This is a genomic window from Azohydromonas caseinilytica (assembly GCF_012927045.1).
Taxonomy (GTDB): Bacteria; Pseudomonadota; Gammaproteobacteria; order Burkholderiales; family Burkholderiaceae_C; genus Azohydromonas; species Azohydromonas caseinilytica.
Window position 1 is genome coordinate 1 of the sequence record NZ_JABBFW010000020.1, and the last position, 54,984, is coordinate 54,984.

A 54,984-nucleotide genomic window follows, 5' to 3' on the forward strand; every position below is an offset into this window, starting at 1 on the left:
ATGCCGGGCATGGCGGCCCCGGCGAGCGCCTTGCAGCCGTCCACGGCCCACCCGTGCACCGTCACGGCTGGCCGCGTCAGTACCGCTCAACATGCTCGGTGCAGGCAAATCGTTCACAGCTTCTCAGGCCGAGGCCGCCCTGCGCCCCAGCACCTGCGCCACCACCGCCTCCAGCTCTCGCCGCAGCCACGCATGCATCGGCTCGGCCTGGTGCCGCAGGTGCCAGATCAGGTACATGGGCATCGGGGGACACTGGATCGGCAGCGGCGCCTGCGCCAGCTCGCGCAGCTGCTGCACATGCAGCAGCGAGGGCATGGTCGCCAGCAGCGCGCTGCCCTGCACGAAGGCGGCCACGCCGGCGAAGCTGGGCACGCTGGCGACGATGCGCCGCGGCGCGCAGGGCTGCTCGTTGAGCCAGCGGTCGAAGTCCAGCGCGCGGCGCGGCTCGTACACCACCGTCACGTGCTCGGCCGCCAGGTACTCCTGCAGCGTGCGCGGCGCCTCGCGCTCGCGCGGGTCGTAGAACACGGCATAGCGGTCCTCGAACAGCCGCTTCTGCACCAGGTCCGCCGCGTCGGGCGGGCGCGGCGAGATGACGAGCTGGCACTGCCCCTCGCGCAGCATCTCCGCCGTCGGCACGCCGGAGTTGATGACGCGCAGCTTCAGATTCGGCGCCTGCGCGCGCAGCCGGCGCAGCAGCGCGGGCAGCAGCAGGTCGCGCTGCAGGTCGTTGGCGGCCATGGTCACCGTCGCGTCCAGCGTGGCGGCGTCGAAGCCGCCGGCTGTGGTGAAGCCGCGCATCTGCTCCAGCAGCAGCCGGGCGTGCCGGGTCAATACCTCGGCGCGCGCCGTGGGCACGATGCCGCGCCCGCTGCGCACGAACAGCGGGTCGCCCGCGATGGCGCGCAGCTTCTCCAGCAGGTGGCTCACGGCCGACTGCGTCACGCCCAGCCGCGCGGCGGCGCGCGTGATGGAGCCTTCCTCGTACACCGCCAGCAGCAGCGCCAGCAGGTGGCCGTCAAGGTCCAAATGATCGAATCGGCTCATGAGTCCAATGAGTCATCCCCGGTTTTTCGAAATGATGACCCGCCAAATACTCACGCCCAGCCCGAGCGCGGTCGCCGCGCTTGATCTGAAGCAAGTCCGCTGGCTTTTCAGGAGACAAGGCCCATGAGCGCCCACAAGAAACCCATTCCCGGCACCGTCATCTTCGACGGCGAGCAGGCCATGAAGGGCTATGCCCTCAACAAGATGTGCTTCTCCTTCAACGACGAGGACAACCGCAAGGCCTTCGTCGCCGACGAGGAGGCCTACTGCGCGAAATACGGTCTCAACGAGCGGCAGCGCGAGGCCATCCGCAGCCGCAACGTGCTGCAGCTCATCGCCGCCGGCGGCAATGCCTACTACCTGGCCAAGTTCGCCGGCATCCTGGGCCTGGACATGCAGGACATCGGCGCGCAGCAGACGGGCCTGACCCGCGAACAGTTCCAGGCCAAGCTGCTGGCCGCCCGCGGTTGAGAACGCATCCAGGAGACATTGCCATGGCAAAGATCATCGGTGGCATCACCACTTCGCACGTCCCGGCCATCGGCCGCGCCATCGCCAAGGGCCTGCAGCAGGACCCGTACTGGAAGCCCTTCTTCGACGCCTACGTGCCGGTGCAGAAATGGGTGGCTGAATCGAAGCCCGACGTGGTCGTCGTCATCTACAACGACCACGGCCTGAACTTCTTCCTGGACAAGATGCCGACCTTCGCCGTCGGCGCCGCGGCCGAGTACCGCAACGCCGACGAGGGCTGGGGCATCCCGACCATGCCGCCGTTCCAGGGCGACGCGGCGCTGTCGTGGCAGTTGATCGAATCGCTGGTGGAGGACGAGTTCGACCTGACCACCTGCCAGGAGATGAAGGTGGACCACGCCTTCACGCTGCCCATGGCGCTGCTGTGGCCGGATCAGAGCTGGCCGGTGCGCGTGATCCCGGTGTGCATCAACACCGTGCAGGACCCGCTGCCCACCGCCAGGCGCTGCTGGAAGCTGGGCGAGGCCATCGGCCGCGCGGTGGCGAAGTGGGAGACGGACGAGCGCGTGCTGATCCTGGGCACGGGCGGGCTGTCGCACCAGCTCGACGGCGAGCGCGCCGGCTTCATCAACAAGGACTTCGACCTGAAGTTCATGGACAGCATGGTCCACGACCCGCAGTGGGCCACGCAGTTCACGACGCGCGAGCTGGTCGAGCACACCGGCACCCAGGGCGTGGAGCTGCTGATGTGGCTCGCCACCCGCGCCGCGCTGGGCGCCAAGGTGCATGAGCTGCACCGCAACTACCACATCCCGATCTCGAACACGGCCTCGGGACTGATGGTGCTGGAGACGGGCGGCTGAGCGCTGACGCGCAGCCAGGCTTTCACACCGCCTTCACCGGCGTCGCCGGCAGCCGCTCCAGCAGCGCCATCACGCCGGTGGGCCGGGGCACCGGTATGGCAAGTTGCAGCTCATGCCCGAAGGAGGCCGCCACGGCTTCGGCCGCCAGCGCGCCGGAGCGGGCGGCGCTTTCCATCGAGGCCGGCAGCGCGGTGCGGGTCCAGTCGCCGGCCAGCCACAGGCCGGCGAAGGGCGTCTGGGCCGGCAGCCGCGCGCGCTCGGTGCCGGGCATCGGGCAGGGCACGGCCATCGGGATGCGGTGCACCCGTGCGTGCAGCAGCCGGGCCTGCGCCGCCAGCGGGGCGAAATCCGCCACCTCCTGCAGCGAGCGCTGCACCAGCTCCTCGTCGCTCCAGTCCCAGGCCAGGCGCACGTGGATGGAGTTGCACGCCACCAGCGTGCCGCCATGCGTGTGCGGCCGGATGTTGGAGAGCACGTAGAAGTCGGTGTTGAGGTCGCGCGTGGCCCAGGTGCGGGCCCAGAACCTTTCCTTGGTGACGGGCCGGTCCAGCCACAGGTAGACGCTGATGTAGCGCGCCGGCTCGAACAGGTGCGCGGCATGCGACAGCGCCGGCCAGGGCACGTTGAGGAAGTCGCGGCGGTAGGCCTGGGGCGGCAGCGCCAGCACCGCGGCCGGGGCGCGCAGCAGGCTGCCGTCCTCCAGCTCGAAGGCGCGGAAGTGCCCGGCCTCCACGTGCGCGCGCGCCACCGGCGTGCGCAGCAGCACGCGCCCGCCCGCGGCCTCGATGCGCGCGCGGCAGCCCGGCGCGTACAGCGCGGCCAGGCCGACCTTGGGGAAGCCGAAGCAGTAGTCGCTGCGGCCCTGCATCACGCGGTACACGCGCATCAGCGCCGCGGCCGAGCACTGCTGCAGCGGCACGTTGAGCAGCGCCATGGTGGCCGAGGTCCAGAACCACTCGATGCTGCGCTCGCTGGCGCCGAGCTGACGCAGGTAGCGCATGGCGTCCATGCCGTCCAGCGGCTCCAGGTCCGCCTCCCGCAGCCGCGCCGCGTGCCAGACCACGCGCAGGTTGGAGAGCAGGTCGCGCACGCCGATGCAGCGCAGCGCCTTGGGCAGCGCCGGCAGGCCGTGCAGCGGCGGCGGCAGGTGGCGCCAGATCGACACCGGGATGCGCCGCCCGGCGTCGAGCAGCGTGATCAGCGGCTGCGGCTGCCAGGCGATGTCGTCCTCGGTGCCCAGGCGGCGCAGCAGCGCGCGGAAGTTGAGGTGGTCGCTGATGAGCACATGCGGGCCGATGTCCACCACGTCACCGGTGACCAAGTCGGGCCAGCTCGCGGCGCGCCCGCCGGGCAGGGCGTCGCGCTCCAGCACGCACACCTTCAGCCCGGCGTCAGCGAGGGCCGCGCCACAGGACAGGCCCGCCACGCCCGCGCCGGCGATGAGCACGTCAGCGTCGTAGGGGGCGGCGCTCAACGCCGGACTTTCGGTGCGGCGTCGCTGCGGCGCGCGCGGGCCGAGGCTCGCGCGCGCCGCAGGGCCAGGGCCGGCCGCGCCGCAACGGCCTGCCGAAAGTTCAGGAGAGGGAGAAAGGGGCGCATCAGGCGGCGTCGGATGGGTGTGAGCGAGAGCAGCGGCCTCCTCAAGAGGCCGCGCTGCGTCGCGGCGGCGGCAACCCACATTCCTGAACTGCCCGCCGGACGGCGCCTGTCCCAGGGGTTGGGCCTGGCGACTGCCGTGGCGCGGTCCACCGCTCCCGGCACGGCCGCTGCTGCAGACCGGGCCATGAGCTTTCTGGACGCCGTTCCCCGCCATCCCTGCCCGGCGCTGGGCGGGACGCCCGTGCCGCTGCGCCTGGACTCGCTCGAAGCCATGGCGGCCGTGTTCGGCGCCGACACCGCCGCCGTGCGCGCGCTGCTGCCCGCCGCCGGCGCCTCGGTGCTGGCGCCGCTGCAGTGGCGCCCGGGGCGCTGCCTGGTGAGCTTCATCGCCGTGCGTTACCACGAGGGCGACCTCGGGCCCTACGACGAGCTGGCGGTGACGGTGCCCGTGGGCCGCGCGCCGCTGCCGCGACTGCAGGCGCTGCGCGATCTGCTGCGCATGCGCTTCGAGGGGTTCATCTGGCAGATGCCCGTCACCACCGAGCGCGCCCGCGACGCCGGCGTGCGGCTGGCGGGTTTTCCGAAATGGGTGGCGGACCTGCGCTGGAGCGAGGACCCGCGCTGGCGGCGCTGCAGCCTGCACACCGGGCCGGGGCAGCCCGAGCTGAGCCTGGCCTGTCGCGTCGCGCCGGGCAGCGGGCCGGCGCGCGAGTTGTCGTTGCTGTCGCACACGCTGCTGGACGGCGCGCCGGTGGTGAGCGAGCTGCGCCTGCGCCAGGAGCGCTGGCACGAGCACCCGGGCGGCGGCGGTGCCGAGCTGAGGCTGGGGCAGGGCCCGCTGGCCGACGCGCTGCGCGCCCTGCGCCTGGGGCCGCGCCCGCTGTGGACCCAGGTGGTGCCGCAGGCGCAGGCGCTGCTGTTCGCGCCGCGGTCGCTGGGGGCGGAGTGAGGGTCGGGCCCTGGGTTTGCCGCTGCCCAAGCTCCGCTCGGGCTGAGCTTGTCGAAGCCCCGCCGCCTCACCAAGCCGCCAGCCCTTCGACAAGCTCAGGGCGAACGGAAGAATGAATGCGAGCCCCGCATGACCCAGCGCGCCGGCCTCTTCCCCACTTTCTTCCTCTCCGGCTTCGAGTGCTCCACCTTCCTGTGGAAGGACCGGGGCCGGCGCAACCTCGCGGCCGAGACGCAGCACGACCGCTGCGCGCGCGCGGACTACGCCTTCCTGCGCAGCGTGGGCATTGCCGTGGCGCGCGAGGGCATCCCGTGGCCGCTGGTGGACCAGGGCGAGGGCCGCTACGACTTCACCTGCCTGGCGCCGCTGATCGAGGCCATGAACGCCGAGCGCATCCTGCCGGTGTGGGACCTGTGCCACTACGGCTACCCGGACGCACTGGAGCCATCCCACCCCGACTTCAGCCGCCGCTTCGCCGCCTACTGCCGCGCCGCGGCCGAGCATGTGACGGCACGCGTGCGCGGCCCGCACTGCTTCACGCCGATCAACGAGATCACCTTCTGGGGCTTCGCGGGCGGCGAATGGGGCTGGATGGGGCCCTTCGGCAAGAGCCGGGAAGCGCGCTACCGGCTGCGCGAGGCGCTGTGCGAGGCCGCCATCGCCGGCGTGCACGCCATCCGCGAGGTGGACCCGGACGCACGCATGCTGCACGTGGAGCCGCTGATCCACGTCGTGCCGCCGCGCGACCGGCCCGACCTCTCGGACGAGGCGCGCCACGAGATGGAGGACGACGCCTGGCATGCCTGGGACGTGCTGGCCGGACGCCTGCGCCCGGAGCTGGGCGGCGCGCCGCAGGTGCTGGATATCGTGGGCTGCAATGCCTACTCCTTCGGCCAGATGGAGTACCGCGCCCACGGCCCGCACCAGGCGCTGGCGCCGGATGACGCGCGCATCGTGCCGCTGTGCGAGCTGCTGCAGCGCGTGTGGCGGCGCTACGGGCGGCCGATGGTGATCTCCGAAACCAGCGGCCTGGGGCGCGGTCGCAAGGACTGGCTGTGCGACGTGATGCAGGAGTCGCTGGCCGCCGTGGACCAGGGCATCGACCTGCACGGCGTGTGCCTTTTCCCGGCCGTGGACATGCCCGACTGGCACACCGGCCACTGGCTGCACAACGGGCTGTGCGACCTGGAGAAGCAGGCCGACGGCACGCTGCGCCGCGTGCCCTACCTGACCTACATCGACGAGCTGCGCCACTGGCAGCGCTTGCTCAACCGCGTCACGGTGCTGGACGAGGACCCGTTCAGCGACCCGGTGGACCTGAACGACGTGATCCAGGCCGCGCACCGGCTCAAGCTGCGGCCGGACCAGGACTGGACCTGAGCGGCGCGGCGCCCGGGCTCAATCCGGCCGACCGGCCCCTGTTTCCAGCCGCGCCAGCACGCCGGCCACGATGCGGTCGCAACGCGCTCCGGCAAAGCCGAACAGGTCGCGCTCGGCCAGGTCGATCTCGCGCGCCAGCGCCTCGCGCAGCAGGCTGCGCGCGCGGAACTGCCGGGTGCGGACAGTGGCCTCGGGAATGTCCAGGCACTGCGCGGTTTCCTCCACGCTCAGCTCTTCCACGCAGCGCAGCATGAACACGGTACGGAAGGCCTCGGGCAGGGCGTCCAGATGGCGCTCCAGCAGCGCGCGCATCTCGCCGCGCGCGGCAGCGTCCTCGGGCTCGTCGCGGCGGTCCGAGGGCACCGCCTGTGCCTCGGCGCCGTCCAGCCCGTTGAGCATGGGCACGACGTTGTCGCGCCGCGCCTGGCGGCGCTGCCGGTCGTGGCAGGCATTGAGCAGCAGCCGCATCAGCCAGGTGGAGAGGCTGCAGTCCCAGCGGAAGGCGCCCAGATGCCGGTAGGCAGCCAGGTAGGCCTCCTGCAGCGCGTCCTCGGCCTCGGCGGCGTCGCGCAGCGTGGCGCGCGCCAGCCGGTACAGGCGGCGGTTGTGCCGGCGCATCAGCAGCTCGAAGGCCGCCACGTCGCCCGCGACGATGCGCCGCACCAGCGCGGGCTCGTCGTCAGCCGGGCTCGCCGGCAGCGGGCCGGGCAGGGAGATCACCGGACTCATGGCGTGTCCTCCACGCTCAGGGTGGCGTTCATCGTGGGGTGCAGGCTGCAGAGGTAGCGCAGCCGGCCCGGGTGGCCCACGACGGCGCTCCAAGTGGCCCCGGCGGCGATGGGGCCCGAATCCAGCATCCCGGGCGCCGTGACGGTGTGCGGCACCAGGTCGCGGTTCACCCAGGCCACGCGGTCGCCGCGCCGCACCGCCAGCGTCGCCGGCTTGAACTGCATGTCTTCGATCACCACGGTGTGCGTGGCCGGTGCGGCATCGGCCAGCCCTGGGCAAACCAGCCACGCCGCGCCCAGGACCATCCCGGCCGCCGCGCGGCCGTGCCGACGCCGCTCAGCCACCGCGCTTGCCCAGCTGCGCCTGCAGCGCCTTGGCATGCTCCAGGTGCGCCTCGAAGGCGGGCCGCACCTTCACCAGCAGCGCCTTGAGCTCGCCGTTCCGAGCGCTGGGGATCAGCGTCTTGTCCAGCGCGTCGATCACCGTCTGGTGGTAGCTCACCTCGTGATCGACGTAGGCGCGGTCGAAGGCCTCGCCCTGCAGCGCCTGCAGCCGCTTGAGGTTGTCCTGGCCGCCCTGCTTGAGGCTGGCGCTGGTCGGGTTGTCCTCGGGCTTGAGCTTGAGCCGGCCCGCCAGCGCGCTGGCCTGCTGATTGACGCTGCCGTGGTCCGACACCATCAGCCGGGCGAAGGACTGCACCGGCTCGGAGCGGCTGCGCTGCCCGGCCAGCTGCCCCGCGTCGATGTCCACCTGGTTGGCCGTCACGACGATGGCGGCGATCTGGGCATCGCTGGGGCCGGCCTGCGCGGCGGCGCCGAGGGCCGTGCAGGTCGCCAGCGCGCACAGCGCCCGCTTGAGGCTTTGCTTCATGCTCCATCTCCTGGGTTGGCGCCGCCCCGTGGGCGGCCTGCATGGGGATGGACGTCGCGGCGCGGCGCGGCGTTCCCGGCAAGCCAAGCCTGGCTGCTGCCCGCTACTGGCGCGACTCCACCTCGGCCTCGGCCCCCGCCGCCGGCCGGGGCAGCTCCAGCAACCGGAAGGGCGGCCGCTGCGGGTAGTGGTGGCGCAGCAGCGGCATGGCGACGTTGAACACCGGCGTGCCGTTGACGGTCTTGCCCTCCGGCGTGCCGCGGTGCGCGTGGCCGTGGAACACGGCGCTCACCGGGTAGCGGATCAGCGGCTCCTCCAGCCGCGTGGTGCCCAGGAACGGGAAGATCTCCAGCGGCTCGCCCTGCACCGTGGCGGCGATGGGCGCGTAGTGCAGCAGCGCGATCTTGTCGGGCGTGCGCAGCTTGGCCAGCGCCGACTCCAGCTTCAGCGCCTCGTGCAGCGCCTCGTTGACGAAGGCCTTGATCGCCTGCTCGCCCCAGGGCCCCAGCGCGCCGCGGCCGAAGCCGCCGGCAAAGCCCTTGGCGCCGGCGATGCCCACGCCCATCAGCTCCACGGCCTCGCCGTCGAGCATGCGCACGCCCGCGTCCTTGAGGATCTGGGATACCACCTCGGGCTGGCCGGTCTCGAAGTCATGGTTGCCCAGCACCGCCACCACCGGCCGCGCCATGGCCACCTGCGCCAGCTCGCCGGCCAGCACCTTGGCCTCCTCGGTGGTGCCGTAGTCGGTGAGGTCGCCGCACAGCAGCAGCACGTCCGCGGCCTCGGCGGCCTGCTGGAAGAACGGGCGCAGCCGCCCGGTGGAATCCTTGGTGCAGTGCAGATCGCCCACGGCGGCGAAGCGCAGCAGGCCGTCGCCCGCCGCCGAGGGCCGGGACGCCGCGGGCTGCGGTGGCCGCTCCTGAGGCGGCAGGGGCGATGTCGTGGCTTGAAGCTGCTCCGTGGGCATGGTCATGCCGTCCTCCTTCAACCGATGGATGGTGTGGGCCACGCTGCCGGCGCAGGCCCGGTGCCGCCCCGGAGCAAGGCACGGGCCTTGCCCGGGAGCGGCATGACATCCACCGCCAAGACGCCGCTGCCCCCGGCCGCCAGCGCGACTGCTCTTGACCCGCAGGCCGAGCCCTTCTACCTGCAGGTGCTGCAGGCCCTGGACGCCGCCGGGGTGCCCTACCTGGTGGGCGGCGCCTTCGCGCTGGCCGGCCTCACCGGGGTGGAGCGGCCCACCAAGGACCTGGACCTGTTCATCCGCCGCGACGACTTCATGCGGCTGGACCAGGTGCTGGCCGGCACCGGGCTGCGCAGCGAGCTGACCTTTCCGCACTGGCTGGGCAAGGTCTACCGCGGGCCCTTCTTCATCGACTTCATCTTCGCCTCGGCCAACGGCATGAACGCGGTGGACGAGGGCTGGTTCGAGCGCGCGGGCCGCGACACCATCCTGGGCCACCCGGTGCGCACCATGTCGGCCGAGGACATGGTGTGGTCCAAGGCCTTCATCATGGAGCGCGAGCGCTACGACGGCGCCGACGTGGCGCATGTGCTGCGCGGCTGCGCCGCCACGCTGGACTGGCCGCACCTGATGGAGCGCGCGGGCAGCCACTGGCGCGTGCTGCTGAGCCACCTGGTGCTGTTCGGCTACGTCTACCCCGACGAGCGCGACCGCATCCCGGCCTGGGTCATGCACGAGCTGCTGCAGAAGCTGCACGACGAGATGCTGGCCCCGCCGCCGGCCACGGGCCGTTGCCAGGGCACCTTGCTGTCGCGCGAGCAGTACCTGCCCGACCTGGAGCACGGTGCCGGCGACGCCCGGCTCAAGCCAGCCGGTACGATGAGCGCCGAGGAGATCGCGGCGTGGACGGCCGCGATCGACAACCCTCCCGACAAATAGATCCAGATCAACGACCCTGGAAGGAGAGCCCCATGACCGCCCGTATTCCCGCCACCCTCATCGCCGGTGACGGCATCGGCCCCGAGATCGTCGAAGCCACGGTGGCCGTGCTCGACGCGCTGGGCTCTCCCTTCGAATGGGACCCGCAGATCGCCGGCGCCGCGGGCGTGAAGGCCGCGGGCGACCCGCTGCCGCAGGCCACGCTGGAGAGCATCCGCCGCACGCGGCTGGCGCTCAAGGGCCCGCTGGAGACGCCCTCGGGCGGCGGCTGGCGCTCCTCCAACGTGCGGCTGCGCGAGGAGTTCCGGCTCTTCGCCAATGTGCGCCCGGCGCGCACCATCATCCCCGGCGGTCGTTTCGACAACATCGACCTGCTGCTGGTGCGCGAGAACCTCGAAGGCCTCTACATCGGCCACGAGCACTTCGTGCAGATCGACGACGACCCGCATGCCGTGGCCATGGCCACCGGCATCAACACGCGCCAGGGCTGCCGCCACATCCTGGAGTACGCCTTCGAGCTGGGCATCGCGCTGGGCCGCAAGAAGATCACCGTGGTGCACAAGGCCAACATCATGAAGGCGCTCACGGGCATCTTCCTGGAGACGGCGCAGCAGATGTACGAGGAGCGCTACAAGGGCCGCATCGAGATGGACAGCATCATCGTGGACGCCTGCGCCATGAAGCTGGTGCTCAACCCGTGGCAGTTCGACATGCTCGTCACGACGAACCTCTTCGGCGACATCCTCTCCGACCTCACCGCCGGGCTGGTGGGCGGCCTGGGCATGGCGCCGGGCGCCAACATCGGTGCGGACGCAGCCATGTTCGAGGCCGTGCACGGCTCCGCGCCCGACATCGCCGGCAAGGGCCTGGCCAACCCCACGGCGCTGCTGCTGGCGGCGGCGCAGATGCTCGACCACGTCAAGCTCGGCGACAAGGCCGCGCGGCTGCGCCAGGCCATCCACGACACGCTCAACGTGGACCAGGTCCGCACCGGCGACCTTGGCGGCAAGGCCAGCACGCGCGAGTACACGCAGGCACTGGTGAGCCGCATCAACAACGGCTGAGCCGCGGTTTCAGCCGTCCTGCGCGTCGCCGGCTTTGGCGGACGCGCGGGCCGGGGCCGCCTCGGCGCGCTCACCGTCGTCCACCTGGGACCGCGCGTAGCGCTGCGGGCGCACGATGGGCACCTGCAGGCACACGCTGCGCGTGGGCAGCACCTCGCGCCAGTCGGCGATGAGCTTGCGGTAGGCCTGGCCCACGGGGCGGATGTTGCGGTCCAGGTCGTACAGCCCGCGCGGGTTGACGCGGCCGTTGACCTCGCGCAGCGTCGTGTCCCAGTCCACCTGGTCGGTGAGCGAGTACCAGGTGAAGCCCAGGATGGGCATGCCGTCGCTGCGCAGGCTCAGCACGTTGGCCCACTGCTTCCACAGCCAGTACACCGCCTCGTCGCCATTGGGCCCCTGGGCGATGTTGGTCTCGGTGTGCATGACCGGGATGCGGTAGCGCGCGTAGTAGCGCCAGGTGAGGTGGCTGTAGCCGAAGACCTCGCCGGCCGGCTCGGTGCGGCCGTTCTCCCAGACGCGGTGCTCGTTGGTGGCGTAGTAGTCGTTGCCCAGGATGCAGTACTGCTTGAGGTGCTGGCTCAGGAAGAAGTGGTACTCCTGGCGCGTCATGCCGTGGTCCATCAGGTACTCGTACATCTCCGAGTCCACGCGGCGCCCGTAGTTGAGGTCCAGCGACAGGAAGCGCCGGCCGTTGAGCGCCTTGGCGATGCCCAGCGCGCGCGGGTTGTCGGCATGGAAGTACTCCGAGGATTCGCTCTGGATGAAGAGCGCGTCCGGCCGCGTTGCCAGGATGCGCTGCATCGCCAGCACGTTGGCCTTGACGATGTGCTTGAGCGCCGTCACGAAGGCACGGTCGCTGCTGAGCTGCTCGTTCCACCAGCCGTAGGCCGCCGAGAACAGCGCGCAGATGAACATCTCGTTGACGGGCGTGTAGAGCTGCACCCAGGGAAAGCGCCGCGCGAAGGCGCCGGCGTAGGCGGCGAACAGCTCGGGGAAGTCGGGATTCTGGAAGTTGCCGATCCAGTCCGGCACGCCGAAGTGGCACAGATCGACGATGGGCACGATGTCGCGCGCCGCCAGGTCGTTGAAGGTGGTGTCGGCGAACTCCCAGTCGTGGCGCGCGGGGCCAAGCCAGGTGCGGTGGATGGGCGGGCCGTAGCGCAGGAACGAGAGGCCCAGCTGCTGCACGCGGTCGAAGTCGTCCTTCCAGCGCGTGTAGTGGCCGCAGGCTTCCATCTCGTCGCGCCGCGTGCGGCCGCCGTTGATGGTCGGGCAGGAGTTCTCGATGCCGGTGGCGAACATGAAGGGCGGTGTCATGCAAGCTCCTTTCCCCCGGGGCCTCGTCCCCGGCGCGCCGCCGGGGCGCGAGCAAGGCCCGGACCCAGGCCGGAGCCGGTGCCGACTTCGCGCCGCGGGGCCCGGGTATTCCGCTTGCCCTCTGGCACGCACCGTCGTGCCGGCCCGCCGCGTTCCGGAAGGGCTCCGTCCCCAAGTGAGCGCGTCTTCTACAGGCCCAGGCGACAAGAAAAGGCAGTAGTCATGCCGGCATGAAGCCCAACGGCACGCGTCTCCGTTCCCTGTCGTTCTGGCCGGCGGCGCTGCTGCTGCCGGGCCTGCTGGCGGCGATCGGCGGTGGGCTGTGGCAGCAGCGGGCCAACGAGGCGCTGGTTCAGGAGCGGCTGCAGGTACTGGCGGCGCGCGCGGCGGACCGGGTGCTGCGGCGCATGCGCCTGTACGAGTACGGGCTGCGCGGCGCGCACGGCGCCGTCATTGCCGCCGGCCGCGACGTGGAAGAGCTCTCGCCCGAGCAGTTCCGCCGCTTCGGCGCCGCGCAGGACATCCGGCGCCAGTACCCCGGCGTGGTGGGCTTCGGCTTCGCGCGCCGCGTGCCCGCAGGCCGCGAGGCGGTCTTCCTGGAGAGTCTGCGCCGCCAGGGCCGACCGGTGCGCATCCAGCGCGAACAGCCTCATCCGGGCGACCGCTTCATCGTCCAGTGCATCGAGCCGCTGGAAGCCAACGCCGGTGCCCTGGGCCACGACATCGTCTCCGAGCCCCGGCGGCGCCAGGCGGTGATGGCGGCCATCGCCAGCGCCGAGCCGCGGATGACGGCGCCCGTCACCCTGGTGCAGCGGCCTGGCGAGCCCCGCCAGGCCGTGCTGCTGTACCTCGCGGCCTACCGCAGCATCGGGCCGCCCGAAGCGGCGCGGCGTGACGAGCTGGCCTTCGGCGTGGTCACGGCCTCGCTGGCCATGGAAGCGGTGCTGAGCAACCTGGAGGACGACAGCGGCGCCTTTGCCCTGGCGCTCACGGACGTCACGCAGCCCGGCGCGGCCGAGCGCCTCTACACCGCGCCGGCCTGGCGTGCCGACGCCGCTGCGCCGGTGCACCCGGTGGTGCTTGATCTCTACGGCCGGCGCTGGGAAGTGCGGGTGCAGGCCCTGCCGCCCTTCGAGGAGGCGCTGAACCTGCGCAGCCCGGCGCTGGTGGCGGGCGCCGCGGCGCTGTCCGCGCTGGTGCTGGCGCTGCTGCTGGCGGTGCGGCTGCGTGCCGTGCGGGACGAGCGCACCATCCAGCGCCAACGCGCGCTGATGGCGGCGGTGGTGCACAACGCCCATGACGCCATCGTCAGCCACACGCCGGAAGACCTGATCCAGAGCTGGAACCCGGCGGCGCAGCGGCTGCTGGGCTGGAGCGCCGACGAGGCCGTCGGGCGCCACCTGACCGGGCTGACCGTGCCGCCGGCGCGGCGCGAGGAGGCCCTGGCGCTGCTGGCGCGGGCCTGGCGCGGCGAGGAGGTGCCGCCCGTGGACACCGTGCGGCTGGACCGCGAGGGCCGGCCGGTGGAGGTGTCGGTGTCGGTGTCGCCGGTGCGCAGCGACAGCATGGGCCGCGTCGTCGGCGCAGCCACCACGATGCGCGACATGCGGGCGCAGCGCGCGGCGCAGGCGCGCATCGTCGAGCTCAATGCCACGCTGGAGCAGCAGGTGCGCCAGCGCACGGCCGCGCTGGAGCAGGTGGCGGCGCGCGAGCACGCCATCCTGGTCAGCGCCGCCACCGCCATCGTCGCCACCGACCTGGCCGCGCGCATCATCAGCTTCAATCCCGCGGCCGAGCGCATGCTGCGCCTGCCCGCGGCCCGGGCCCTGGGCACCTCGGCACTGGCCCTGTTCGATTGGCAGGAGCTGCTGGCGCACGCCCCGCAGCTGCCCTCGGAGATGCGGCGCAACGCGCAGCAGCTGCCCCAGGAGCTGCAGCAGGCGATGCAGCGCGAGGGCGGGGCCGGGGCGGCGGCGGATGAGGTGCGCAACGAGTGGAGCTGCGTGCGCGCCGACGGCACGCGTTTTCCGGCGCTGTTCAACATCAGCGTGCTGCGCGACGGCCGCGACCGGCCCATCGGCTTCCTGGGCGTGATCACGGACCTCAGCGAGCGCCAGCTGCTGGAGGAGACGCTGCGCCAGCGCACGCACCAGGCCGAGGCCGCCAGCCGGGCCAAGAGCGCCTTCCTGGCCCACATGAGCCATGAGTTCCGCACGCCGCTCAATGCCGTCATCGGCCTGAGCCAGTTGCTGCGGCAACGGGAGCTGCCCCCGGAGGTGTCGCGCTTCGTCGGCCACATCCACCAGGCCGGCGAGCAGTTGCTGGCGCTGACCAACGACGTGCTGGACCTCTCGCGCATCGAGTCCGGCGCGATGCAACTGGAGGAGGCCGTGTTCGAGCCGGCGGCGCTGCTCGACGCGGTGTGCGCGCTGGTGCGTCCCCAGGCCGACGCCAAGGGGCTGGAACTGCGCCTGGAGGCCGATCCGGCGCTGCCCGCGCGGCTGCTGGGCGACCCGCTGCGCATCAGGCAGGTGCTGCTCAACCTGCTGGGCAACGCCGTGAAGTTCACGCCGGCCGGCAGCGTCACGCTGCGCGCCACGGTGGCCGAGCGCGACGCCTCGCACGCGACGCTGCGCCTGGAGGTGCGAGACACGGGCATCGGCATCGCGCCGGAGGTGCAGGCGCGCATCTTCGAGCCCTTCGCGCAGGCCGACAGCTCCACCACGCGGCGCTTCGGCGGCACCGGGCTGGGGCTGTCGATCGTGAGGCGCCTGGTGGTGATGATGGACGGCGTGCTCGACCTCCACAGCACGCCCGGCGCGGGCAGCGCCTTCGGCGTGACGCTGACGTTGCGGCTGCCCGCCAATTGAAGCCGCGGCCTCGCCCAGCGGGCGGCATGCGGCGCGAAATGCTTATCTCTTTTCACGTAACGTATGCTCGCCCCATGTGGGCCATGTTGATCCTGACGCTCCCCACGCAGCCCAATGCCGTGCGGCTGCGCGTGTGGCGCACTTTGAAGACCCTGGGTTGCGCCTCGCTGCGCGACGGTGCCTACCTGCTGCCCGAGGAGCATGCCGAGCTGCTGGAGCCCGTGGCGCAGGAGGTGCGCGAGCACGGCGGCAGCGCCACGGTGCTGAGCCTCAAGGCACGCGGCGCGGCGCAGAAGCGGGAGCTGCTGGCGCTGTTCGACCGCGGTGCGGCCTATGCGGAATGGCAGCGCGGCGCCGAGGCGCTGCAGGCCCAGCTCGATCGCCTGGCCGAGGGCGAGGCGCGCCGGCGCTGGCGGCTGCTGTCGGAGTCGCTGCAGGCGCTGCAGCGCATCGACTACTACCCCGGCGCGGCCGGCGAGCAGGCCCAGGCGCAGCTGGCCGCGCTGCGGCGCGCGCTGGAGGCCCGCGGCCCCGGCGGCGAGCCCCGGACCCTGGCGCAGGAAGGTGAGATCCCGCGGCTGGACCCGCGCCGGTTCCTGGGCCGGCGCTGGGCCACGCGGGCGCGGCCCGAGGTGGACCGGCTGGCCTGCGCCTGGCTGATCCGGCGCTTCATCGACCCGCGCGCCGAGTTCGTGTGGCTGGCCGATCCGGCGCTGGCGCCGCGCAACACGCTGGGTTTCGACTTCGACGGCGCGCCCTTCACGCACCGGGGCGGGCTTGTCAGCTTCGAGGTGCTGGCCGCCAGCTTCGGGCTCGACAGCGACCCGAAGCTGCAGCGCATCGGCGCCCTGGTGCACCTGCTGGACGTGGGCGGCATCCCGGTGCCGGAAGCCGCCGGGGTCGAGGCCGTGCTCAACGGATTGCGCGCGCTGCACGGCGACGACGACAAGCTCGTGGCCGCCGCGGCGGTCGTGTTCGATGCGCTGCACGCGGCGCCGGGAGAGCAGGCATGAGCGGTTCCATCATCGAGAGAGCCTTGCAGGCGCAGCAGCCCGCGTCGGACGCAGCGGCACCGGCGCCGGTACCCGAGCCGGAGCCGGAGCCGCAAGCGCCGCCGCCGGTCGGCTTCGGCGAGGCGCTGCGCTTCTGGCTGAAGCTGGGCTTCATCAGCTTCGGCGGCCCGGCCGGGCAGATCGCGCTGATGCACACCGAGCTGGTGGAGCGCCGGCGCTGGATCAGCGAGCGCCGCTTCCTGCACGCGCTGAATTACTGCATGTTGCTGCCCGGCCCCGAGGCGCAGCAGCTCGCGACCTACATCGGCTGGCTGCTGCACCGGACCTGGGGCGGCGTGGCGGCCGGCGCGCTGTTCGTGCTGCCCTCGCTGTTCATCCTGGTGGCGCTGTCGTGGATCTACATCGCCTTCGGCCACGTGCCGCTGGTGGCCGGGATCTTCTACGGCATCAAGCCGGCGGTGACGGCGCTGGTGCTGCACGCGGCGCACCGCATCGGCACGCGCGCGCTCAGGCATGCGTGGCTGTGGGTCATCGCGGCGGCGGCCTTCCTGGCCATCTTTGCCCTGGACGTGCCGTTCCCGGCCATCGTGCTGGCGGCGGGGCTCATCGGCCACTTCGGCGCCCGGCGCGCGCCGCAGGTCTTCACCATGGGCGGCGGGCATGGCGCGGCCAAGGCCTCCTACGGCCCGGCGCTGATCGACGACCACACGCCCACGCCCGAACACGCGCGCTTCTCGCGCCACGGGCTGATGAAGGTGCTGGGCGTGGGCCTGGGCCTGTGGGCCGGCGCGATGGCGCTGCTGCTGGCGCTGCAGGGCTGGCAGGGCACGCTCACGCAGATGGGCTGGTTCTTCACCAAGGCGGCGCTGCTGACCTTCGGCGGCGCCTACGCCGTGCTGCCCTACGTCTACCAGGGCGCGGTGGAGCACCACCAGTGGCTCTCGGGCGTGCAGATGATCGACGGGCTGGCGCTGGGCGAGACCACGCCGGGGCCGCTGATCATGGTCGTGGCCTTCGTCGGCTTCGTCGGCGGCTGGGCCAAGGAGGTGATTGCCGGCGCACCCTTTCTGGGCGGGGCGCTGGCGGCGACGGTGGTGACCTTCTTCACCTTCCTGCCGTCCTTCGTCTTCATCCTGGCCGGCGGGCCGCTGGTGGAGGCCACGCACGGCAAGCTGGGCTTCACGGCACCGCTGACGGCGATCACGGCGGCCGTGGTGGGCGTGATCCTGAACCTGGCGCTGTTCTTCGCCTGGCACGTGCTGTGGCCTCAGGGTTTCAGCGGCCCCTTCGATGCGGTATCGGCGCTCATCGCGGTGGGGGCGGCGGTGGCGCTGTTTCGCTTCAAGGTGGGGGTGATGCCGCTGCTGGGCGCCTGCGCGGCGCTGGGACTGGCCTTGAGCTTCCTGCGCTAAACCCTGGCCGGCTGCGGCAATCCGGCCCGCCCGGTGCCGTCGGCGGGCAGGGCGGGATGTCGGAGCGACATCCACCATGCTGGCACGCTCCCGCGCCGGCGGCAGCGGAGAAACGATGAGCCGCCCAGGGGTGAGCCCAGGTGGCGGCCCAGGCCTGGCCATTTCCGATGTTCAACTGAGCGCGTCGTTCACAGCGCTTCCCGACCTGCCATGAGCCCACGCCCCGACTCCGACCGCCTGCCCGAAGTCCCCGACGGCCTGCGCGCGGTGTACGCGCTGTATGCCGCGCGGCTGTGTGCGCCCGGGGTGCGCCTGCGGAACTTCGCCGGGCGCTGGCTGGCGCTGCATCGGGCGCAGGCGCTGGACGCGCGCGTGCTGCCGGTGGCCGACGAGGAGCCCTCGGGCTCGCCGCTGACGGGATTCAAGCGCTTCCAGCGCGAGGCGCTGGCGCTGGTGGAGCCGGGCACGGAACTGGTGTTCGTGTCGCTGGAGCACGGCACCTGGCGCCCGCGCGGGCCCGATGCGCCGCTGCTGCAGATGCTGGCGATCCGGCTGGAGGTCTCCGGCTGCGGCGTCGGCCTGGCCGGCCATGTGGACCTCGACGAGCAAGGCCGCCCGCTGCGCATCGCGCCGGCGTTCGCGCTGGTGGTGGACCTGAGGCTGTTGTGATGGAGTGCGCGGCCGCCCGTCCTCAGCCGCGCCGACCGGTGCGCGTGCCGGTGCTGGCCGTATAGACCGGCTCCTGGCCGCCGCGCGGGGCCAGCACCACCGCGACGGGCGCCTTGCGCTGGTGGCCGCGCACCATCAGCACCCCACGGCGTGCCGGGCGCGCCGGCGCCGCCTCCGTGCCGCGCGAGGCCCGCGGCGTGGCCGCGCGCTTGATGCGGATCTGGCCCTCGGCCAGGAAGCGCGAGGCGCCCATCACGCCGATGTCATAAACCCCCTGGGGCAGCAGGTGCACCGGCAGGCTCACGCCGAAGCGGCCGTTGGGCTGCACATGCGAGTTCACGTCGATGAGCGAGGTGTGCTTGTCGCGCTCGGACACCACCACCACCCGCACGCGGCGGCCGGCCTGCTCCGGGTAGTGCGCCGCCAGCCGGATCATCGGCTGGCCCGGCGCCAGGCCGACGACGGTGTCGCAGGTCACGTCGCTGCAGTGGACGATGCGCACCTGCGGTCCGTCTTCATGCGCTCCCGTCGGGCCGGCCTGTGCTGCCGGGGTCCAACTCAGGGCCAGGATCGCCATCACGAAGGATGGGATGAACCAGAACCGCGCGCGTGCCATGGGAACCTCCAGCAACCAAATGGACAAACCCGGCTGTGACAGGCGTTCCGCGGCGTTGCACCCCGGTACCCGTACTTGTAATTGACTGTCACAGCCCCCAATCAGGGGATTGTCTTAAAGCGCCGCGCGGCTGTTAAGCCCTGTAACACTTCCCGACTAAAAAAGTGCGCATTACGTCCGCCCTCTGTGCTGCCCTGTGCTGGGGGTCAGGACAAACACGCATTCAACTCGGGCGACAGGCCGCACCATGCCGGGCCGTCGCCGGCTCCGGCTCGCGTGGTGGGCGGTACGGCTGTCCGGGCCAGCGTCAGCGCCTCCTGCGCGCCGGCGCTGACGCTGTCGATCAGCGGCACCGGCACTTGGTCCTGGATGCGCGCCGCCATGCCGGCCAGCCCGGCGCCGCCCAGGATCACGCAGTCCGCGCCCGTGTCGCGCGCCGCCTCGCGGCAGGCCCGGGCCAGCAGCGGCAGCGCGCCGGCGGGGTCGGCGGCGAGCTGGATACCGCTGGGCGCCACGGTGTGCACGCCGGCCAGCGCGTCGTCGAAGCCCAGCCCCTGCGCCAGGCGCCGCAGCATCGGCCCCCAGGCCGCGCCGCCGGTGACGATGGCGAAGCGTCCGCGCGCCGAGCGCCGCGCGGCCTGCACGAACGAGGCTTCCGCCAGCCCGGTGACCGGGCTGTCGCACAGCTCGCGCAACGCGAACAGGCCCGGATCGCCGAAGCAGCCGATCAGCACCGCGTCCGGGCGCGGCGCCGCGGCGCGGTGCGCGGCCCAGGCGTCCAGCGCCGCATGGCCGGCGATGGCGCAGGCCGCCTCGCTGGCGATGTAGGAGGCGCCCAGCCGCGCCGTGACGCTGTCCACCACGGCCGCACCGCCCAGCAGCGTGGTGGCATGGTCGGCCAGCAGCGCGGTCACGGAAGGGGAAGTGTTCGGGTTGAGGATCAGCAGGCGTGGAGGAGGGAGCGAAGGCGTCATGCGGAGGTCACCGGGTTTCAGGCCTACGCGGCTGACCGGCAAGCGGTGCGCCGCATGGGCCATGGCGACCCTTGCCCCGTCTGCAGCCGGCGGGCGGACCGTGTGGTGGACGACGCCGGCGCCCCGCACCGGCGTCGTTCAAGAGCGAAGGCGGATCAGATCAGCGCCGCAACCGCTTTCCCCATCTCCGTCGTGTTCGCATTGCCGCCCAGGTCGCGCGTGCGCGGGCCCTCGCGCAGCACGGTCTCGATGGCCTTCAGGATGGCGTCGTGCGCCTGGCGCCCGGCGCCCTTGCCGTTCGTCAGGAAGTCCAGCATCAGCGCGCCGGACCAGATCATGGCCACCGGGTTGGCGATGTTCTGGCCGTAGATGTCGGGCGCCGAGCCGTGCACGGGCTCGAAGAGCGAGGGGAAGCGGCGCTCGGGGTCGAGGTTGGCCGACGGTGCCAGGCCGATGGTGCCGGTGCAGGCCGGGCCCAGGTCGGACAGGATGTCGCCGAACAGGTTGCTCGCCACCACCACGTCGAAACGGTCCGGCTGCAGCACGAAACGCGCGCTGAGGATGTCGATGTGCTGCTTGTCGGCCTGCACCTCGGGATAGTCGCTTCCTACCTCGTCGGCGCGCTCGTCCCACCAGGGCATGCTCACCGCGATGCCGTTGCTCTTGGTGGCGACGGTGAGCTTCTTGCGCGGGCGCGACTGCGCCAGATCGAAGGCGAATTTCAGGACGCGGTCGGTGCCGTGGCGCGAGAACACCGACTCCTGGATCACGATCTCGCGCTCGGTGCCCGCGTAGATGCGCCCGCCCAGGTTCGTGTACTCGCCCTCCGTGTTCTCGCGCACCACGAAGAAGTCGATGTCGCCGGCCTTGCGCCCGGCCAGCGGGCAGGGCACGCCCTCGAACAGCCGCACCGGGCGCAGGTTGATGTACTGGTCGAACTCGCGCCGAAATTTCAGCAGCGAGCCCCACAGCGAGACGTGGTCCGGCACCGTCGCCGGCCAGCCCACGGCGCCGAAGAAGATGGCGTCCATGCCCTGCAGCTGCTCCTTCCAGTCGTCCGGCATCATCTTGCCGTGCGCCTGGTGGTAGTCGCAGCTGGCCCAGTCGATGTGCGTCAGCTCCAGCGCGATGCCGAACTTCTCGGCCGCCGCCTGCACGCTGCGCAGGCCCTCGGGCATCACTTCCTTGCCGATGCCGTCGCCGGGGATGACGGCGATCTTGTAGCTCTTGTCGTTGCTCATGGTCGGGACTCCGTGTCGAGGATGGCGCATCGTAGCCATTCACGCCGCGCCGATAATCCGCTTCCCTGTGAAGTCTTTATGCACGCAACGTGAACAACGCCACCCCTGCCAACGAGGACCTGCGCGTGTTCAGCGTCGTGGCGCGCAAGAGCAGCTTCACCGCCGCGGCGGACGACCTGCGCGTGTCGCCCGCCTACGTCAGCAAGCGCGTGCGGCTGCTGGAGCAGCAGCTGGGCACCCGGCTGCTGCACCGCACCACGCGCAGCGTGGCGCTGACCGAGGACGGCGAGCGCGTGCTGCGCTGGGCGCAGCGCATCCTGGACGACCTCGACCAGCTGCTGCAGGAGGTGGGCGGCACGCGGGCGCAGCCGCGCGGCTCGCTGCGCGTGTGCAGCAGCTTCGGCTTCGGCCGCCAGCAGGTGGCGCCGGCCATCGGCGCGCTGGTGGAGCGCCATCCGCAGCTGCAGGTGCGGCTGGAGGTGTTCGACCGGCTCATCGACGTTGCCGCCGAAGGCTTTGACCTGGACGTGCGCGTCGGCGACGAGGCCGCGCCGCACCTGATCGCGCGCCGGCTGGCCGACAACCACCGCGTGCTGTGCGCGTCGCCCGCCTACGTGGCGCGCCGCGGCCTGCCGCGCACGCCGGCGGACCTGGCCGGCCACGACTGCCTGGCCATCAAGGAGCGCGACCACCCTTTCGGCCTCTGGCGGCTGCGCTGCCACGGCGGGCAGGAGCAGGCGCTGAAGGTGTCCGGACCGCTGTCCAGCAACCACGGCGAGATCGCGCTGCGCTGGGCGCTGGACGGCCGCGGCATCGTGCTGCGCTCGCTGTGGGAGGTGGCGCCGCTGCTGGCCGGCGGGCAGCTCATGCAGCTGCTGCCGGGCTGCATCCAGCCCGCCAACGTCTGGGCCGTCTACCCGACCCGGCTGGAGCGCTCGGCCAAGCTGCGCGTGGCGGTGGAGTTCCTGGCGCAGTGGTTCAGGCACTTGAACGCGACGCCGCCGGCCGCGTGAGCGGGGCTTGACCAAGCTGCCCGTCATGGCGGCGGCGCATCCTCGTCGTCCCGCTTGTCCGCGCGCACCTCCTCCACGGCCCCGGGCCTGATCCAGCCCTGTTCCGCCGCGTGGCGCGCGGCGGCCAGGCTGTCGGGCACCAGCAGTAGCGGCACGCCGGCACGCTGCGTTTCCTCGGCCAGCCTGGCGATGGCGGCCTGGCGCGCCGGGTCGGGATCGACGCTGCGGATGTAGACCGCCCGCACGCGGCCGGGGAAGTCGCGCACGGCCTGGGCGTAGATCTCCGGGTCCTGCTCGCCGCTGTCGCCGATGAGCAGGAAAGGCAGCGCCGCATAAGTGGCCAGCACCTGCTCGATGTGGCGCAGCTTGTGCCCGCGGTGGTCCAGGGGCGCGAACAGCATGTGGTCGCCGAAGTCCTTGAGCATCAGCGGCCCCTCCGGCAGGCCCTGCAGGCGCAGGAATTCCGTCAGCGGCGCGTACAGGTTCCAAGGGCTGCTGGAGACGTAGAACACCGGGTTGCCTTCCGCACCCGAGGCGCCGTCATGCAGCGCCCGGTACAGCGCGGCCACGCCTTCGAAGGGTTTGCGCGTGTGGGCGTTGGAGCTGAGCAGCAGCGCCAGCATGCGCAGCCGGTTGCTGACGTGAGACCAGATCACCGTGTCGTCCAGGTCGCTGATGACGCCGAAGCGGGCCGTGTCCGGCGGCACCAGGGCGCGGGCGGTGGCACGCACCGGCGCGGCGTCGCGGGGTAATGGAGAGAGCAGCTCCAGCTCGACGGCGTGCCAGCCGGGCTGCAGCGGGGCGCCCGGTTCCAGCACGAGCTGCACATGGCCCTCGTCGTCGGCCTGCGTCTCGACGCTGAGCGGCCCCAGCGTGGTGCGCACGCGGGCGCGCGGCACCTCGTCGGAGGCCAGGCGGCGCCAGACCGAGATCAGGTTGCGCCAGGCCGGGTCCGAGGCCTGCGGCGCGCGGTGCGCCACCAGCCGCAGCACGCGCGCGCCCAGTTGCAGCCGCCGCGGCGTGCCCCAGCCGAGGTAGGGCGCGATTTCCAGCGGCCCGGGCGGGCGCCAGCGCTGCCAGTGGACCTGGCGCAGGTCATTGAGCCGGTCGGCCCGGTCCACCCAGCGGCCGAAGGCGGAGCGAAGGTTCATGGCCGCAGGGCGGCAAGGGCCGTGCCCTGGCCCGGCCCGGGGCGCCCGGCCGCTGTAGGAGCACTCCGACGGGCAATTGCGGCGATGGGCGATGGCCTGTGCCCCACGAGCGATGCCCAATGCCGGCATCAGAAGCCACGCACTGGAGAGCCGACATGAATTCCTCCCCTCTCACTCCCTTTGGCGAACATTCGCTGACGCTGGTGGCCGGTGTCTTCGATGACCCCGACCGTGCCGAGCAGGTGGCTGAATCGCTGCGCCACGATCCTGGACTTCACACCACGGTCATCCATCCCGGCGACGAGCAGGTCTCACGCAAGCTGGAGCCCGAGCAGCGCGGCATCTGGCGCACGCTGCTGCGCAGCCATGCCCTGCTCATGCCGGCAGGCGCGCTGCTGGGCCTGGTGGTGGCGCTGTGGCTGGTGGCCGCCGGCTGGCCCGCGGCTGCCGGCTCGCCCTACTTCACGCTGTTGTTCCTGGGCCTCATGGGCGCTTTCTTCGGCGGCATGGTGGCCGGGCTGCTGACGCTGCGCCCGGATCACGCCATCGTCATCCGCCGGGTCCGCGCCGCGCTGGCCCGGGGCCGGCATGCGGTCGTGGTCCATCCCCTGAACGAGATGCGGGCCCGCGCCGCCATGGCGGCCCTGCAGCGGGCGGGCGTGATGCCGCTGCGCTCGCTGTAAGCGCACCGGCATCGAGGCCGCGCGCCGCCATGAAGCCATGAAAAAAGCCCGCCGTCGCGCACTCATTGCGACGGCGGGCAGTGCCCGGGCGATGCTGTGGCGCCCGGGCCTGGACAGACGGTGCCGGCCCGGGGCCGGCGCTTTGGCGGGCCGATCTCAGCCGACCTGCACCTCGATGCGCCGCGGCTGGGCGTGCGCCTGCTTCGGGATGCGCAGGTTCAGCACGCCGTCGCGCAGCTGGGCCTGGATGGCGCCGGCGTCGAGCTCGCGGCTGAGCGTGAAGGCGCGGCGGTAGCGCGGCAGGCGCACCTCGGCGTACAGCGCTTCCAGGCCTTCGGGCGCGAAGGCGGCCACGGTGCCCTCGATCTGCAGCGTGTCGCCTTCGACCTTGAGCTCCAGCTGCTCCCTGGGCACGCCGGGCAGGTCGGCCAGCAGCGTGATGCCGGACTCGTCTTCGAACACGTCCACGCGCGGCACCATCACGCGGTCGTCCTGCTGTGCGCCGCGGCGCTGCACCTGTTGTTGCGGTTGCTGTTGCACGTTGCTGCTCTCGTTCTGGGCTTGAAGATTGCGGTTGTCGGTCATGGCAATGTCTCCGTGATCACTGCGATGCGACGGGTGTGTCGGCTTACTGGACCTGGATGCGCTGCGGCTGCGCCTCGGCACGCCGGCCCACGCTGACGTTGAGCACGCCGTCGCGGTAGCGGGCCTGCACCTTGGACGGGTCGATGTCGTCGGGCAGGCTGATGGCGCGCATGAAGCGGCCACTCACGCGCTCGCGGCTGTAGACGCGCTGCTTCTTGTCCTCGCCCTCGGGCAGCGTGGACGCACGCTCGCCCGAGATGGTCAGCACGCCGCGGTCGAGGTTGACCTCCAGCTTGGCCGGGTCCAGGCCGGGTGCGAAGGCATAGATCTCCACGCTCTGCGGCGTGCGGCCGACGTTGATGGCCGGGAACGAGCCGGGCGCCATGGAGCGGATGTTCGACGGCTGGCCCACCGGGCCGAACACGTCGTCGAGCTCGCGGCGCAGGCGGTCGAAGTCGGAGAAGACGCCACCAGGGAAGTTCAAGAGCGATCCAAACATGTTCATGTCCTCCACGTCATCGGCCCGATGGCAGCTGGTGTTTTCGCTGTTGACGACTCGCTGCCCGGGCCGCTCGGAACCTCAGATAGGGCGCCCTGTCGCGGCTTCAAGAGGTTTTTTTGCAAGCGCGTGGCGCGCGGTCCGAGGCCGCTCGAATCCGGCGCCGCGACGGCGGCCGTGGCACCGGGCAGCCGCCGTGCGAGGCCCGGGGCGGCGCCTACACTGGCTGCATGTCCCGGCGCCGTCCCCGCTCACCCACGCCCGCCTCCGACGGTGGCCCGGGCTGTCGCCGTCCCCCGGTTGTTGCCGCAACGGGTGCCGGCCGCGCCCTGGCGGCGCTGCTGCTGGCCGCCGCCCTGGGCGGCTGCGAGCGCGACCGGGAGCCGGTGATGAGCGGCTATGCCGAGGCGGAGCTGGTCTACGTGTCCAGCGCCGCGGCCGGCACGCTGCGCACGGTGGACGTCCGGCGCGGCCAGGCCGTGCGCCAGGGCGCCCCGCTGTTCACGGTCGAGCCCGAGCCGGACGCGCTGGGCCGCGACGCCGCGCAGGCGCGCCGCGAGCGCGCGCAGGCGCAGGAGCGCAACCTGCGCAAGGGCCGCCGTCCCGAGGAGCTGCGCGCCATCGACGCGCAGCTGGCGCAGGCGCGCGCGGCGCTGTCGGCCTCCGCCTCGGCGCTGCAGCGCCAGGAAAGCCTCATCGCCCAGGGCTTTGTCTCCCCGCTGCAGCGCGAGGCGCTGGTGGCCGCGCGGGATCGCGATGCCGCGCGCGTGCGCGAGCTGGAGGCGCAGCGGCGCCTGGCCACCGAGGCCGCGCGCAGCGACGAGGTGGCCGCCGCCGCTGCCGAGGCGCGGGCGGCCGGAGCGGACTTGGCGCTGGCGCAGTGGCGCGAAGACCAGCGCACCCGCGCCGCGCCGGTGGACGCGCAGGTCTTCGACGTGCTGTACCGCCCCGGCGAGTGGGTCAATGCCGGCCTGCCGGTGGTGGCGCTGCTGCCGCCGCGGAACCTGAAGGTGCGCTTCTTCGTGCCGGAGCCGCTGCTGGCGCGCGTGGCGCCCGGCGCCAGCGTGGCGCTGGCCTGCGACGGCTGCCCGGCCGGGCTGAGGGCGCGGGTGCGCTGGGTTTCGCCGCAGGCCGAGTTCACGCCGCCGGTCATCTACAGCAACGCCAGCCGCAGCAAGCTCGTGTTCATGGCCGAGGCCGACCCCGCGCCCGGCTCCGGCCTCAAGCCCGGGCAGCCGCTGGATGTGCGCCTGGCGGCCACCCCGGCGCCGGCCGCTTCGGGGAGCCAGTGATGGCGGGGCAGAGCGGGGCTGACGCGCCCGCCATCCAGGTCACCGGCCTCGTGAAACGCTTCGGCGGGCGCGCGGTCGTGGACCGGCTGGACATTGCCGTGCCGCGCGGGCGTATCTGCGGCTTCCTGGGCCCCAACGGCAGCGGCAAGACCACCACGCTGCGCATGCTGTGCGGGCTGCTGGAGCCCGACGAGGGGTCCGGAACCTGCCTGGGCCTGGACATCCGCCGCGACGCCCGCGCCATCCGCCGCCGCGTGGGCTACATGACGCAGCGCTTCGGCCTGTACGAGGACCTGTCCATCGCCGAGAACCTGGATTTCGTCGCCCGCGCCTGGGGCCTGCGCCAGAGGCGCCGTGCGGTGGACGCGGCCGTGGAGCGCCTGGGGCTGGCGCAGCGGCGCGACCAGCTCGCCGGCACGCTCTCCGGCGGCTGGAAGCAGCGCCTGGCGCTGGCGGCCTGCCTGCTGCACGAGCCCGAGCTGCTGCTGCTGGACGAGCCCACGGCCGGCGTCGATCCGCAGGCGCGGCGCGAGTTCTGGCAGCAGCTGCATGAGCTCTCGGCGCAGGGCCTGACAGTGCTGGTGAGCACCCATTACATGGACGAGGCCGAGCGCTGCCACCGCCTGGCCTGCATCGCCTTGGGCCGGCTGCTGGCCGAGGGCACGGTGGACGAAGTCATTGCCCAGGCGCGGCTGCGCACCTGGGTGCTGCGCGGGCCGGACGCCGCCCGGGCCGCGCAGCGGCTGCAGCAGGAGGCGCCGGGCTGGATGGCCGTGCCCTTCGGCAGCACCTTTCACTTGAGCAGCGACGATGGCGACGCGTTGCCGCCGTGGCTGCGCGCGCCCGGCGTGCCCTGGACCGTCGAGCCCGCCGCGCCGGGGCTGGAGGACGTCTTCATTGCGCTGACGCGCCGCGGCCATGGCGCGTGACGCCGGCGACCCGCGCTTCAGCTGGGGCCGCGTGCTGGCGGTGCTGCGCAAGGAGTTTTTGCAGCTGCGCCGCGACCGGCTGACCTTCGCCATGCTCATCGGCGTGCCGCTGCTGCAGCTGATGCTCTTTGGTTACGCCATCAACGCCGACCCGCGCCGCCTGCCCACGGCGGTGGTGGCGGCCGAGGCCACGCCGATGGTGCGCGCCGTCGTGCGCGCGGCCGAGCACACCGGCTACTTCCAGGTAGTGCAGGTGCCCACCGAGGGCGAGGCCGAGGCGCTGCTGGCGCGCGGCGAGGTGCAGTTCGTGCTGGTGTTCCCTTCGGACTTCACGCACCGGCTGCTGCGCGGCGAGCGCCCGGCGCTGGCGGTGTACGCCGACGCCTCCGACCCGGCGGCGGCCGGGCCGGCGCTCAATGCCCTGCTCACCCTGCCGCGGCAGGCGCTGTGGCGGGAGCTGACGGGCGCGTTGGCGCCGCTGCGGCCGGGAGCCGAGCCCTTCGAGTTGCGCGTGCACCGGCGCTACAACCCGGAAGGCTTGAGCGCCTACAACGTGGTGCCGGGGCTGATGGGCGTGATCCTGACCATGACGCTGGTCATGATGACCGCCATGGCGATGACGCGCGAGCGCGAGCGCGGCACGCTGGAGAACCTGCTGGCCACGCCGGTGCGGCCGCTGGAGATGATGGTCGGCAAGATCCTGCCGTACGTGCTGGTGGGCTACGTGCAGGTGCTGCTGGTGTTCGCGGCGGCGCGGCAGCTGTTCGAGGTGCCCATGGCCGGCAGCTTCGTGTTGCTGTCGGCGGCGGTGCTGATGTTCATCCTGGCCACGCTGGCGGTGGGCTTCACTTTCTCGACGCTCGCCAGGTCGCAGATGCAGTCGATGCAGCTGACGATGTTCTATTTCCTGCCCAACATCCTGCTGTCGGGCTTCATGTTCCCGTTTCGCGGCATGCCGCGCTGGGCCCAGTGGATCGGCGAGCTGCTGCCGCTGACGCATTTCAACCGCATGGTGCGCGGCGTGATGCTCAAGGGCGCCGGCTGGGAGGCGCTGGCGCCGGAAGCTGCCGCCATCGGCGCCTTCATGCTGGCGGCGGGAGCGGTGGCGCTGCTGCGGTATCGGCAGACGATTGATTGAGGGCCGGCGGCCTTGCTGTCCAGCCGGCACTGCCTTCACCGTGGCGCCCGCCACTGTGAATTGGTCGATTCGCCTGGCTGATCACGAACCCTGCCTGCGCCGCAGCATGCGAAGGCGCCCGCCAAGCCCGAAACGGGTATTCCTGTTCCGCAGTGGCTTCTACCGGCGCTTCGTTCCATATCAAGTTGTAGAAATGGTTTAACCCCTCCGGCTTCTGTGCAGAATGCGTGAAGTGGCTGGATGGCATGGATGCTCTCGGGATGTTGGTCAGTAACGATGATCAGAACGTAAGGAGTGGCGATGATGAATTCGTTAAGCCAACCCTCTGAAAGAGTTCCTTACATCATCACCGTGCTTCTCGCCGCCGTAGCCTGGGCCGTCACGCATACGGTTGACCGCCTGGAATCGACGCCTACTGTCGAATACAGAGAAAAGTTCGAATTGGTGCCGACCGCCGATGGTGAAAAAGTTAATCGTCTCACGGTGCAGTTGAGAAATCTCTCCAGGAATGTTTCGTTTGAGAATATAGAGTTTGTCTTGCGGCGCGCCAATGAAGATAGTAATGTTGCGTTCTTCGAAGGGCGTGGGTTGCTGAACAATACTGTGGCCCATGCTCCGACCTGGGCTTCGGAGAAAAAGGCATCCACGAGCGGTGGAGGCTATTCAGTGGTTTACGCGATTTCAACCCTGCCTCCTAATGGGCGAGTTGATCTGGTCGCGCACTACAGAGGGAATGAACGTCCCGTTGCTCTGGGAAGACTGGAAAAGCCGGGAGAGCATCCACTCAGGCTTGCGCCTCCTTCCATTGAGACATTCTTATTGGCCAATGAGGCACTGGTGGTTTTTGGTGCGTTGCTGGTGTGGACTGTCGTGGTCGTGATTGCACTCTTGGTGCGGGTGCATACCTTGCGCTGGTGCATTGTCGGGGTCGTCTGCCTGGTGGCTTCAATGCTCCCGTTCGTGAGCCATGCACAAGGTGATCCGCATGTCATGGTCGACGTGATAAAGGTTGTCAATCCGAAGCTGCAGGGCATTGAGAGCGAGATATTGCTCATTGATCCGGAAAACAAGGAGTCGAATTTTTCTTTCACGGACAAAGACGGAGTGGCGAGGCCCAGGAAGCGGTGTGCCAAGTCAAACCGGTTGATGGCACGGTCGGCTGATCGGGTGTGGCAAAGCGCGGAACGTAAAGATTATTGTAACAAGGAAGTGACGCTGCGGGTGAGTTATGCCCCGGTCTCCGCGTTGATCAGCAATCCGAAGAACTGGGCCATGCAAGCCGGGGACATGTATGGCCGACGATATAGCCCGCTGAACCAAATCAACCGGCGTACCGTCACCACGATGAAAGTGGCGTGGACGTTTTCTACCGGCGTGCTGCGAGGCCATGAAGGAGGGCCGATTGTCATCGGCAATACCCTGTACGTCCACACGCCGTTCCCAAATAAAGTTTTTGCCATCGACCTGGAGTCGCAACGCATCAAGTGGAAATATGAGGCAAAGCAGGTTGCAGGTGCTGGCGTGCCTGCGTGCTGCGATTCAGGCGCAGGAGGGGTTGCCTACGCCGAAGGAAAGATATTTTTGCAGCAGGCGGACATGACCCTGGTGGCCCTGGATGCTGACACCGGGGCCGTGATCTGGTGGGTGAGGACCGGCGATCCCAAATTTGGGCAAAGTAGCGTCAATGCACCCCATGTATTCAAGGACAAGGTTATCACCGGAATTGCAGGTGATGATTTCGGTATTCGCGGCTTCATCGCGGCCTATAGTGTCGAGGACGGTGCGTTGGTCTGGAAAGGCTACAGCACCGGTCCGGACAGTGAAATGCTGATCGATCCGGTTGAGACATTGACCTATGCAAACGGCCGGATGGAACCTGTCGGCCCGGATTCATCGCTCAAATCCTGGGCCGGCGAGGAGTGGAAGCTCGGAGGGGGTACTACGCCCGGTGCCTATTCCTTCGATCCGGAACTTAATCTTCTTTATTATGGCTCCGGAAGTCCCTCATACTGGAACCCGGCGCAGCGGTCGATTGACCACAAGTGGACGGCCTCCATATGGGCCCGAGACATCGATACCGGACGGGTCAAGTGGATCTATCAGACGACGCCGAACAACAACTGGGGTTTCAGCGCCGCAACGGAGATGCTTCTGGCTGATATCCCGGTCAAAGGGGTCCAGCGAAAAGCTCTGGTCCACTTCGATACCAACGGATTTGCCTACACCCTCGATCGCGTCACGGGTGAACTGCTGGTCGCGGACAAGTACAATTCCTCAGCCAATTGGGCCACTCGCATCGACCTGACATCAGGGCGTCCGCAACTCGAAAAACAGTACGCTACCGTGCCGAAGGACGTGAACGTGCCCACCATAGGCGTTTGTCCGGCCATGACGGACTCCAAGGGACAACAGCCCTCGGCATTCGATGCAGAAAACGGGTTGTTCTATGTGCCAACCAGTGCAGTTTGCATGGATTATGAGCCTTTCGTGGTTGAATATACGGCTGGACAACCTTATGTCGGTGCTACGCTTTCAATGTATCCCGCCCCCCGCAACCGGAACAAGGCCGGCGGATTCCTGGCCTGGGATGCCGGCCTGGGAAAACTCGTCGGTGCACGGCAAGAGTCGTTTGAGGTGCGTAGCGGCGCATTGGTGACGGCCGGCGGAATCGCATGCTATGGAACGTTGGAAGGGTATCTGAAATGCGTGGACGCGGCCGATGTGAGCAAGGAGCTGTTTTCTTTCAAGACGCCGTCCGGAATTGTTGGCAATGTAAATACCTGGGAGTACAGGGGCAAGCAATATATTGGGGTCTTGTCGGGGATTGGAGGTGAGCCTGGGGTTGGCACCACAGCAGTGCCAGAGAAAGACAAGGAGCTGTCGGCCTATACCCAGCTTGGCGGGCAATTGACGGTATTCGCACTTCCGGATTGATGACGCTAATCGGGCTTTGAATATCGGAAACAACGGGAGCGGGACCTCACTCCCCCACCCGCCACCACCCCGGCAGCAGCGCCCGCACCTCGGCCCAATCGAAGCGCTCGTCCAGCAGGTGCAGCACGCCGCGGTCCTCGGGGCCGCGGATCACGCGGCCGGCGGCCTGCACCACCTTCTGCAGCCCCGGGTACAGGTAGGCATGGTCGAAGCCGGCGCCGAACTGCGCCTGCAGCCGCTCGCGGAACTGCTCGTTGACCGGGTTCACCTGCGGCAGCCCCAGCGTGGCGACGAAGGCACCGATAAGCCGCTCGCCGGCCAGGTCGATGCCCTCGCTGAAGGCGCCGCCCAGCACCGCGAAGCCGACGCCCCGGCCGCCCTCCGTGAAGCACTCGATGAACGCGGCCTGTTCCGCCTCGCTCATGCCGCGCGCCTGCGTCCACGTCGGGATGTCCGGCCGCTCCGCGGCGAAGCGCTCCGCCACCTGCCGCAGGTAGCCGTAGCTGCTGAAGAAGGCCAGGTAGTTGCCGGGCCGCTCGTCGTACTGCGCGCCCATGATCGCCACGATGCGCGCCAGTGAAGCCTCGCGGTGCCGCCAGCGCGTGGACAGCCGCCGCGCCACGCGCACGCGCAGCTGCTCGGCCGTGAAGGGCGCCTCCACCTCCAGCTGCAGCGTGTCCTCGGGCAGCCCCAGCAGCCGGATGTGGTGGTGCGGCGGCCGCAGCGTGGCGGAAAAGAGCGTCACCGACTGCGCCGCCGCCAGCCGCGGCTGCAGGTGCGGCGCGGGCACCACGTTGCGCAGGCACAGGCGCTGGTGGCGCCCGTCGGTGTGCAGGTCCAGCAGCGCGTGCGGCCCGAACGCCGCCGCCAGCCGCGCGAAGTGCAGGGCGTCGAAGGCGAAGTCCAGCAGGGCCGGGTCCGGCCGGCCGGGCTCGTCCGCCAGCTGTGCCAGCACCGCCGAGGCCGCCAGCTGCAGCGCTTCCACGAACTTCACGGGCATTCCGTCCAGCACCCGGTACGGAGGCTGGGGCGCACGCGGCTTCGCGGGGCGCGCCACCCCGGCCACCGTGCCGTCCTCGGACAGCAGCGAGGGCTGCAGCTCCTGGCCGTGCGTACTGTCCGGGACCTCGGATTCGGCGGCTTCCGCACCTTCCGCCTGCGCCGGCAGCCGCACCACCTCGCGCCAGCAGCGCTGCAGCCGTTGCAGGGCGCGCTTGAGCTCGCCCGTGGCCTGGCGCTGCAGGGCGCGCCACGTGGCCGGGTCGAGCTCGGCCGTGTACATGCGCCGGGCCCGGTCCACCAGGTTGTGCGCCTCGTCCACCAGGAGGGCGGTCTTCCAGCCCTGCGCGCCGCTCAGGCCGTGCAGCAGGGCGTTGGGATCGAACCAGTGGTTGTAGTCGCCGACGAACACGTCGGCCCAGGGCGCCAGCTCCTGGCCCAGGTAGTACGGACACAAGCCATGCCGCGCCGCCAGCGCGCGCAGCGGCTCGCGCTCCCAGGCCGGCAGCGACACCGCCTCCAGCCGCGCCGCGGGCAGCCGGTCATGAAAGCCCGCCGCCAACGGGCAGGAGCCACCGTGGCAGGCCTTGTCGGGGTGCTCGCAGCTCTTCTCGCGCGCGACCAGCTCCAGCACGCGCAGCGGGAACACCTTGGCCTGCTGCGGGGCGGCGGGCGCCTCCCGCGTCGTGCCAGCCGATGGGCCCTGCGACCCGCGCAGCAGGCCCAAGGCGTCGAGCGCGAGCGCGCGGCCCGAGGTCTTGGCGGTGAGGAAGGCGATGCGGTCGATGCCTTGTCCCGGCACCGCCTTGAGCAGCGGAAACAGCGTGCCCACCGTCTTGCCGATGCCCGTGGGCGCCTGGGCCAGCAGGCGGCGGCCGCCGCGCGCCGCGCGGTACACGGCCTCGGCCAGGGTGCGCTGCCCGGGGCGGAAGGCGGCATGCGGAAAGGCCAGCGCCTGCAGCGCCGCGTCGCGCGCCGCGCGGTGCGCCGCCTCCAGCCGCGCCCACTGCTCGAAGGCGGCGCAGGCCGACAGCAGCTGCGCCTCCAGCTCGGCCGCCGTGCAGTGGCGGGTGAGCACCGTCTCCTGCCCGCTGCCCAGCTCCAGGTAGACCAGGGCCAGCTCCACGTCGGCGCAGCCCTGCTGGCGGCACAGCAGCGCGCCGTAGACCATGAGCTGCGCCCAGTGCAGCGTGCGCACGCTCTCGGGCTGGCGCTCCAGCCGGCCGCGGTGGGTTTTCACTTCCTCCAGCCGGTGCAGCGCCGGGTCGTAGCCGTCGGCGCGGCCGCGCACGCGCAGCGCCCCCACCACGCCTTCCAGTGCCAGCTCGCGCTGGTAGCCCGCGCCCCGGCGCGACGCCACCAGCGCATGGCCCTCGATGCCTTCCTGCGCCGTCGGCCCGCCGCTGAAGCGCTGGTCCAGGTCGCCGCGGCGCAGCCCGAACTCGCACAGCGCGCGCACGGCGACGGTGTAGAGCGGAGAGGCATCGGGCTGTGCGGACATACAGCCGGGATTGTCGCGTGCGGGCCACCGCGGGTCCGTCGCACGGTTGTCAGGGCAGCCCGGCCCTGCGGCGGGCACGGTGGCGGAGCAGGCTCCAGCCGACATGGAACCGGGACCGCGCGGCCCCAGCCGCTTCATTGTCCAGATCGCCTGAACAATGAGGCCACTCATTGACCCTGTTATTCGGGCTTTCTGACCAATCGACGGCTGGATTGCCTGCACGTCCGGCAGGGCGTCCCGGCGGTGCGCCGCGGCGGGGCGCGGACAATCGCGCCATGGATCGCCGCCTCGAACATGCCCAGGCCTCGCTGCGCCGCTACGCGGGCGAGTACCCGGCGCATGCGCACGGGCACGCGCAGGTGCTGGTGGGGCTGCAGGGCTGCCTGGAGCTGGAGCTGGACGGACACGCGGCTTTCGTCGATGCCGCCAGCGCGCTGATCGTGCCGGCGGGCGTGTCGCACGCCTTCCTGGCCGACACGCCGGCGCGCATGCTGGTCATCGACGCGCCGCCCGGGGGCGCGCTGCAGCGCGTGCGCCGCTTCGTGCCGCCGCCGCACTGGAAGGCGCAGCCGCCCGACGTGCTGGACGCCGAGGCCGCCATCGCGGCCGTCGGCGGCACCGCCACGCTGCTGCAGCGCCGGCGCATCGACCTCATGGTGCTGGAGGCGGCGGTGGCCGCGGCGCCGGCGCAGGACTGGTCCACGCCGCGGCTGGCCGGCCTGTGCTTCCTGAGCCCGCAGCGCTTCCATGCCCGCTTCACCGAGCTCAGCGGCCTGACGCCCGCGGCCTGGGTGCGCCGCTGCCGGCTGGACGCGGCCGAGCGGCTGATCCGCGCCGGCCTGTCGCTGGACGCCGCCGCGCTGCAGGTGGGCTACGCCACGGCCAGCGCGCTGGCCTTCGCGCTGCGGCGCGAGCGGGGTTATGGCGCGCGCGCAGTGCGTGCCCGGCGGAATTTGCAGACCTGAGTGGCCTGATCCGTCAGGGCCGCAGTAATTGCGCCCCCGGGGATGCTTTGCTTTTCCACATTCCGCCGAGTTGCACGGCAAAGGCCATGTCCAGGCCGTTTCAATAAGTTTCTTAGGAGAAAGTGCCCCAGCCGCCGCCGGGCGTGCCGAGTTGGACACCAGCGCCGTAAAACTCGGCGTGCCCGATATAGGTATTGTCCTTGAAGAAAGTCACCTGGAAACCGCCGACGCCGATACCGATGCCGGCCGCCTGGAAAGTGATGCCTTCGGCGTTCTTGAGCGTGTGCGGGTCCACGTTGAAGGAGGCTTGCCCGCCGAGAGTTCCCGTGGCGCCGAGGCCGGCCACGAGCCCCTTGCCGTTGAACGTGAGGGACAGGCCGTCCGGGAAGTTCAGGTTCAGGTCCACCTGCAGGTAGATGAAGACATAGGCACAGGCGCCGGACGCGCTGCTGGTGGTCCAGGTCTGCGCGGAAACGTCGAGATCCGCATATCGGGCTCCCATTTCAGCGTAATGGCGGGTAATGGCTTTGTGCGTTTCTTCAGCACGCATGACGATTTCCTGGCTCATGGACTCGACTCCCAGTGGGAACTTTTCTTGGGCTGTTTTGTAGGGTGTCCAAGTACGCAGCCCATAGCCGTACAAGACCCGAAATGGCAATTTCCATCCATGCGCGTCTGATTAACCAGGTGCTGCCACGCGCAATTACTGCGACAAAGCCGAAAACAGGTGCATACGATAAAAAACCAAATCCAATCTGGATAGATGTAAGAAATGGTTAGGAAGTTGATACCGTGAATTTTTCACGTTTGCCGTCTCGTGTCCGGCATGGCGGCGGGACATGCCCGGTGGCGATTTACGGCGCGTGCCTGCAAGAACAAGGCGGCCCGCCGACGGCATGGCGGGGGACGCCGTGCAGGGCGCCATGGGAAGCTTGAACGAGCTTCGGGCCGGCACCGCGCGACGGCAGGACGCGAGTTTCTAGACATTTCCGCCCCGTGTTCCGCCGCATCCTGCGCGGCATGAACAGCGATCCCAAAACCGGCGTCGTCCTGGTGCTGACGGCCGCCACCCTCTGGGGCACCACGGGCACCGCTCAATCCCTGGCCACGGGTGCGCTGTCGCCGCTGTGGTTTGGCGCGCTGCGCCTGCTGGTGGCGGCGGCCTTCTTCGCCTGCTGCTTTGCGGCGCAGCGCGGGCGCGGTCTAGCGCCAGCCACGGCGCGCAGCGTGCCCTTGCCGCTGCCGGCGCTGCTGGGCGCGGGGCTGAGCATGGCGGCCTACAACCTGACTTTCTTTGCCGGCGTGCGCGGGGCCGGCGTGGCGGTGGGCACCGCCATCGCGCTGGGCAGCGGGCCGGTGTGGGCCGGCGTGCTGCAGTCGCTGCTGGCGCGGCAGGTGCCCGCGGCCGGCTGGTGGCTGGGCACGGCCCTGGCCGTGGGCGGCGGCGTGCTGATGACGCTGGCCGGCGGCGGCACGGCCGGTGGCGTCGCGCTGGGCGGCGTGGTGCTGTGCCTGCTCTCGGGCCTGTCCTACGCCGCCTACACGCTGCTGAGCCAGCGGCTGCTGCGCAGCCTGGCGCCCTCGGCCGTGACGCTGCAGGCCTTCGTCGTCGCGGCGGCGCTGGCCGTGCCGGCGGCGTGGTGGGAGTCCGGCGCGCTGGCGCTGCGCTGGGCCGACGGCCTGGCCGTGCTCTACGTGGGCGTGGTCACCGCGGGCATCGCCTACCTGCTGTTCAGCCATGCGCTGCGCCACGTCAGCGCCGCCTCGGCCGTGACGCTGACGCTGGGCGAACCGGTGGTGGCCTTCATGCTGGCCGTTGCCGTGGTGGGCGAGCGTCCCTCGGCGTGGGCCTTCCTGGGCCTGCTGCTGGTCGTGGCCGGCGTGCTGGCGGTGGTGCGCAACGAGCTGGCCGGTGCCGCGAAGCAGGGACATGCGTCCGGCGCCCCGGCCGATGCGGCAAGCTCGCGCCAGCTCTCGCCCAGCGGCTCCTGACCCCAGGCGCGCGGCGGGCGGGGGCTTCCAGGAAGCCGCCATGGACGACCCCTTCGACCTGAACCGTTTCGTCGCCGCGCAGGACCCGGTGCTGGCACACGTGCGCGCCGAGCTGGCCGCCGGCGACAAGCGCAGCCACTGGATGTGGTTCGTGTTCCCGCAGCTCAAGTCGCTGGGCCGCAGCGCCACGGCGCTGCACTACGGCCTGGCCTCGCGCGAGGAGGCGCTGGCCTACTGGCGCCACCCGCTGCTGGGCCCGCGCCTGCGCGAGTGCACGGCGCTGGTGCTGGGCGTGCCCGCGCCGCGCAGCGCGCACGCCATCTTCCATTCCCCCGACGACCTGAAGTTCCGCTCCTGCATGACGCTGTTCGCCGCCGTGGCACCCGAGGAGCCGCTGTTCCGGCAGGCGCTGGAGCGGTTCTATGACGGGCCGGATGGGAGGACGCTGGAACTGCTGGGCACGCCCTGACGCGCCACGGGCCGCACTGCCGCGGTCCTGGCTGGCGACGCTGTATTTCTTGCACGCCGGAGCCCGCCTTGAGGCATTTCAAGGGCGCGTCAGCTCCGCGCACCACAATCGCGCTCGGTTCACGCCGGGCAGGCGTGGGCAGCGGCATCCGGGCAGGAGACAGCCCGGATGCCGGCACAGGCCGGCGGCATGGCAGTGGCACCGCTTCTTGAAAACAGAACGAATACCGAACAAGAGAAAACGTGGTCAAAGAACGCACCATGACCGGGCTGAAAATGGGGATCGGCCTGCTCACCTTGTTTCTGCTCGCCGGTTTCTGGTTGCCGGCCGACAATTTCTTTCTGGCCTCGCAGCATTTTTTGCCCCTGCACATTCTTCTTGAATTCGCCGCCATGGCGATCGCGGCCATGGTTTTCGCCCTGACCTGGACGCTGCACCGGGAGGGCGACCAGCGCATGCTGTGGCTGGGCATCGGTTTTCTGCTGGTCGCCACCATCGATTTCGCGCATACCTTGTCCTACCAGGGCATGCCAGTGTTCGTGACGCCCAGCGGCCCGGAAAAGGGCATTTATTTCTGGCTAGTGGCCCGGGTGTTTTCCGCTTTGGCGCTGCTGCTGTTCGCTTTCCTGCCCGCGCGGCCCACCCGGCCGCTGAGCGGCGTGCTCGGCCTGGTGGCGGGGCTGGCGCTGGCGGGCCTGGTTTACTGGGTCGGGTTGTGGCACCTGGAGCTGCTGCCCCGCACCTTCATTCCTGGCGAAGGGCTGACCGCATTCAAGGTCGGCCTCGAATATGTGCTGGTGGTGCTGTTCGCGACGGCGGCTTTTAGGCTGGTGTGGCGGGCCTGGATCGAGGATTCCTCCAACCTGGCGTTCATGGCCGCCGCCGCCTGGACGATGGCCCTGTCCGAGTTGTTTTTCACGCTCTACGCCAACGTCACCGACATATTCAATGTGCTCGGCCATGTCTACAAGGCCACGGGCTGCGCGCTGATTTACTACGGCATTTTCGTCACCGGCGTGCGCCTGCCGCAGGCGGCCTTGCGCGAGCTGTCCACGCGCTACCGCAACATCATCACCGGCACCAACGTCGGCACCTGGGAATGGAACGTCAAGACCGGCGCGGTGCTGTTCAACGAGCGCTGGTGCTCGATGCTGGGCTACCGCCCGGACGAGATCCAGCCCAGCGTGGAGAGCTGGACCGAGCTGGTGTATCCGGAGGACTGGGCCCGCATCCGCGCCGCGCTCGATCCGCACCTGCGCGGCGAGACGCCTTTCTATGAATCCGAACACCGCTTGCGCCACAAGGACGGCCATCTCGTCTGGGTGCTCGATTGCGGCCAGGTGATCGAGCGGGACGAGCAGGGCCGCGCGCTGCGTGCCGCGGGCATGCACATGGACATCACCGACCGCAAGACCGAGCAGCAGCGCACCGAGGCCCTGCTGGAGAAGCTGGTCGAAAGCCGCACCGCCGAGCTGGAGGCGGCCAGGATCGCGGCCGAGGCGGCGAATGCGGCCAAGAGTGCCTTCCTGGCGCACATGAGCCACGAGATCCGCACGCCGCTCAACGCCATCATCGGCATGGCGCAAATCGCCACGCGGGATGCCCAGCTCACGGCGGCGCGGCCTTATCTGAAGCAGATCCAGGATTCCGGCCGGCTGTTGCTGGAATTGGTCAGCGATATCCTGGACTTGGCCAAGATCGAGGCCGGCAAACTGGCCCTGGAATCGCGCCCGGTGCATGTGCCCAGCCTGATCCAGCGCGCCATGCGCTTGACCGAGCACCGCGCGCTGCAGCAGCAGCTCGACTTCCGGGTGGAGTGGGGCGCCGATGTGCCCGAAGCCGTGCTGTGCGACGAGACCCGGCTGCTGCAGGTATTGGTCAATCTGCTGGGCAACGCCATCAAGTTCACCGAGCGGGGCAGCGTGCGGCTGCAGGTGTCGAGCGACCGGGTTCAGGAGCAGCGCTGGCTGGAATTTGCCGTGCGGGACACGGGCATCGGCATGAACCCCGAGCAGATGCGGCAGCTGTTCCGCCCCTTCACGCAGGCCGACAGCTCCACCACGCGGCGTTTCGGTGGCACCGGCCTGGGGCTGTCCATCAGCAAGCGCATCGTGGACCTGATGCAGGGGCGCATCGATGTCAGCAGCGAGCCGGGCCGGGGGTCGTGCTTCCGGCTGCGCATCCCGGTGACGGAAACCGCGCCGTGCGGCGCCGAAAGCCCGGAGCCCTTGCCGGCTCCGCCGGGCACGCGGCGGCTGGCGGGCCTGCACATCCTGGCGGCCGAGGATGACGGGGTGAACCGTTGGGTGCTGCGCGACCTGCTGGAACAAGAGGGCGCGCAGTGCGTGGTGCTCGACAGCGGCCTGGAGGCGCTGCGGGCCCTGGCCGAGCGGGCGGATTTCGACCTGCTCATCACCGACGTGGAGATGCCCGGGCTCAACGGCCACGACACGGCCCGGCGCTGCAAGAGCCTGTATCCCGGCCTGCCCGTGATCGGGCTCACGGCCTACGCGCTGGCCGAGGAACGGCAGCGCTGCCTGGACGCCGGCATGGACGAGCACCTCACCAAGCCGGTGGATGCGGACCTGCTCTGCGCCGCGATCCTCAAGGCCGTGGGCCGGTCCCAGAACGGCGCCGCGGCCGGGCCGGCCCCGCGCACCTCGCGGGTGGCCGAGGCGACGCCGGTCATCGACTGGCAGGCACTGTGGAGGCGGCTGCGCCGGCCCGAGTCGGTCCGGCAGATCCTGGAGATCCTGTTGAACAACCATGCCGGCTCGGCCGCGCTGCTGCGGGGGCAGCTGGCCTGTTCGGACCACGAGCCCCTGGCGCTGCTGGCCCACAAGCTCCAGGGCGTGGGTGGCACCCTGTTCGCGGAACCGGTACGGCATGCCGCCGCGTTGCTGGAGCAGCAGTTGCGCAGCGCCGGGACGCCCGACCCGGTACTGGTCCTGCGCCTGGCCGGCGCCGTGGAGGCGCTGGTGGAGACGGCGCGCTCAGCCCTGGCCGACCTGGAGCGGGCCTTGCCGGCTCCGTAAGCGCTGCCGGCGCGTCGAGCTTCCGACATAACCCTTCAAATTTCCCGGCATTCTCGCGCCCATCCCACTCCCGCCTCCGCAGCCGCCACGAGCAAGTCGGATTTCATTCCGGCTGTTTCACATGATCACAAATGGAAAATGTTTTGTGTTCGCTGTGTGACACTGCAGTCGTAAATTGGCGGTGCGCCTCGGAATCGGCTTGGGCGTGAGTTTGATACGAGTACGCCGCCTGGAAAAATATGGCGTGGCAACGCTTGCCAGTATGGGTTGGTGCTGCTTTGCGCCGAATCGCTGGGTTCCGCGAGGTAAAGCGCAGCAGGTGCGCAAGTTCTCGCGTCGCCGGCTTTGGGATCGGTATGGATCTCACAGAGACAAACGCTTGATCTTGTCTTGCGGACCGCCTGGTGTCCGGGGCTGAAGCGGGGCAGGGGAGGGGGCGATGAGCGAACAGGATTGGATTGCCCAGCTTCAGGCCCAGGTCGAACCCATACTCCGGCAGGTGGCCATCTGGACGCGGCGGGAGTTTTTTCTGGCTGGCGCCCTGCTGTTGGCGTTGGTTCTCTTGAAGAAGAAGCAGCGGACCGCGGCGGCCTTCAGCGTCCTGGCGGGGTGGACGTGGATGGCGTTCCATGACTCGGTGACGGAATATTTCCATTCCCTGGGCTCGGATTCCTTTGCGGAGGCCCAGAATTTCGACTGGCATGAAGCCATGTTCTGGTTCACGACCTTGCGGGAGGTCGTCACGCCCGATTGGAGCCTGGGCAATTTCGTGCCTGTCGTTGCCGTCGCTTTGGCTGCATTTTGGGGCATGCAGACGGTGTCCGGGCGGCGCCATTCCGGCGGGGAAATTGATTATCGGCTGCCCGTCGTGGTGGCCTCGGTGGCCATCTGTATCGCCGTGCTCCGCGTGGTCGGAGTCACGACGGGATTTTATCTGAGCAATTCAAACTCTTTTTCTTCACTGAAAAAGAATTTTGACACGCCCGTGCCCGGCATCGCAGGTACCGGCAACGATATCAAGATCGTGGTCTATATCGGCGAGTCCACCTCGGTCATGAACATGTCGGTCTACGGTTATGGCAGGAATACCACGCCCAACTTGAAGCGCCTGCATGAAGAGGCCGACAATCTGCTGGTTTTTCATGATGTCTTCTCGACCCACACCCATACCAGTTTTTCATTGTTGGAGGCCTTGTCTTTTGCCGTTGACACTCGGGAAAACTACTTGCCCATCAATGCCCGGCGACGGCTTTCCATCATCGATGTGCTGCAAAGCAATGGCATCCCGACGGCGCTGATCAGCAATCAAGGCAAGGCAGGCACCTGGAACCAGGCGTCTTCCATCATTTTCAAGAATGCGAGCCGGACTTTCAGTATCCGATCGGAATTGGCCGGCAGCCGTGACGTGGCCTTGAAGCGGCCCTGGGACCATGAGTTCTTCCTGCAGCAGGTGCAGCCGGCGGGAGCGGGGCTGAGCTTGCCGGCAAGAGTGACCTTTTTGCATTCCTATGCCGGCCATGGAAAATATTTCGAAAATATTCCGCCGGCTTACCGACTCCCCGTCGATCGCCAGTACGAGGGCATCGCTCCAGCGCTTCTGTTCGGTTTTTCGGGCAACCACCTGAAGGATCTCGAACAATACGATGCGGCGGTCAAGTATATCGATGAGTCACTCTGCAAAATCATCGAGTTGGTCAGGCGCTCGGTGCAGCCCATCGTCCTTGTTTATTTTTCAGATCATGGCGAATCCATTTACACGGGGCGGGGGCATGAATCGTCGCGTTTCACCCACGAGATGGCGCGTGTGCCGCTGGTGATGTACTTCAATGATGCCGCCAGGCGGGCGCACGAGGAACTGTTCCAAAAATACAGCGGCCTGTCCCGGTCGGCCAACAGTTCCACGCTGGCCCAAGTGCCGAGTACGCTGCTGGACTTGCTGGGCGCCCGCATCGAGCCGCGCGACGCCGCAAAGCTCATTCCCACCGCCGTGGTCGGCGAGAAAACGGCTCATCCGCCCATCATGGTGCGGCAGACGGCCGCAGGCATCGAGTATTTGAGAATTGACCGTCCGGGCTTGGAGTTGCCTGAAAATCCGGGCCGCAAGGCTTTCGAAAGCAAGGACCTTGCTTCCGCAGTTCATGTCCTCAACCGGCATAAATCCAAAGGCATGGGCTTGGTCTGCTATGGGCCCGCCCAAACGCTGGGCGCGGCGTTGCGAGGCAGCCTGGTTTCCGACTGCCTGCAGCTTGATTTGACTGAAGGGGGCCAGGCCGCCGGCCCTGGTCCGACCGCGCTTGCGCTGGCGCCGGTCCTGCCGAGAATCCTGCAGATTGCGGCAAACCGGCAAATGGCTCTCTGGCTGCGCGCGCAGGGTTCAATGGCGCCCGGTCAGTGCGAACAGCTTGCACGCTCGGTCGAGGAAATGAAGGCCAAGCCCAGAAGCGTCATGGTCGAGTTTCCCGCCGCGGCGCTGCCCGAAACCGCGGCGCTGGAGTCTTGCGCCCAGGCATTTGCCAAGGCCGGCATCATGCTTTCGTACCGGGTTCCGGTAGAACCGGCCCGAGGCTGTGCCGAGGCGCTCGCTCTGGGAAAATCTTTCAATGACACGGAAATGTGCCTCTCGTTCCGCAGGAAATTGGCCGCGGTTCGCGACAGCCGGTTGTTTGCCGATATCGTCTTTGAATATCCAAGCATTCAAGCCATCGAGCATGCGGACCGGGACCGGCATTTTTCCTGGAACCTTGTCCAGGTGCAGGCCGGGGATTATTTCGACATTTCACCGGAACGTTTCCGGATGGTGGTGCCGGACGGCAACGATCCCAACAGTCCCCGCCCTGTGAACGCGACACCGCATTGGAGCCGCATGAGGCCGTCCGAGGGCGAACCGCGCCTTGTGCGCGCGGCGGCTGCCGTCGAGTAGCAGGGCGTCGCGCCCGCCCGGCACCGAGGCCGGCAAGGCTTCAGCGGCGCGGCAGGCCCGACGCGCCGCTGGCGGTGGCGCGTCGGCTCAATGGGGCGCCGCGGTGCCGCTTTCGTCGGCAATGCGCCGCAGCGCCTGCATGAAAGCCTCGGGCGGCTGCGCGCCCTGGATCAGGTAGCGCTCGTTCACGATCACGGACGGCACCGACTGGATGCCCAGCCGCTGCCAGCGGTGTTCCTGCTCACGCACCTCCTCGGCGTAGCGGCCCTCCTCGAGCACCTGCCGCCCCTCGGCCTCGTCGAGCCCGGCCTCCCGGGCCGCCGCCAGCAGCACGGCCGGGTCGGAAGGGTTCAGGTCGTCGGCGTGGTAGGCCTTGAGCAGCGCGCGCTTGAGCTCCAGCTGCCGGCCCTGCAGTCCGGCCCAGTGCAGCAGCCGGTGGCCGTCGAAGGTGTTCCAGATGCGGGTGCGCGGGCCGAAGCTGAAGCCCACGGCCTCGCCGCGCTCGCGCAGGTAGGCGCGGGTTTCTTCGAGCTGGGCCGGGGTGCGGCCGTACTTGCGCGCCAGGTGCTCGGTGCTGTCCTCGCCCTCCGGTCCCATGGCGGGATTGAGCTCGAAGGGCTGCAGCCGGATCTGCACCGGCACGTCGGGCAGCTGCCGCAGCGCGCTTTCCAGCGCGTACAGGCCGACGGCGCACCAGGGGCAGGCGATGTCGGAAACGAAATCGATCTTCAGCATGCGTTCTCCTGTTCGAGGCGCGGGGCGGCGGGGCGTCGGTGCACGGCCACGGTGGCCTGGCCGTCGAGGGCGCGCGCGCGCAGCTGGCCGCAGCCGCCGTCCACGTCCTGCCCGGCCGAGTTGCGCAGCCGGGTGAGGATGCCGCGGCGGTTGAGCCAGCGCGCCATCTCGGCGGCGCGCTCGCCGTCCGGGCGCCGGTAGGGCAGAGCCGGGACGGTGTTGTAGGGGATGAGGTTCATCATCGCGTACTTGCCCTGCAGCAGCCGGGCGATGCCTTCGAGCTCGGCGTCGGTGTCGTTGACGCCCTCGATCAGCGTCCACTGGAACTGGATCGGATAGCCGCTGAGCCGCGCGTAGCGCTCGGCCGCCTCCACCAGATCCTCGGGCGCGATGCGCGGGGCGCGCGGCAGCAGCTGGGCGCGCAGCGCGGCATCGGTGGTGTGCAGCGACAGCGCCAATGCCGGCTTCACGGCCAGCGTGGGCAGCCGCTCGAAGGCGCGCTCGTCGCCGACAGTGGAGAACACGAGCTCCTTGTGGCCGATGCCGCCGGCGGTGCCCAGCAGCTGGATGGCTTCGAGCACGTTGTCCAGGTTGTGGGAGGGCTCGCCCATGCCCATGAACACCACGCGCTTCACCTCGCGCTGCGCCCGCGCCAGCGCCACCTGGGCCACGATCTCGGCGCTGCCGACCTGGCGCAGCAGGCCCGACTTGCCGGTCATGCAGAACACGCAGCCCACGGCGCAGCCGACCTGGCTGGAGACGCACACGCCGCCGCGCGGCAGCAGCACGCTCTCCACCGCCTGGCCGTCGTGCAGGTCCACCAGCAGCCGCACGGAGCCGTCGGCGCCGGGGTGCGCCGAGCGCAGCGTGGCCAGCCCGTTCAGTTCGGCTTGCAGCCCGGGCAGCGCGGCGCGCACTTCGGCCGGCAGCCAATGCTCCGGGCGGCGCACGGTGGTGGTGTCCAGCGGCAGCGCGCGCGTCCACAGCCGCAGCAGGTGCTGCTCATGAACGGGCCGCGCGCCCAGGTCGCGCAGGCGCTGGCGGAGGGATTCAATCTGCATGGGGTTTACAGCTCGGGGCAAGGGGACGGCCCGGGAGGGCGCGGAGGCGGGAGTGTAGGGAGATCGCGCGGCGAGGCGCCCCGACGGGATTTGCAGGACCGGGCCCGCTGTGCAGTACGCCGCCCTACACCAGCTTCAACACCGCGAAGCCCACATGCGTGGCCGCGTGCGCCGCGATGGCGCTTTCCAGGTGATGCCGCCAGAACAGCCCGCCGTAGACCATCCCGCCCAGCAGGTTCAGCGCCAGCGTGCGCGCCACCAGCGCCGGCGTGATGTCGGCGGCCAGCGCCAGCGCGGGCAGGTGGCCCACGGCGAAGAGAACAGCCGCGACCCCGATGCCGGTCCAGGCCGCCAAAGGCGCGGGCGAAGACGCGGAAGCGCCGGCCGGCGCGCGGCGCAGCTTCGCCAGCAGCGCACCGATGAACCACACCACCAGGCTCATCACGCCCCAGCGCAGCATCACCTCCTCGGTGAAGCCGCCGTACAGCAGGCCCAGCGCCAGGCCGGTCAGGGCGGCCGAGGCGTCGGTGGCGGCTTGCTGCGCCAGCAGCGCGGCCCCGGGCGCGCCCAGCCGCGGCAGCAGCAGCCGGTCCGCGCCATACAGCAGCACGGCCAGCGCCAGGCCGATCAGCACGGCCTGCAGCAGCTGCGCGCGCAGCCGGGCCGATGCCGCCGGGCCGGCATCCGCGCCGGCCACGCGCTGCACCCACACGCTGCGCAGCCCGGCGCGGTGCGCCACGGCGGCGCCCACGGCGGCCAGCACCAGCAGGATCAGCAGCGGATTGACCATGGACAGCAGCGCCCGCACGACCGGCCCCATCTCCTGCAGCGGCGGCGGCAGGGCCTCCACGGGCAAGCGCGCCCACTGCAGCGGCAGCACCAGCACGCCGGGCATGCCCAGCAGCAGGGCGCGCTTCCAGCGCGTCAGGAAGGACGGCGCCACAGCGGCGGTGGCGGGGCGGGGATCGGTCATGGGCGATGTCCTGGTTGCGGTTTCGAGACGAGGGCTTGGGCGGCGCCGCCGCGGCGCACCATCTTCGGTGCCCTCCGTGACAAGGCCACGGCGCCGCTACATCAGCGCCACGCCCTTCACCTGCGCGAACACTTGGTCCCCGGGCTGCAGCGCCAGGGCCTCGCAGCTCTTGCGGGTGATGCGCGCCAGCAGCCGCGTGCCGCCCCGGCCGCCCAGGGCCAGCTGCAGCAGCGCCGTGCCGCGGTCGGCCTGCAGCTGCTCGATGACGGCGGGCAGCACGTTGATGATGCTGGTCTCGCGCGGCGCCTGGCGTGTGAGGCTCACGTCGCGCGCCAGCACGCGCGCGCGCACGCGCTGGCCCAGGCCCGTGCCCGGCCCTTCGCCCACCCACAGCGTGCCGCCGCCGAAGCCCAGTCGCACCAGGCCGTAGGCCTCGTCGCGCTCGATGACCTCGGCCTCGATCACCACGCCGGCCTCGTCCGGCGCGCCGCCGCCGTGGCGCACCAGCGCCGGCAGGTCGGTGCGCGCCAGCAGCTCGGCCAGCGGCCCGGCGGCCTGCACCCGGCCGTGCTCCAGCAGCACCAGGTGGTCGGCCAGGCGCGCCACCTCGTCCAGGGCATGCGTGACGTAGAGGATGGGCAGCGCCAGCTCGCGTTGCAGCCGCTCCAGGTAGGGCAGGATTTCCGCCTTGCGCGGCGCGTCCAGCGCGGCCAGCGGCTCGTCCATCAGCAGCAGCTCCGGCGCGGTGGCCAGCGCCCGCGCGATGGCCACGCGCTGGCGCTCGCCGCCGGAGAGCGTGCCCACGCGGCGGCGCATCAGCCCGCCGATGCCCAGCAGCTCGATCACCGGCTCCAGCGCCAGGCGCTGCGCGGCCTCGCCGGCGCGGCGCCGGCCGTAGGCCAGGTTGCCGCTGACGTCCAGGTGCGCGAACAGCGCCGATTCCTGGATCACGTAGCCCAGCGGCCGGCGGTGCGTGGGCACGAACAGGCCCCGCGCGTCGTCCTGCCAAGTCTCGTCGCCCAACGCCACGCGCCCGGCCGCGCGCTCCAGGCCGGCGATGGCGCGCAGCAGCGTGGTCTTGCCGCAGCCCGAGGGGCCGAACAGCGCCGTCACGCCGCGCCCGGGCAGGGACAGCGCCACGTCCAGCGCGAAATCGCGCCGTTGCAGCCGCAACCGGGCCTCGATCACGCCCGATCTCCCTCGCGCGGCGCGCGGTTCAGCAGGTACAGCGCCACCAGCACCGTCAGCGCGAACACCACCATGCCGGCGGCCAGGCGGTGCGCGTCGGCCATCTCGCCGGCCTCGACGTGGTCGTACACGGCCATGGACAGCACCCGCGTCTGGCCGGGGATGTTGCCGCCGATCATCAGCACCACGCCGAACTCGCCCACGGTGTGTGCGAAGCCCAGCACGCTGGCGGTCAGCAGCCCCGGGCGCGCCAGCGGCAGCGCCACGGTGAAGAAGCGGTCCAGCGGCCCGGCGCGCAGCGTGGCCGCTGCCTCCAGCGTGCGCTCGGGGATGGCCTCGAAAGCCTGCTGCAGCGGTTGCACCACGAAGGGCAGCGAGTAGATGACGGAAGCGACCACCAGGCCGCCGAAGGTGAAGGGCAGCCGCTGCAGCTCCAGCGTGTCCATCAACCGGCCCAGGGGACCACCGGGCCCCATGAAGAGCAGCAAGTAAAAACCGAGCACGGTAGGCGGCAGCACCAGCGGCATCGCTACCAGCGCCGCCCACAGCGGCTTCAGGCCCGAGCGCGTGCGCGCCAGTGCCCAGGCCAGCGGGGTGCCCACGATCAGCAGCAGCAGCGTGCTCAGCCCCGCCAGCGCCGTCGTCAGGCGCACGGCGCTCCAGTCGGCCTCGGTCACGGCTTGCCGGCGGGCTTCGCACCCACGGCGGCCGTGTCGGGCAGCCGGTAGCCCCAGGCGCGGATCACGGCCTGCGCCGGCTCACTCTTCAGGTAGGCCAGCAGCGCCGTCGCGGCGGGGCGGCCCTGGCCGGGTTTCAACAGCACCGCGTCCTGTCGGATCTCCTGGTGCAGCTTCGGCGGCACCCGCCACCACGAGCCGCCGGGCGTCTGCCCGGGCACGGACAGCTGCGACCAGGCGACGAAGCCCAGCTCCGCGTTGCCCGAGGCCACGAACTGGTGCGCCTGGGCGATGGACTCGGCCGTCACCAGCTTCGGCGCGACGGCGGCCTCCAGGCCGAGCGCGCGCACCGTCTCCAGCGCGGCGCGGCCGTAGGGTGCGGTCTTGGGGTTGGCGATGGCCAGGTGCCGGTAGCGATCCGAGCCCAGCACCGCGCCCTGGGCGTCCACCAGCCCGGGCTGGGCGCTCCACAGCGCCAGCTCGCCGATGGCGTAAGTGAAACGGCTGCCCGGCACGGCGCGGCCTTCGGCTTCGAGCCTGGCGGGCGTCTCGTCGTCGGCCGACAGCAGCAGCTCGAAGGGCGCGCCCGCACCGATCTGCGCGTAGAGCTTGCCGGTGCTGGCGGCGGCGGCCTTGAGCTTGTGGCCGGTGCGGGCCTCGAAGCCTTCGGCGATGCGCGCCAGCGGCGCATTGAAATTGGCCGCCACCGCCACCAGCACCTCGTCGGCATGGGCCGTGGAGGTTGCGCCCACACCCGCCAGCCCCAGCCCCAGCCCCACCACGGCCAGCACCACCCCGGACTTCCTCACTCTCGGCATCCCAGTCTCCGTCAACACAGGCCGCCATGATGCGGGAGAACACGGAGGCGCCCCGGGACGCCAGGGACACTGTCCGGCGCCGGACCGGCTCAGCCGGCGCTGGCGGGCAGGACTGGCATATTCGAAAACCGAATTTGCATAGCCTTAAAGAGTCGATGCTTATGCATATTGAGCTTTCAGAATGCGGTTTTCGTAGCAATAGACCTTTCCCGCCGTGAATCTTCAGCAACTGCGCTCCGTGCGCGAGGCCGTGCGCCAGGGCTTCAACCTCACCGTCGTGGCCGAGGTGCTGCACACCTCCCAGCCGGGCGTGAGCCGCCAGATCCGTGAGCTGGAGGAGGAGATCGGCATCGAGCTGTTCGTGCGGGCCGGCAAGCGCCTGACCGGGCTGACGCCGCCGGGCGAGACGGTGCTGCCGATGATCGAGCGGCTGCTGCAGGAGGCGCACAACATCCGCTGCGCCGGCCAGGAGTTCGCCGCCCAGGGCAAGGGCACGCTGACCATCGCCGCCACGCACTCGCAGGCGCGCTACGCGCTGCCGCCGGCGGTGCGCGACTTCAGCACCCGCTACCCCGAGGTGGCGCTGCGCCTGAAGCAGGGCTCGCCGCAGCAGGTGGCGGAGATGCTGCTCGCGGGCGAGGCCGACATCGGTGTCGCCACCGAGGCGCTGGCGAGCTTTCCCGAACTGGTGGCGCTGCCCTGCTACCAATGGACGCACGCCGTGATCGTGCCGCCGAAGCACCCGCTGGCGCAGGACGCCGCCCAGGGCCTGCCGCTGACGCTGGAGCGGCTCACGCAATTTCCCATCGTCACCTACGAGCCCGGCTACACCGGCCGCAGCCACATCGACGAGGCCTTCCAGCGCCGCCACCTGAAATTCGACGTGGTGCTCTCGGCCATGGACGCCGACGTGATCAAGACCTATGTCGGGCTGGGCATGGGCGTGGGCATCATCGCCGCCATTGCCTGCGACGAGGAGCGCGACAAGGACCTGGTGGTGCTGGACGCGCGCCACCTCTTCGCCACCAACATGACCCGGCTGGCGGTGCGCCGCGGCACCTTCCTGCGCGGCTTCGTCTTCGACTTCATCCACTGCTTCGCGCCGCCGCTCAACCGCCAGCAGGTCGAGCGCGCGATGGCCGACACGGCCACCGCGGACGCCGAGCTTTGACAGCGCTGTTCCAGAGGCGTCCCGGGCAGTGCCCGGGGTACGCGGCTTGCCGCTGAGACGGCCACAACCACCGCCGCCGGGCCCGGGTTGGCCTGCCGATCCGGAACAGGCGGGCTGCCGCCAGCCTGTCGCGTCTCCTGGGCGGGACGCCGGCGCTGGACGGCGTGTCCGGCCAGGGCGGTACCCTGCGCGTCAGCTTGTCCTTTGACGAGGTTTGACGAGGTAGCTTGAGCATGGCCGACACCGCGGTCCCTTCCGGCCTCGGCGCAGCCCTTGCGCCGGAGCCGCCACCCCCCACGCCGCCGGCACGCCGCGCCCGGTGGCAGCCCTATGTGCTGTTCGTGGCCACCATCACGCTGCTGGTGGGCGTGCTGCTGGCCTACGCGCTGAGTTACGAGCAGCGGCAGGTGCGCGAGCGCGCCGTGCTGGCCACGCAGAACTTCGCCACGCTGGTGGACCGCCAGCTCAGCGCGGTGTTCGACAAGACCGACGTCGCGCTGCGGACCGCGACCTGGGTCTACGAGAGCGAGGCCGCGGAACGCGGCTTGCGGGCCGAGGCCTTCAACCGCTTCCTGGCGCACCAGCAGTCGTTGCTGCCGGAAGCGGTGAGCCTGCGGGTGGCCGGCTCCGACGGCATCGTCCGCTTCGGCGTCGAGCCCGGCAGCGCGCCGGTGAGCCAGGCCGACCAGGACTTCTTCATCCGCGCGCGGGACAGCGCGGCCCCGGCGCTGATCGTCTCCGGCCCGCTGGAGGGACGCATCTCGCAGCAATGGGTCATCGTGCTGGCGCGCCGGCTCAATGCGCCGGACGGCTCCTTCGCCGGCGTGGTGTATGCCGGCCTGGCCACGGCCGAGCTCGGCCGCATCCTGTCGGCGATCTCGCTGGGCCCGCATGGCGCCGCCACCATCCGCACCACGGACCTGGCGCTGGTGCACCGCCATCCCGCAACCCGGGATGCGGTGGGCAACCGCAACGTCTCGGCCCAGTTGCAGCGGGTGCTGCAGGCGGCGCCCGAAGGCGGCACCTACGTCGCCACCACGCCGCTGGACGGCATCGAGCGCAGCAACGCCTACCGCCGGCTGCAGGCTTATCCCTTCTACGTCCTGATCGGGCTGGCCACCGAGGACTACCTGGGCGAGTGGCGCGACAACGCCCTGACCCTGTCGGCCCTGGGCGGCCTGGTGGTGGCGCTCACCGCCATCGCCACGGTGCTGATCTACCGCGCCGCCGAGCGCCAGCAGGCCGCGCTGGACGAGCGCACCCGCGCCCATGCCGCCATCCAGCAGCTGCTGGCCGAGCGCACGCGGCTCAACGAGGCGCTGTCCCGGCGCGCGGACGAGGCGCTGGCCGCCAGCCGGGCCAAGAGCGACTTCCTGGCCAACATGAGCCACGAGATCCGCACGCCCATGAACGCCGTGCTGGGGCTGGTCTACCTGCTGGAGCGCGAGCCGCTGTCCGCCGCCGCGCGCGAGCTGGTGCGCAAGGTGCACAACGCCGGGCGCACCCTGCTGGGCATCATCAATGACGTCCTGGACTACTCGAAGATCGAGGCCGGCCGCCTGGAGCTGGAGGACGCGCCCTTCGAGCTGGCGGACGTGCTCGACAACCTCTCCACCGTCATGGCCGCCACGGCCGGGGCCAAGAGCCTGGAACTGGTGATCCACCCGCCGCCGCCCGGCGCGCAGCACCTGCGCGGCGACGCGCTGCGCCTGGAACAGATTCTGGTCAACCTGACCGGCAACGCCATCAAGTTCACCGAGCGCGGGCATGTGGACGTGAGCCTGCGCATCGAGGCCGACGACGGGCCCAAGCTCACGCTGCGCTTCGTGGTGCGCGACACCGGCATCGGCATCTCGCCGCGGCAGCAGCGGGAAATCTTCGCGCCCTTCTCGCAGGCCGACGCCTCGACCACGCGCCGCTTCGGCGGCACGGGCCTGGGCCTGACCATCTGCCGGCGGCTGGTGGAGATGATGGGCGGCGAGATCGGCCTGCGCAGCGTACCGGGCAGCGGCAGCGAGTTCTGGTTCACGGTGCAGCTGCGGCGCGAGGAGCCGCCGGCCCCGGCCGCCGAGCCCGGCACCCCGATGGCCGGCCTGGAGGTGCCGAGCGCCGACGACCGCCCCGTGGCGCGCGAGGCGCTGCGCCAGGCGGCCGGCACCGGCCAGGCGCCGCTGCGGGGGCTGCACCTGCTGGTGGTGGACGACAGCGAGATCAACCGCGAGGTGGCGCAGGGCATCTTCGGCGCCGAGGGCGCGCGGGTGTCGCTGGCGCAGGACGGCCAGCAGGCGCTGGACTGGCTGCGCGCGCATGGCAGGGCGGTGGACATCGTGCTGATGGACGTGCAGATGCCGGTGATGGACGGCCACGAGGCCACGCGCGCCATCCGCAGCATGCCGGCCCTGGCCGGGCTGCCGGTGGTGGCGCTCACCGCTGGCGCCTTCCAGTCCGAGCAGGAAGCGGCGCGGGCCAATGGCATGGACGACTTCATCGCCAAGCCCATCAACGTCGCCGCGGCCGTGGCCGTGATCCTGCGGCTCACCGGGCGTCCCGGCGCGCCGGGACGCGCCGGGACGCCGCCGTTCCCCGGGCCGGCCGATGGCGGCCGGCGTGCCGGCGATGCCGATGCCGGCTTTCCCGGCCTGGACATCGCGCGCGGCGTGGGGATCTGGGACGACCCGGCGCTCTACGCACGCTGCCTGCGCGTGTTCGATCAGGAGTTCGCGAACTGCATCCACGACCTGGGCACGGCCGAGGCCGGCGCCGCCGCGGCGCTGGCGCACAAGCTCAAGGGCGCGGCGGCCACCCTGGCGCTGGACGGCGTGGCGGCGGCGGCCGCCGCAGTGGAACAGGCGCTGCGCGCCGGCGAGCCGCCGCGGCAGGCGCTGGCCCGCCTGGAGGGGGCGCTCACGGTCACGCTGGCCTCGATACGGCGCTACGCGGGGCAGGCCGTGGGTGACTGAGCCGGGCGCTGCCGGCAGAAACGCGCCCAATGTCGAACTGGCCAGGAGAGCTGGACAATGGCTGCATGCATTGGGGTCTTTGTTTGGAAAAGCTGACCAATTCAGGACGCCTTCCGGCGAGGACCATGACGTTTCCCGGAGTACCTGGAGTCAAGGCCGCCGACCCACCGCCACTTCCTCCGCGTTGCGCAGCGCCTGCCCGGCGGAGCCGCGCAGCGTGCGCAGCTGCCGCGTCAGCGCCTGCTTCAGCGCCGGCGGCATGGACTTGTAACGGTTGGCGAGCTGGTACGGGTCCGTCTCCAGGTCGTAGAACTCGCCGTCGCCGTTCTCGTACAGCGCGAAGCTGTAGTTCGAGGCGGTGCGCAGCCCGTGGTAGAGGTGGTTCTTCCAGACCGGGTTGGCCGCGGCCGCCTCGCGGTCCTCGGCCGGCTCCAGCACGCCCGCTTCCGAGCCCGGGTTGCCGGCCTCGGGCACGACTTCCAGGCTGGTCGGGCTCTGCAACAGCAGCGCCTGGCGCCAGCGCGCCGGCGCCGGGCCGGCGAACAGCGGCACCAGCGAGCGGCCGTCCACGAACTCCGGCGGCGCCACGCCCGCGATCTGGGCGAAGGTGGGTGCGAAATCGACGTTGGCCGTGAGCTGCCGCACCTTGCGCCCGGCCGGGATGCCCGGGCCGCGCACCACCAGCGGCACGCGGATGTCCTCCTCGAAGGCCCAGCCCTTGCCTTCCTTGAGCCGGTGCTGGCCCTGGTGAAAGCCGTTGTCCGAGCTGAAGAAGATATAGGTATTGTCCAGCGCGCCGGTGGCGCGCAGCGTGCGCACCAGGCTCTCCACCATGTCGTCCAGCGCCAGCGTGGACTGGCGGCGCTTGCGGTAGAAGGCATCGATGTCGGCCATGTCCGCGGCCGTCAGCAGCGTGCGGTTGCGCATCCAGCGGGGCTTGTCGCTGATGTCGGCCTCGTTGAACGAGGGCGTGCGCGGTGCCTTCACCCAGGGCAGCGCCTCGGCGTAGCGCGGCGGCGGCGTGGCCGGCCCGTGCGGCAGGTAGGGCGTCAGGACCAGGAAGAACGGCTGCGCGGGCGTCTTGGCCGCGTCGCGCAGGAAGGCGTTGGCCTGCGCCTGCAGCACGTCGTTGAGGTGATGCTCCGGGGCCTTGCCGTAGCTGAGCGTGCGGCCGTTGAAGTTGATGCGGTAGCTGTACTGGTTGTAGGGCGTGCCGGCGTTGGGGCTGAACCAGTAGCTCCAGCCCGGCGGCACGTAGCTGCGCCCGCCGTCCTCCACGTTGGGGTAGCCGTTGAGGTACTTGCCGATCAGCGCGGTGCGGTAGCCCGCGCCCTGCAGCCAGGTCGCCACGGTGGAGGACTCCAGCCCGTCGCGGTGAAACTTGAGGAAGCCGCCGTCGGGCCAGTGCCCGGTGAAGATGCCGGTGTGGTGCGAGAACTGCCCGCGCAGCGTGGTGGCGCGCGAGGGGCAGCACAAGGACAGGCTGACGAAGTTGTTCTCGAAGCTCGCGCCGGGCTGGGCCAGCAGGCGCCGCAGCTTGGGCATGTGCTGGGGCAGCTCCACGTCCATGTCGTCCACCAGGATGAACAGGATGTTGGCGCGCTGCGCCAGTGCCGGCGCGGCCAGGCCCGCCAGCAGGGCCAGCGCCAGCAGCCGCCGGCGCCAGGAAGGGCTCGGGAACGTCATCGGCATGTCTCCACTTGTCGTTCTTGCACGGGCGAAGCCACTTCCTGCCGCCCTGCGGGGCGCGATGGGCCAGCGAAGTGGGAAAGGCTGCCGCATGGGCGGGCAGCCTCGGTGCAGCAGCAACCACGGCGCCCGGACCAGGGCATGCACCCCGCACCGGGTGCCGCCATGCAGGGCGCGCCGCGGCGCGCGACAGGCGGTGACGGTGAGGCGGCTCGCTCAGGTCGCGAAGCGCCACTCCCGCGGCGTCGCATGCCGGATGCGCGCCTGGCGGGCCTGGCGCTGCTGCATGGCATGCACCCAGCGGCCCGCGAAGGGCCAGGGGCCGAAGCCGGATTCGATGTTGATGTGGCCGACGTCACCCAGGTTGAAGGTGCTCAGGCCCCAGCGCTGGCCCCATTCCAGCGCGCGCGGCGCGCTCATCCAGGGGTCGGTGTCGCTGGCCACCAGCAGGCCCGGCACGCCCAGCGCGTGCTGCGGCAGCAGCGGCGCCACGCCGAACTTGTCCGGGTCGGCCGGCGCCACCAGCAGCGCCGCCGCGATGGGCGCGTCCGGGTGCCGCGCCAGGTACCGCGCCAAGGCCAGGCAGCCGAAGCTGTGCGCCGCCACGATCCAGCGCGCCG

47 protein-coding genes (1 of these 47 only partly in view) are annotated in these 54,984 nt (G+C 70.6%); 23 read left to right on the forward strand and 24 right to left on the reverse strand.

Annotated features, from left to right (window positions below; genetic code table 11):
- Window positions 1–123 precede the first annotated feature (123 nt).
- A complete protein-coding gene (locus HHL10_RS21655; protein WP_169162485.1) occupies window positions 124–1,047 on the reverse strand; it encodes a LysR family transcriptional regulator in 924 nt (307 codons plus the stop codon).
- A 123-nt stretch (window positions 1,048–1,170) separates the two neighbouring features.
- Here HHL10_RS21655 and HHL10_RS21660 point away from each other — a divergent pair, with 123 nt between their 5' ends.
- The gene (locus HHL10_RS21660; RefSeq protein WP_169162486.1) at window positions 1,171–1,518 is read left to right on the forward strand and encodes a protocatechuate 4,5-dioxygenase subunit alpha; all 348 of its coding nucleotides are present in this window, start codon (window positions 1,171–1,173) and stop codon (window positions 1,516–1,518) included.
- 23 nt (window positions 1,519–1,541) lie between these two features.
- Window positions 1,542–2,381 carry a class III extradiol dioxygenase family protein gene (locus HHL10_RS21665; RefSeq protein WP_169162487.1) on the forward strand — a complete coding sequence of 280 codons (840 nt, stop codon included), beginning with the start codon at window positions 1,542–1,544 and terminating at the stop codon, window positions 2,379–2,381.
- A gap of 22 nt (window positions 2,382–2,403) precedes the next feature.
- On the opposite strand, the gene HHL10_RS21670 is transcribed toward HHL10_RS21665, so the two are convergent.
- The gene (locus tag HHL10_RS21670; RefSeq protein WP_235971709.1) at window positions 2,404–3,855 is read right to left on the reverse strand and encodes a hydroxysqualene dehydroxylase; all 1,452 of its coding nucleotides are present in this window, start codon (window positions 3,853–3,855) and stop codon (window positions 2,404–2,406) included.
- 309 nt (window positions 3,856–4,164) lie between these two features.
- On the opposite strand from HHL10_RS21670, the gene HHL10_RS21675 reads away from it, so the two are divergent.
- Both HHL10_RS21675 and HHL10_RS21680 read left to right on the forward strand, forming a co-directional pair.
- Window positions 4,165–4,929: an acetoacetate decarboxylase family protein gene (locus tag HHL10_RS21675; protein WP_169162489.1), complete on the forward strand. Its 765-nt coding sequence runs from the start codon at window positions 4,165–4,167 to the stop codon at window positions 4,927–4,929.
- Window positions 4,930–5,058: 129 nt separating this feature from the next.
- Window positions 5,059–6,309, forward strand: coding sequence for a glycoside hydrolase family 1 protein (locus tag HHL10_RS21680; RefSeq protein WP_169162490.1), 1,251 nt, complete (start codon window positions 5,059–5,061; stop codon window positions 6,307–6,309).
- Window positions 6,310–6,327: 18 nt separating this feature from the next.
- On the opposite strand, the gene HHL10_RS21685 is transcribed toward HHL10_RS21680, so the two are convergent.
- The 4 genes from HHL10_RS21685 to HHL10_RS21700 all read right to left on the reverse strand — a co-directional run bounded on the left by HHL10_RS21685 (window position 6,328) and on the right by HHL10_RS21700 (window position 8,881).
- Window positions 6,328–7,038, reverse strand: coding sequence for an RNA polymerase sigma factor (locus HHL10_RS21685; RefSeq protein WP_169162491.1), 711 nt, complete (start codon window positions 7,036–7,038; stop codon window positions 6,328–6,330).
- The gene (locus tag HHL10_RS21690; protein WP_169162492.1) at window positions 7,035–7,343 is read right to left on the reverse strand and encodes a cupredoxin domain-containing protein; all 309 of its coding nucleotides are present in this window, start codon (window positions 7,341–7,343) and stop codon (window positions 7,035–7,037) included. Before HHL10_RS21690 ends, HHL10_RS21685 begins: the two co-directional genes overlap by 4 nt.
- A gap of 31 nt (window positions 7,344–7,374) precedes the next feature.
- Window positions 7,375–7,908, reverse strand: coding sequence for a DUF4142 domain-containing protein (locus HHL10_RS21695; RefSeq protein WP_169162493.1), 534 nt, complete (start codon window positions 7,906–7,908; stop codon window positions 7,375–7,377).
- 103 nt (window positions 7,909–8,011) lie between these two features.
- A complete protein-coding gene (locus tag HHL10_RS21700; RefSeq protein WP_235971710.1) occupies window positions 8,012–8,881 on the reverse strand; it encodes a metallophosphoesterase family protein in 870 nt (289 codons plus the stop codon).
- A gap of 96 nt (window positions 8,882–8,977) precedes the next feature.
- Between HHL10_RS21700 and HHL10_RS21705 the strand changes: the two genes are divergently transcribed.
- Both HHL10_RS21705 and HHL10_RS21710 read left to right on the forward strand, forming a co-directional pair.
- A complete protein-coding gene (locus HHL10_RS21705) occupies window positions 8,978–9,811 on the forward strand; it encodes a nucleotidyltransferase family protein (RefSeq protein WP_169162494.1) in 834 nt (277 codons plus the stop codon).
- Window positions 9,812–9,843: 32 nt separating this feature from the next.
- Entirely contained in the window at window positions 9,844–10,875 is a 1,032-nt protein-coding gene (locus tag HHL10_RS21710) for an isocitrate/isopropylmalate family dehydrogenase (protein ID WP_169162495.1), read from the forward strand.
- Window positions 10,876–10,884: 9 nt separating this feature from the next.
- On the opposite strand, the gene HHL10_RS21715 is transcribed toward HHL10_RS21710, so the two are convergent.
- Complete coding sequence (locus HHL10_RS21715; protein WP_169162496.1) at window positions 10,885–12,192, reverse strand: family 1 glycosylhydrolase; 1,308 nt, start codon at window positions 12,190–12,192, stop codon at window positions 10,885–10,887.
- Between the two features lie 230 nt (window positions 12,193–12,422).
- On the opposite strand from HHL10_RS21715, the gene HHL10_RS21720 reads away from it, so the two are divergent.
- From HHL10_RS21720 to HHL10_RS21735, 4 genes are all read left to right on the forward strand, one after another.
- Window positions 12,423–15,062 (forward strand): CHASE domain-containing protein, encoded by a 2,640-nt coding sequence (locus HHL10_RS21720; RefSeq protein ID WP_169162497.1) that lies wholly within the window; start codon window positions 12,423–12,425, stop codon window positions 15,060–15,062.
- A 74-nt stretch (window positions 15,063–15,136) separates the two neighbouring features.
- Entirely contained in the window at window positions 15,137–16,075 is a 939-nt protein-coding gene (locus tag HHL10_RS21725; RefSeq protein ID WP_169162498.1) for a chromate resistance protein ChrB domain-containing protein, read from the forward strand.
- The gene (gene chrA / locus HHL10_RS21730; protein WP_169162499.1) at window positions 16,072–17,487 is read left to right on the forward strand and encodes a chromate efflux transporter; all 1,416 of its coding nucleotides are present in this window, start codon (window positions 16,072–16,074) and stop codon (window positions 17,485–17,487) included. The genes HHL10_RS21725 and chrA overlap by 4 nt, the downstream gene beginning before the upstream one ends.
- Before the next feature lie 210 nt (window positions 17,488–17,697).
- Window positions 17,698–18,156, forward strand: a complete 459-nt coding sequence (locus HHL10_RS21735) for a hypothetical protein (RefSeq protein WP_169162500.1) — start codon at window positions 17,698–17,700, stop codon at window positions 18,154–18,156.
- Window positions 18,157–18,178: 22 nt separating this feature from the next.
- Here HHL10_RS21735 and HHL10_RS21740 read toward each other — a convergent pair whose 3' ends face one another.
- The 3 genes from HHL10_RS21740 to HHL10_RS21750 all read right to left on the reverse strand — a co-directional run bounded on the left by HHL10_RS21740 (window position 18,179) and on the right by HHL10_RS21750 (window position 20,987).
- Window positions 18,179–18,772: a hypothetical protein gene (locus HHL10_RS21740; protein WP_169162501.1), complete on the reverse strand. Its 594-nt coding sequence runs from the start codon at window positions 18,770–18,772 to the stop codon at window positions 18,179–18,181.
- Window positions 18,773–18,978: 206 nt separating this feature from the next.
- Window positions 18,979–19,746, reverse strand: a complete 768-nt coding sequence (locus tag HHL10_RS21745; protein WP_169162502.1) for an aspartate/glutamate racemase family protein — start codon at window positions 19,744–19,746, stop codon at window positions 18,979–18,981.
- A 155-nt stretch (window positions 19,747–19,901) separates the two neighbouring features.
- Window positions 19,902–20,987 carry a tartrate dehydrogenase gene (locus tag HHL10_RS21750; protein WP_169162503.1) on the reverse strand — a complete coding sequence of 362 codons (1,086 nt, stop codon included), beginning with the start codon at window positions 20,985–20,987 and terminating at the stop codon, window positions 19,902–19,904.
- An 89-nt stretch (window positions 20,988–21,076) separates the two neighbouring features.
- Here HHL10_RS21750 and HHL10_RS21755 point away from each other — a divergent pair, with 89 nt between their 5' ends.
- Complete coding sequence (locus HHL10_RS21755) at window positions 21,077–22,000, forward strand: LysR substrate-binding domain-containing protein (RefSeq protein WP_310734648.1); 924 nt, start codon at window positions 21,077–21,079, stop codon at window positions 21,998–22,000.
- Between the two features lie 23 nt (window positions 22,001–22,023).
- Here the strand turns inward: HHL10_RS21755 and HHL10_RS21760 are convergent, their stop codons facing one another.
- Complete coding sequence (locus HHL10_RS21760) at window positions 22,024–23,151, reverse strand: App1 family protein phosphatidate phosphatase (RefSeq protein ID WP_169162504.1); 1,128 nt, start codon at window positions 23,149–23,151, stop codon at window positions 22,024–22,026.
- A 155-nt stretch (window positions 23,152–23,306) separates the two neighbouring features.
- Between HHL10_RS21760 and HHL10_RS21765 the strand changes: the two genes are divergently transcribed.
- A complete protein-coding gene (locus HHL10_RS21765) occupies window positions 23,307–23,834 on the forward strand; it encodes a hypothetical protein (RefSeq protein ID WP_169162505.1) in 528 nt (175 codons plus the stop codon).
- A 156-nt stretch (window positions 23,835–23,990) separates the two neighbouring features.
- On the opposite strand, the gene HHL10_RS21770 is transcribed toward HHL10_RS21765, so the two are convergent.
- The gene (locus HHL10_RS21770; protein WP_375138971.1) at window positions 23,991–24,419 is read right to left on the reverse strand and encodes an Hsp20/alpha crystallin family protein; all 429 of its coding nucleotides are present in this window, start codon (window positions 24,417–24,419) and stop codon (window positions 23,991–23,993) included.
- A 43-nt stretch (window positions 24,420–24,462) separates the two neighbouring features.
- Window positions 24,463–24,918, reverse strand: a complete 456-nt coding sequence (locus HHL10_RS21775; RefSeq protein WP_169162506.1) for an Hsp20/alpha crystallin family protein — start codon at window positions 24,916–24,918, stop codon at window positions 24,463–24,465.
- A gap of 230 nt (window positions 24,919–25,148) precedes the next feature.
- Here HHL10_RS21775 and HHL10_RS21780 point away from each other — a divergent pair, with 230 nt between their 5' ends.
- The 4 genes from HHL10_RS21780 (at window position 25,149) to HHL10_RS21795 (ending at window position 31,211) form a co-directional block, all read left to right on the forward strand.
- Window positions 25,149–26,210, forward strand: coding sequence for an HlyD family secretion protein (locus HHL10_RS21780; protein ID WP_169162507.1), 1,062 nt, complete (start codon window positions 25,149–25,151; stop codon window positions 26,208–26,210).
- Window positions 26,210–27,139, forward strand: a complete 930-nt coding sequence (locus tag HHL10_RS21785; protein ID WP_169162508.1) for an ABC transporter ATP-binding protein — start codon at window positions 26,210–26,212, stop codon at window positions 27,137–27,139. Before HHL10_RS21780 ends, HHL10_RS21785 begins: the two co-directional genes overlap by 1 nt.
- Complete coding sequence (locus HHL10_RS21790; protein WP_169162509.1) at window positions 27,129–28,277, forward strand: ABC transporter permease; 1,149 nt, start codon at window positions 27,129–27,131, stop codon at window positions 28,275–28,277. The genes HHL10_RS21785 and HHL10_RS21790 overlap by 11 nt, the downstream gene beginning before the upstream one ends.
- Window positions 28,278–28,577: 300 nt before the next feature.
- Window positions 28,578–31,211, forward strand: a complete 2,634-nt coding sequence (locus HHL10_RS21795) for a PQQ-dependent dehydrogenase, methanol/ethanol family (protein WP_235971711.1) — start codon at window positions 28,578–28,580, stop codon at window positions 31,209–31,211.
- A gap of 46 nt (window positions 31,212–31,257) precedes the next feature.
- On the opposite strand, the gene HHL10_RS21800 is transcribed toward HHL10_RS21795, so the two are convergent.
- A complete protein-coding gene (locus HHL10_RS21800) occupies window positions 31,258–33,711 on the reverse strand; it encodes an ATP-dependent DNA helicase (protein WP_169162510.1) in 2,454 nt (817 codons plus the stop codon).
- A 275-nt stretch (window positions 33,712–33,986) separates the two neighbouring features.
- Between HHL10_RS21800 and HHL10_RS21805 the strand changes: the two genes are divergently transcribed.
- On the forward strand, window positions 33,987–34,676 hold the full coding sequence (locus tag HHL10_RS21805) for a helix-turn-helix domain-containing protein (RefSeq protein ID WP_169162511.1): 690 nt from the start codon (window positions 33,987–33,989) through the stop codon (window positions 34,674–34,676).
- 112 nt (window positions 34,677–34,788) lie between these two features.
- Here the strand turns inward: HHL10_RS21805 and HHL10_RS21810 are convergent, their stop codons facing one another.
- On the reverse strand, window positions 34,789–35,244 hold the full coding sequence (locus HHL10_RS21810; protein WP_169162512.1) for a hypothetical protein: 456 nt from the start codon (window positions 35,242–35,244) through the stop codon (window positions 34,789–34,791).
- A gap of 452 nt (window positions 35,245–35,696) precedes the next feature.
- On the opposite strand from HHL10_RS21810, the gene HHL10_RS21815 reads away from it, so the two are divergent.
- Together HHL10_RS21815 and HHL10_RS21820 are read left to right on the forward strand one after the other, a co-directional pair.
- Window positions 35,697–36,668, forward strand: a complete 972-nt coding sequence (locus HHL10_RS21815) for a DMT family transporter (RefSeq protein ID WP_169162568.1) — start codon at window positions 35,697–35,699, stop codon at window positions 36,666–36,668.
- A 40-nt stretch (window positions 36,669–36,708) separates the two neighbouring features.
- Window positions 36,709–37,137, forward strand: coding sequence for a DUF1810 domain-containing protein (locus tag HHL10_RS21820; RefSeq protein WP_169162513.1), 429 nt, complete (start codon window positions 36,709–36,711; stop codon window positions 37,135–37,137).
- A 119-nt stretch (window positions 37,138–37,256) separates the two neighbouring features.
- Here the strand turns inward: HHL10_RS21820 and HHL10_RS30685 are convergent, their stop codons facing one another.
- A complete protein-coding gene (locus HHL10_RS30685; protein WP_235971719.1) occupies window positions 37,257–37,646 on the reverse strand; it encodes a hypothetical protein in 390 nt (129 codons plus the stop codon).
- On the opposite strand from HHL10_RS30685, the gene HHL10_RS21825 reads away from it, so the two are divergent.
- Window positions 37,545–40,172 (forward strand): MASE3 domain-containing protein, encoded by a 2,628-nt coding sequence (locus HHL10_RS21825; protein WP_235971712.1) that lies wholly within the window; start codon window positions 37,545–37,547, stop codon window positions 40,170–40,172. The two genes, HHL10_RS30685 and HHL10_RS21825, sit on opposite strands and share 102 nt — an antisense overlap.
- Window positions 40,173–40,611: 439 nt before the next feature.
- The gene (locus HHL10_RS21830) at window positions 40,612–43,092 is read left to right on the forward strand and encodes a phosphoethanolamine transferase (protein WP_169162515.1); all 2,481 of its coding nucleotides are present in this window, start codon (window positions 40,612–40,614) and stop codon (window positions 43,090–43,092) included.
- An 87-nt stretch (window positions 43,093–43,179) separates the two neighbouring features.
- Here the strand turns inward: HHL10_RS21830 and HHL10_RS21835 are convergent, their stop codons facing one another.
- The 6 genes from HHL10_RS21835 to modA all read right to left on the reverse strand — a co-directional run bounded on the left by HHL10_RS21835 (window position 43,180) and on the right by modA (window position 48,544).
- Entirely contained in the window at window positions 43,180–43,827 is a 648-nt protein-coding gene (locus tag HHL10_RS21835) for a DsbA family oxidoreductase (protein ID WP_169162516.1), read from the reverse strand.
- Window positions 43,821–44,888 (reverse strand): RNA methyltransferase, encoded by a 1,068-nt coding sequence (locus HHL10_RS21840; RefSeq protein ID WP_169162517.1) that lies wholly within the window; start codon window positions 44,886–44,888, stop codon window positions 43,821–43,823. The genes HHL10_RS21835 and HHL10_RS21840 overlap by 7 nt, the downstream gene beginning before the upstream one ends.
- Before the next feature lie 124 nt (window positions 44,889–45,012).
- A complete protein-coding gene (locus HHL10_RS21845) occupies window positions 45,013–45,861 on the reverse strand; it encodes a CPBP family glutamic-type intramembrane protease (RefSeq protein WP_169162518.1) in 849 nt (282 codons plus the stop codon).
- A 96-nt stretch (window positions 45,862–45,957) separates the two neighbouring features.
- Entirely contained in the window at window positions 45,958–47,049 is a 1,092-nt protein-coding gene (gene modC, locus HHL10_RS21850; protein WP_169162519.1) for a molybdenum ABC transporter ATP-binding protein, read from the reverse strand.
- A complete protein-coding gene (gene modB, locus HHL10_RS21855) occupies window positions 47,046–47,726 on the reverse strand; it encodes a molybdate ABC transporter permease subunit (RefSeq protein WP_169162520.1) in 681 nt (226 codons plus the stop codon). The genes modC and modB overlap by 4 nt, the downstream gene beginning before the upstream one ends.
- Window positions 47,723–48,544 carry a molybdate ABC transporter substrate-binding protein gene (modA, locus tag HHL10_RS21860; RefSeq protein WP_169162521.1) on the reverse strand — a complete coding sequence of 274 codons (822 nt, stop codon included), beginning with the start codon at window positions 48,542–48,544 and terminating at the stop codon, window positions 47,723–47,725. The genes modB and modA overlap by 4 nt, the downstream gene beginning before the upstream one ends.
- A 214-nt stretch (window positions 48,545–48,758) precedes the next feature.
- Here modA and HHL10_RS21865 point away from each other — a divergent pair, with 214 nt between their 5' ends.
- Both HHL10_RS21865 and HHL10_RS21870 read left to right on the forward strand, forming a co-directional pair.
- Window positions 48,759–49,715 carry a CysB family HTH-type transcriptional regulator gene (locus HHL10_RS21865; RefSeq protein ID WP_169162522.1) on the forward strand — a complete coding sequence of 319 codons (957 nt, stop codon included), beginning with the start codon at window positions 48,759–48,761 and terminating at the stop codon, window positions 49,713–49,715.
- Window positions 49,716–49,948: 233 nt separating this feature from the next.
- On the forward strand, window positions 49,949–52,675 hold the full coding sequence (locus HHL10_RS21870) for a hybrid sensor histidine kinase/response regulator (RefSeq protein WP_169162523.1): 2,727 nt from the start codon (window positions 49,949–49,951) through the stop codon (window positions 52,673–52,675).
- 150 nt (window positions 52,676–52,825) lie between these two features.
- Here the strand turns inward: HHL10_RS21870 and HHL10_RS21875 are convergent, their stop codons facing one another.
- Both HHL10_RS21875 and HHL10_RS21880 read right to left on the reverse strand, forming a co-directional pair.
- A complete protein-coding gene (locus HHL10_RS21875; RefSeq protein ID WP_169162524.1) occupies window positions 52,826–54,361 on the reverse strand; it encodes a sulfatase family protein in 1,536 nt (511 codons plus the stop codon).
- Between the two features lie 219 nt (window positions 54,362–54,580).
- Window positions 54,581–54,984, reverse strand: the 3' portion of a protein-coding gene (locus HHL10_RS21880) for an RBBP9/YdeN family alpha/beta hydrolase (RefSeq protein ID WP_169162525.1). The gene runs 178 nt beyond the window's last position; 404 of the gene's 582 nt are visible here — the last part of the coding sequence; its start codon lies beyond the right edge, outside the window — the gene reads right to left on this strand; the stop codon is at window positions 54,581–54,583.

What these genes read in the sequence shown, in the direction of transcription:
- HHL10_RS21820 (WP_169162513.1), top strand. Translation starts at nt 36,709, where the DNA reads ATGGACGACCCCTTCGACCTGAACCGTTTCGTCGCCGCGCAGGACCCG.
- HHL10_RS21795 (WP_235971711.1), top strand. Translation starts at nt 28,578, where the DNA reads ATGATGAATTCGTTAAGCCAACCCTCTGAAAGAGTTCCTTACATCATC.
- HHL10_RS21810 (WP_169162512.1), bottom strand. Translation starts at nt 35,244, where the DNA reads ATGAGCCAGGAAATCGTCATGCGTGCTGAAGAAACGCACAAAGCCATT.
- modA (WP_169162521.1), bottom strand. Translation starts at nt 48,544, where the DNA reads ATGCCGAGAGTGAGGAAGTCCGGGGTGGTGCTGGCCGTGGTGGGGCTG.
- HHL10_RS21690 (WP_169162492.1), bottom strand. Translation starts at nt 7,343, where the DNA reads ATGGTCCTGGGCGCGGCGTGGCTGGTTTGCCCAGGGCTGGCCGATGCC.
- HHL10_RS21830 (WP_169162515.1), top strand. Translation starts at nt 40,612, where the DNA reads ATGAGCGAACAGGATTGGATTGCCCAGCTTCAGGCCCAGGTCGAACCC.
- HHL10_RS21760 (WP_169162504.1), bottom strand. Translation starts at nt 23,151, where the DNA reads ATGAACCTTCGCTCCGCCTTCGGCCGCTGGGTGGACCGGGCCGACCGG.
- HHL10_RS21695 (WP_169162493.1), bottom strand. Translation starts at nt 7,908, where the DNA reads ATGAAGCAAAGCCTCAAGCGGGCGCTGTGCGCGCTGGCGACCTGCACG.
- HHL10_RS21700 (WP_235971710.1), bottom strand. Translation starts at nt 8,881, where the DNA reads ATGACCATGCCCACGGAGCAGCTTCAAGCCACGACATCGCCCCTGCCG.
- HHL10_RS21775 (WP_169162506.1), bottom strand. Translation starts at nt 24,918, where the DNA reads ATGTTTGGATCGCTCTTGAACTTCCCTGGTGGCGTCTTCTCCGACTTC.
- HHL10_RS21705 (WP_169162494.1), top strand. Translation starts at nt 8,978, where the DNA reads ATGACATCCACCGCCAAGACGCCGCTGCCCCCGGCCGCCAGCGCGACT.
- HHL10_RS21715 (WP_169162496.1), bottom strand. Translation starts at nt 12,192, where the DNA reads ATGACACCGCCCTTCATGTTCGCCACCGGCATCGAGAACTCCTGCCCG.
- HHL10_RS21725 (WP_169162498.1), top strand. Translation starts at nt 15,137, where the DNA reads ATGTGGGCCATGTTGATCCTGACGCTCCCCACGCAGCCCAATGCCGTG.
- HHL10_RS21660 (WP_169162486.1), top strand. Translation starts at nt 1,171, where the DNA reads ATGAGCGCCCACAAGAAACCCATTCCCGGCACCGTCATCTTCGACGGC.
- HHL10_RS21800 (WP_169162510.1), bottom strand. Translation starts at nt 33,711, where the DNA reads ATGTCCGCACAGCCCGATGCCTCTCCGCTCTACACCGTCGCCGTGCGC.
- HHL10_RS21750 (WP_169162503.1), bottom strand. Translation starts at nt 20,987, where the DNA reads ATGAGCAACGACAAGAGCTACAAGATCGCCGTCATCCCCGGCGACGGC.
- HHL10_RS21875 (WP_169162524.1), bottom strand. Translation starts at nt 54,361, where the DNA reads ATGACGTTCCCGAGCCCTTCCTGGCGCCGGCGGCTGCTGGCGCTGGCC.
- HHL10_RS21685 (WP_169162491.1), bottom strand. Translation starts at nt 7,038, where the DNA reads ATGAGTCCGGTGATCTCCCTGCCCGGCCCGCTGCCGGCGAGCCCGGCT.
- HHL10_RS21770 (WP_375138971.1), bottom strand. Translation starts at nt 24,419, where the DNA reads ATGACCGACAACCGCAATCTTCAAGCCCAGAACGAGAGCAGCAACGTG.
- HHL10_RS21655 (WP_169162485.1), bottom strand. Translation starts at nt 1,047, where the DNA reads ATGAGCCGATTCGATCATTTGGACCTTGACGGCCACCTGCTGGCGCTG.
- HHL10_RS21740 (WP_169162501.1), bottom strand. Translation starts at nt 18,772, where the DNA reads ATGGCACGCGCGCGGTTCTGGTTCATCCCATCCTTCGTGATGGCGATC.
- HHL10_RS21720 (WP_169162497.1), top strand. Translation starts at nt 12,423, where the DNA reads ATGAAGCCCAACGGCACGCGTCTCCGTTCCCTGTCGTTCTGGCCGGCG.
- HHL10_RS21805 (WP_169162511.1), top strand. Translation starts at nt 33,987, where the DNA reads ATGGATCGCCGCCTCGAACATGCCCAGGCCTCGCTGCGCCGCTACGCG.
- HHL10_RS21765 (WP_169162505.1), top strand. Translation starts at nt 23,307, where the DNA reads ATGAATTCCTCCCCTCTCACTCCCTTTGGCGAACATTCGCTGACGCTG.
- HHL10_RS21735 (WP_169162500.1), top strand. Translation starts at nt 17,698, where the DNA reads ATGAGCCCACGCCCCGACTCCGACCGCCTGCCCGAAGTCCCCGACGGC.
- HHL10_RS21835 (WP_169162516.1), bottom strand. Translation starts at nt 43,827, where the DNA reads ATGCTGAAGATCGATTTCGTTTCCGACATCGCCTGCCCCTGGTGCGCC.
- HHL10_RS21785 (WP_169162508.1), top strand. Translation starts at nt 26,210, where the DNA reads ATGGCGGGGCAGAGCGGGGCTGACGCGCCCGCCATCCAGGTCACCGGC.
- HHL10_RS21665 (WP_169162487.1), top strand. Translation starts at nt 1,542, where the DNA reads ATGGCAAAGATCATCGGTGGCATCACCACTTCGCACGTCCCGGCCATC.
- HHL10_RS21680 (WP_169162490.1), top strand. Translation starts at nt 5,059, where the DNA reads ATGACCCAGCGCGCCGGCCTCTTCCCCACTTTCTTCCTCTCCGGCTTC.
- HHL10_RS21845 (WP_169162518.1), bottom strand. Translation starts at nt 45,861, where the DNA reads ATGACCGATCCCCGCCCCGCCACCGCCGCTGTGGCGCCGTCCTTCCTG.
- HHL10_RS21815 (WP_169162568.1), top strand. Translation starts at nt 35,697, where the DNA reads ATGAACAGCGATCCCAAAACCGGCGTCGTCCTGGTGCTGACGGCCGCC.
- HHL10_RS21840 (WP_169162517.1), bottom strand. Translation starts at nt 44,888, where the DNA reads ATGCAGATTGAATCCCTCCGCCAGCGCCTGCGCGACCTGGGCGCGCGG.
- HHL10_RS30685 (WP_235971719.1), bottom strand. Translation starts at nt 37,646, where the DNA reads ATGCGCGAAATCGATGGTGGCGACCAGCAGAAAACCGATGCCCAGCCA.
- HHL10_RS21710 (WP_169162495.1), top strand. Translation starts at nt 9,844, where the DNA reads ATGACCGCCCGTATTCCCGCCACCCTCATCGCCGGTGACGGCATCGGC.
- HHL10_RS21780 (WP_169162507.1), top strand. Translation starts at nt 25,149, where the DNA reads ATGTCCCGGCGCCGTCCCCGCTCACCCACGCCCGCCTCCGACGGTGGC.
- chrA (WP_169162499.1), top strand. Translation starts at nt 16,072, where the DNA reads ATGAGCGGTTCCATCATCGAGAGAGCCTTGCAGGCGCAGCAGCCCGCG.
- HHL10_RS21870 (WP_169162523.1), top strand. Translation starts at nt 49,949, where the DNA reads ATGGCCGACACCGCGGTCCCTTCCGGCCTCGGCGCAGCCCTTGCGCCG.
- HHL10_RS21825 (WP_235971712.1), top strand. Translation starts at nt 37,545, where the DNA reads ATGGTTTTCGCCCTGACCTGGACGCTGCACCGGGAGGGCGACCAGCGC.
- HHL10_RS21675 (WP_169162489.1), top strand. Translation starts at nt 4,165, where the DNA reads ATGAGCTTTCTGGACGCCGTTCCCCGCCATCCCTGCCCGGCGCTGGGC.
- HHL10_RS21745 (WP_169162502.1), bottom strand. Translation starts at nt 19,746, where the DNA reads ATGACGCCTTCGCTCCCTCCTCCACGCCTGCTGATCCTCAACCCGAAC.
- HHL10_RS21790 (WP_169162509.1), top strand. Translation starts at nt 27,129, where the DNA reads ATGGCGCGTGACGCCGGCGACCCGCGCTTCAGCTGGGGCCGCGTGCTG.